This is a genomic window from Bradyrhizobium sp. WSM3983, from assembly GCF_000473045.1.
In the GTDB taxonomy this organism is placed as follows: domain Bacteria; phylum Pseudomonadota; class Alphaproteobacteria; order Rhizobiales; family Xanthobacteraceae; genus Bradyrhizobium.
In genome coordinates this window covers 337,368-394,529 of the sequence record NZ_AXAY01000002.1, presented here as the reverse complement: position 1 = coordinate 394,529, position 57,162 = coordinate 337,368, and the positions used below count along the sequence as shown (strand labels likewise).

The following is a 57,162-nucleotide window of genomic DNA, read 5'->3' as shown; positions in this document are numbered from 1 at the left end:
CAATTTATGGTGGAGGTACTTCCGTGATTAGTTTGCCTCGGCGGGCGTCTGGCCCGCCACCGTGGCCAAGCCACAACATCGCTAGAACCGCAGATCACGGGGTCCCATTGGGCCCCGTCTGCTTTTGAGGAGGAGAAACATGGGAAAGCAGCCAGAGAAGAAGACGGTCAACGCTCCAGACAAGCTCTTTGTCTTCGGACTTGATGATGACGGGAAGCCAAGGGGCGCCCGGTTTCCTGAGTTCAACAAGAAAGTCGTTAGCGCCGCAGGCCAGATGAAGCTGACGTCCGTGCATGCGGCGTCGCCAGCGGTCACCGAGATCGGAATGAAGCTCCCTGTGGGACGGCTGTACGCGAGCGGCAAGGCATTTGTGCCACCGATCCGGCGCGATCTCCTGGGGAAGCTCAAAGCAGCGCTCGACGTGCCTGGCGACGAAAGCCACGTTCACCAACCCGTGCCAGCGCCATCCACCGAAAAGGAAAAGACGAGCGGCGTTGTTGCTGCTGGCCTGCCGCGCACCTGGGAGAGCATCGCTGTCGGCCAGTTGGTGCTCGTTGAGGACGATGACCCCGGATATGGCTGGTGGCCCTGCCTTGTGACCAAGCGCGAGGACCAAGTCTTGACGCTTCGCCTTCGCGACTATCCGGACAAGGGCACCTACGTCCGGCACATCGCCCAAGTGGGGCTCGTAAACCCCGGTCCAGAGTAACCGGCGCACCAGCTCTCAAGCTCGGACCACGGCCCGGGCTTTTCCCATCCTGACACCGCCTGATGCTGATCGATAGCGAGCCGGGCGCAAACATCAACACAACATATCGGAGAAATAACCATGTCCATGCAAACGGACGCGGAGAAAACGCGTGTGCTCAATGACGAGCTTCGGAAGCACCTTCTCGGCGGCGGAGCCATAATGACTGCTGGAATCGCCGAGCTGGGGTCCGAAGCCGTTGAACGCTTGGTCAAAACGATCGCGGTGTTCGATGACTTTTGCCACGCCAACGACCCCCACGAGGAGCACGATTTCGGCGTCTTTGCCTTCGAAGGGGTGCAGGTAGTGTTCAAAATTGACTACTACGACAAATCTCTCAACTTTCATTCGCCAAACCCGGCAGACCCCGCCGTCACCGAGCGAATCATCACGATCATGAGGGCAGACGAATACTAGCGCCCTCATAATCGACCAAACATACCCCCCGCTACTCGCCGAAGAGTTTGACGAGTGGCACCGACAAAGCCTCAGCAATGCGAGCCATCGCCAAAAGGCTGGGGTTACGCCGTCCTCGCTCGATCCCACCGATGTAGGTCAAGTCCAGGTCAGCTTCGAACGCCAATTTCTCTTGGGTCATTCGACGCTGCTGGCGAATTCGCCGGACATTCTTGCCAACAATGACGCGCCAGTCCTGCATTGCAGGATGGAGCACCATCGGGCATATAGTCTCTAGGGACTATATGCCCTATTGGCGGGATTTTGGATCGACGCAAGGGCGACTTTCAAAAACTTTTTAGAATAGGAAAGCCCATGACTGAAGAACAATTTGCACCACCACCGCTGCCGGATCTCGGGGCGGCGAACCAGCCTGGACCAAACGAGTGGTACTACGTCGCGAACGGCACTCGGCGAGGCCCGACGACCGCTTCGACCATCAAGCATCTCCTGAACAAGAAAGAGATCGAGACCGATGCGCAGGTCTGGCGGAAGGGCATGCCCGATTGGCAGCCCCTCCGAGACAGCGACCTTGCTGAGCTGGTGGCTGCCGAGCCACCTGCGATTTCGTCCAAGCACGTTGGCAACGGTTACGTCTGGACACTCGCCCTCTTGCCTCTCGTTATCGGGGTGATCGAGGCCGTGGTGAGCGCCAGCAACCAGGACGCTGCAGTTCGCTCTCTAGCCCTTGGATTTCCGTATCACCCAAGCCGGGGGCTGCCGTTCCAGGTGCCCGTTGTGATTAACGGCCTGCTCGGCTGGCTCGATGACCGTAGGTTAAAGCAAGCGGGTTATGGCTCGCGGATAACCCGCGTCACAGCCGTGCTGCTCACGCCGGTCTACCTGTTCCTGAGGGCAAAACGCCTGAAGCAGCGTCCCTACTACGCGGTCGCGTGGATCGTCAGCATGATTGCGGGATTCCTCATCTACGCATCCGTTGAAGGATAACGCTGGGCCTCATCAGGTCCGGCATCCGCCTAATACGTAACCCACACCAGAGGTCACAAATGATGAAATGGATTGCCCTGCTCTCAATGTTCGCGTGTCCGTCGGCCTTTGCTCAGACTGCGCCGCCCGACCCCATAGCGGTCATCCGCGCCCAAATAATGCAGCATTGGTTTCCCGCTCCACAAGTCAACCTCGACTATGCTGTCAGTTTCGACCTGGACCGAGAAGGCAAGCTTATCGGTCCGCCGGTGGTCGCCGCAAAAAGCTACGATCACGGAAACTCCCGTGAGAGCTTGAAATATGCCGTCCTGGGCGCGCAGCCGTTCTTTTTACTTCGCCCGGAGGACTACGAAAGCTGGAAGCACGTTACGACCAGCTTCACTGGGACGGATAAACGGTCAACGAACATTTATGCATTTACAAAAAGAGACATTTTGGGAGTCGAGACCGGCATGACCGAGGCTGCGGCGAAGGCCGCGATGGCGAAAACAGGATGCAGTGTATCGTCGCCAAAGCCAACGACGTTGGAGTGCACGAACAAGAACGGCAATCAGCTTGTCGCCCGATTGACCGAGAACATGTCGCCCAACGTGGTGACGGCCGCGTCCTACGTCTTTCAATCTGGCGCACCAGCCCAAGAAATCATCGACTCAATTTCCGCCCAATTTCACACCCGGCCATTCAATGAAGTTTGGCACCTCAGCGACTCTTCAACGATGCAGCTAGGTTCATATTCTGGCGAACCGCGATCCGTAAATTCTCCCATTCCGACATGGGTGCTCATTATCAGCGAGCCTCAATTTTTGGATAAAGATCGTGACGCCCTCGTGGAGAAGCAACGAGCTGCCGTTCCACCTCCGAAATTCTAGCATCATTTACGCAGCGCCGGGGAGATGAAACATGCATTACCTCGTCGCTGCGACCACTTCTTCGGGGAGTCTTCATGGGTCAGAAAGGAGAACCATCGGGGGCAGACCAAGTCTATGTCCTCGGTCTAGACGTCGATGGAAATCCCCGCGGCGCCCGCTTCACCATGCTGAAGGACAGCATCGTCTCTGCTGCAATGGACATGAATTGCAGCGTGCTGATTGGACAGCCTGAACTCGTGTCGAAGCTCGGGGTTAAGTTGCCGGTGGGGTACGTCTTCGGCAAAGGCAAGCTAGTGACACTTTTTATCCCGAACATCGGATGGGGGCTTTACCAACAGATATTGGGAGCTTCGCGTGTTGCTGCCATTCTGGAAAAAGCCAGGATCGAAGCAGCGATTTCACGTGCCATCCACTGATCTCGGCAAAAGGCGTGATATCTTCTTTTTTGTTTAAGAAACCGAGTTGATATCTCGATCTCATTTCGAGCTGCCAAGGGAGCAAAAGTCCTCAACAACGCCGCGCCAACCGCTGCCAACGATGCTAATCGCGAGATCATTATTAGCAATAAGCCTTATGAGCGATGGCGATGGGTCTGATCGCTGACTGCTCGCCGAAACCAACGTCAGGGGTCCTTTGCAGTCTGCGCCGAGTGCGTAAGCTGCGAGCGATACGGCTTGAAGCAGGAACCCAGTGGTGAGACTTCGCCCGCTCCAGGTGGACCCTAGGAGCGGGCTTCTTATGTTGTCGTTAGTGGTCTCGAAGCGCAATCGTGAGCGCAGACACAAATATCGGGCAAGCAATCCGCATCTAGACCGGCCCACCGATGATTGAAGAAAAAGCTCCTTATGGACTTTTAATTCCGATCCGGGAATTCACGAACGAGCTTACCATCGACCAACCCGCCACCTTTCCCTTCTACATCGACTGCGCGTGCTTCACGAGCCGTCATACCTTTCTCCACCACAAGGGGGTTGTTGTCGTAAGATCCCCACTGCTTATGAAATGGCGCAACACCGAACCGGCGGCAATCGGCGATAACATCGCGAATCCATTGCGGCCTAAATGTACGGGCACCCGCACCGCTTTCTCCCCCAGATATCAGCCAATCCGGCAAACGGCCGTTGGTCGGCAACCGCACGGGCCCAAGAGCAGGCTCGTAAGATATGAAGCGAACAACTGCAGGTACTTTCTTTAGGCGTTTCCATCGAAAATCAAACCGTGTCTGATCTTCGGCCGTTGTTCCGAGCCACACGTTGGAATACCCATCGCTCCAATCAGAAGGCAACATCTTTTCTATATTTTCCGGTCTTTTCGTCAGCACCAGCCAATCCAATGCTTCGCATTTGCGGATTAGAGCGAACAAGTCCCCGCGCCACGAGGAATCAACCTGGTTGTCAAAGACGTCGGCGAGCGAAGCGCAAAACACCCGAGGTCGATAGCCATTTTCCTTTCTAAACGCGGGAGCTTGCGCGTTCCACTGGATAGGCTTTTTCCAATTTTGTTCTGACGTTCGTTTTCGCTCGCCGTGTGCGCCCCATTGCACCTTTTTATAGCGGTGATCCATCATTGCTTCGGCGTAGCAATTATCACAACCGGGCGACACTTTTTGGCAGCCAATCCACGGATTGAATGTATGATCGCACCACTCGATCTTTGAATTTTCACCCATCACAAATCTCCAATGTTCAGAGCATCGCTCTGCCCAAGACAACGGTCCTGGTGGAATCCTTTACAAGTTCGTTTTCCACCTTGTGGGACGGCTAAACGCACCATCGTCAAAGACGGACGACGTCTTCTGAGAAGGCATTCCAAGGGAGAACGGTTGGCAATCACTTCGCGGCGGGCCGTGCTGGTCGCAACTCAACAGGGGATATTCAATGGGACGACGGGAAACGCGGTGCTCGTCGGATTCCCGCCAAACCAACAGGAGTCATGAACGGGCATTAGAACTGGCGGCTTCCCCGCCTCGTCTAGTACGTCTATGCGCCTGATCACCTATCGAATTGACACAAGCCATCTATTTTCCGCGGTACTCAAGCAGTCCCATCGCATACATCCCGAAGAGACGAACAACGTAATCAGTCACCCTGTTAATTGGCTCATCGCTTACATCCAGAAGTTCGGACAGTTCATCGAAAAGCGTCGAGAACCCTATTCGACCTTCGATCCGCTCGACTTTGTCGGGGATCCCATGATCCCTCACCCCGATATTGCCTTCTACGCGGCGCGACGGCCGCCAGAATTTAACCTTGCGCCCGCCGTACTTTTCGCCTCTGGCGATATCGCGGGCTGCTAGGCTCCTCGTGATGAAATGCATTCTTTGAGCTCTCGTTAATTTTGCGAACTCGGGATCGTGCCTTAACAGACTGGCATCGAGAATGCGGGCGATCTCCGCAACGAGAGCATCGAGTCTAACGTTCATTGGACTTCTCCTTGTTGGCCGCAACATCGCGGCTGGACAAGGACCATTTACAAGTTGGCCCGAATGCACCCTGCTGTTCGCTCTATGGCGAGCAAACGGTCTCGTCGTTGGACCACTAACGAATAAAGCCCCACCATTCCGGCGGGGCTTTCATCGTCGGCAGTCAACAGGAAGGACGCTATCCAGGTTGGTACTGAAGTCCGCTCCCTGTTCAAAGGCCAGCCTATTTGCGTGGCGTCCAGATCAGAAAATGTCTCTCGACCTCATGCGAATACGAAGTCATTGGCTCGGGCCGATATTGATAGGGGCTCAGCCCGAGGTAGCCGAAATCTTCGAGCCGTCCTAGCTCGTACCGGAGCACCCCCGGTGCTTAATGGAGTTTGCGAGGCCCAAGCCATCGAGAGCAATGCCCAAGCTCATCCGGTTTAGATCGTCGAGAGGCGATCTTTTCCGCTTACCGCAATGGTACGTCGCATTGGCGTGGCATCGCCACCTGGACGCATTTCGAGTTCTGGAAGCAGTGCGCTCTCGCATTCGCCGGCTCGACCATGATCGTAATTAGTGTTTATCGTTAGCCATATTAGTTATGCTGACAGTTTACATTATACACTGCACCTCGCCGACGCCCCTGACCACCCTTCTGAGAGAATTTCGAGGGGTGAGTTCATCGATTTCAGTGGCGGACTTGTCCGCCATCAGCATCTTGTCCGCGACTGGTTCTTGCTCGCAGTCGCGATCTGACAGGAGACAACGCGCGCGTCCGCCACCGGGATCTTCTTGTGTCGCGGACCGGTACATCGCATTGATGTGCAAGAAGCTGAGAACTTGTCGGCATGAGCGTCGCGACTTTCAGCGTGTCGTAAGCGCGGGCAAGGCTCGGTCATCCCCATGCCGGATAGTCCGACCCAAGAAGCCTTGCCGATCCAAAAGGATTGCGAGCTCGGCCTGGTGAGGCAACGCCAACTCGTCGGATTCGGTGTCCGCGTTGCCACGTTTGTCTTTGCACGGCCTTCGGTTTTCGAAGCGAGCCTTGAACGTGTACGTGGCGGTGGTCACCAAGTCTTTGTCATCGGTCCTTTGGGCGGTCACGACCACGGGCCTTGGTGTGTCCTCATCCCGCGGGTAGTGCTTGCGGAAGGCGTTCTCAATGAGACCCTGCCCACCGCCCCCGGTCAGAAAGTAGAGATGTGGACGCCACCTCGGTGACCGATCATCCTCAAAATGCAATAAATTATAGTCGATACCGCCGAGAATGACTGCTTGGCTAATTTGGCTCCGCGCAATTTGGGTGCGCAGACGGTCTTTGAGCAGCTTCCACGCAAAGCGGTGCAGGTGTCCGACGTCGAACACGTCTGAGGGTACGATGCTCACCGTGAACCAATAATCAGGGTCACGAGCCATGTATTCCGCAATGGTCGAGCCCCACCACCGCCGGAAAAGGCGGAGGCACACGGGGCAGCCGGCGGATCTACACTTCTTGAGACTGCAGTCGTCTAGGCGCGATGCGAGTAGGCGGCCGGCTTCTCCCAATTCTGGAAGGGCGGATACCAGCAGGCGCCGCCGTTTGTGAGCCTGATTGCTCGTTTCGAAGCTGGGTAGCTTTTCTACGGGGTCGTAGTCTTCATTAATTGGGGCACAGTAGAAGTTGAATTTCACGATAGCCTCAGCAGGAAAATCGGCCGGTGCAGCTTGGCAACGCCGAATTAACAGGACTGGTTTTGAGGTGAGATGATGTAGGCCGCATCGCTTAAAGCGAAAAACGTGCGGGTCTACTCTTCCCAATCGCGAGGCAATTCGACCCCGTCGGTAATGTCCTCCACCTCGATGCTAAGCTGCATACCCGCCCGTGCGCGTAGGACGCCGGATATCTGGATTGGCGTGTTGTCGGCAAAATCGACCAGCTTTGCTAAGATCTCTGGGGCAGCACCGAGTTGAATCTGCTGCTCGACCCTCGCGCGGCGCCCTCGCTGTTTGCTGCCGTTTGCATGCGGTCGATTTTCTCCGCCCCCTCCCTCAGGTTCATTGCCGCCTGCTCCATCATCATTAGGTTTCGGAGCTGAAGGCTTTCTGCGCGGTTGGCCCTGCGCCGCGAGCCGTGCAAGCTTCTCGACCCCGCCACGCTCACGCATGGCTTCTGGAATTTTGTCCACTGGAACGCTGACTTCCTCAACCAAGTACCTCAGCGCTCGAGCGCCTTTCCAAGCCTTCTTCCGAGCCCCTTCCGATTTGGCCTCGGTGATGTAGATCATCGCCGCGTAGATGACGTCCGACTCCTGCTCAACGTGCTTCAAGAACTCGTTGTTGCTCTCGGGATCTGCCTCGATGGCTAAAGCGATGCTCATTGCGTCCGCCATCAACTGGTACAGGGATAGCCGGTACCCTTGGTCGAGGCATCGGAATTCCAGTCTAATGCGATCAAGGCGGCTTAGAAGTTCATTGTACAGGCACGGTGCTACGATCAATTCTTGCGCCATAGGCTCACGTCTCCCTACGTGTGTAAGCAAAACGCCGGCCGGCACTTCGTCACTCGAGCTGGTATGCTACTCGATGATCTTCATGCGAGAATCGGAATCACCCTGAGATGCGCCCCGCATATACTGCGGCGTCGCGACTAACGACTTACACATCAGGCCCAGCATGGGGACCGGAGTTGGACCTGGCCCCTGCTTCGTCTACGTCCGACCGTGAGCAATTTCGATGCGAGGCGAAGCCCGGCATCAGCAATTTTGGCTTTAAGACCTAAATTTTCTTGTGTCAATCACATTTTTATGCGAGATGTATCTGATGGCAAGATCGGAGACCTCACGATTACTTTCCGCGCGAGAGTGCGCAATCCTACTCCTGCGGCTAATAGAGCTTCGAAACCAGGATGGCACTCCGACCAGCCGTGTGCGGATTTCTGAACTCACGCTTCGTCGGTTATGGGGGCGTCATCGGCTTGACGGTGAATTCGTGGCGGATGTTCAGGAATGGTTGTTTCGAGGCGGCTGGGCGATTTTCTTTGCGGGGTCAACTTACGCTGCCATCAAGACTTCCGCTGTGATGAACTGGGCTCGCCTTTCGTCGAAACGACTATTTGAGGATATCGGCCTTGACGATCTCGACTTCGTTGATGATCGCAACTTTGATTTCGCGATACACGCTCGGTTACTCAGGAGCGACGCGGACATTTACGACAGCGACTAGCCGAGAGACACGACAGCCGGCGAGTAAAACAGACTTGAGATTTTGCTCGCTCATTCTATATTTGAGAAAGCTGTTGCGGTCGTTCTGACGTGACCCACTGCTTCTTTCTACACCAAACCCAAAACTCAAAAAGACGGCCTATTCCGTTCGTTAGCGACTGACCGCCGTCCAGTCCTTAACTGAAGTTCTCCGGACTTCGGAAGGCGATGAGTCATGGGTTATCCGCATTGGTACTCGCACTGCGAGTCAGCCGCTTCTTTACGTCTCTTCTTCATCATTTCGACGACGGCGTCGGACCAGCAGTTCGGCCGAACTTTCCTTGCGAGACCATCTCGGCCGTGAGCTCGACAATGTCCTCGAGACCGGCCCTCACGTCTTCAATCACGCCGCTCAGCCCGCGCTTGCTGAATCGACAGCAAGCGGCTGCATACTGCAACCTTTCGCCAACAACGTTCTCGAACTGGGTGCGGTCGGGAAAGTTACCGCCACCACTTCCGGGCACTACGCGCTGGGACTTGAAAGCTATCGACTTCGCCTTGGACGCAGTAAGCGGCCTACAACCGAAACAAGAAGCATCTGCTTTAGACGAATGGAGAGCAAATCGTGCGCGTCGTTCTGAAAGGAATTCATAGAGTCAAGCGCAAGCTCGCCAATGGCGAGATGAAGGTGCATTTCTACGCGTGGCGCGGTGGACCTGCCATCCAGGCAAAGCCGGGTACGCCCGAATTCGTTCGAGAGTACCACGACGCGCACGCAAGCCTTCGGCAGCCACGCGCCGGCACGTTCATGACGATCATCGCACAATACAAGGCCGCACCAGAGTTCATCGGCCTAGCGGCGTCGACCCGTCGCGCGTACCTGGCCTATATCAAGCTGATCGAAGACGAGTTCGGCGACCTTCCGGTGGCGGCGCTGGCCGATCGTCGCGTGCGTGGCGAATTCAAGAAGTGGCGCGACTCGTTCGCTGAGACACCCCGCAAGGCCGACTACGCTTGGACCACGCTGGCGCGCGTCATGTCTTTCGCGAAGGACCGCGGCATCATCGCGACTAACCCATGCGAACGCGGCGGCCGTCTCTACGTAGCAGACCGCAAAGATAAGATCTGGACTGAAGAAGACATCGCCGCGGTTCTCGCGGTCGCATCCAGCGAGATCCAGCTCGCGCTCGTCTTGGCTCTGTGGAGCGGGCAACGGCAGGGAGACCTTCTTCGTCTACCCTGGTCAGCCTACGAGAGCCCCTATCTTCGCCTTCGCCAATCGAAAGGCGGTCGCCGGGTCGCGATGCCCGCTGGCGCACCCTTGAGGGCCCTGCTCGACGCGACGAGCCGCCGGGGGCCGCTCATCTTGACGAACACGCTGGGCCGCCCCTGGACGTCCGATGGCTTTCGCACGTCGTGGGCAAAGGCTTGCGAGCGCGCCGGTATCGACGGACTGACGTTTCACGATCTGCGCGGCACGGCGGTGGTTCGCCTTGCGATCGCAGGCGCCAGCGTGCCGCAGATCGCGGCCGTCACCGGTCACTCGTTGAAGGACGTCGAGGCCATTCTCGATGCGCACTACCTCGGTCGTGACATTCAGCTCGCAGAAGCCGCGGTGCTGAAGCTCGAAGCGAGAACAAAACTGTAAACGGTGATGTAAACGGCGCTCGTTTTGCCGTTCGCTCAAACCGCTAAGTGCTTGATTTATTTGGTGGGCGCACCAGGGCTCGAACCTGGGACCCGCTGATTAAGAGTCAGCTGCTCTACCAACTGAGCTATGCGCCCGAAAGGCGGTCAATGCCTTGCGAGGCCGGTCGTTTAGCAAAGCGATCCGGGTCTGGCAAGCGATGTGGCGCATGTTTTCCAAGGTTCTTCCACAGCCCCGGAAATGCGAAAAGCCACTGGATTCCAGCGGCTTCTCCAAGGTTAATACCCGGGGAATCCCGGTGCGCTCAAAGACGCCCTTCCCCGTCCGGGCCGTCATCGCGGTCGCCGCCGCGGAAGTGGTCCATGCCACGCTCCATCATGCGGTCCATGCCGCGCTCCATGAAGTGGCGGCGCGGGCCGTCCTCTCCGCCTCCGAACGGGCCGCGGTGACGGGTCAGCACGGCAAGGCGGCGCTTCTGACCGTCGTCGAGCGTCTTGTAGAGCGGATCGGCGGCGTCGGCGATCTTCTTCAGTGCGGTCGAGGTCGCGTCCATGTCGTCAGCGCGCTGGCGCAGGCGGGCGACCGGATCGTCCGGCTTGTCGCCGTCCTTATCGCCGGGACCGGCGTTCATCCGCGCATTGGCGCGGTCGAGGCGCAGCTTGGCGAAGTCGCGCACGGCGGCCTCGACCGACGGCCACAGCTTCTCCTGGTCGGCGTTGAGCTTCAGCCCGGCATGGACCGCGGCGATCCGCGCGTCGACGAAGGCGGCGCGGTCTTCGGGGTTCATGCGGATGTGGCGGAAGTGCTCCATCCACGGGCGATGAAATTGGGCATAGACCGCGCCGGAGCCGGCGATGCTGAGCACGGCGATGGCGGCGATGGTGAACTTCCTCATACGAACCTCCTCGGAAAGGATGTCCTCAAGATGAGGGTCGCAAGGCCCAGTTGCAACTTACAACTTGGACAGAGAGCGCGTTCTCTCCGAGATGTAATTCACCATTCAGCCGCATCCTGACACCATTCGTAACAAAAAGGGCTTCCGTGCAGCGCACACGGAAGCCCTTCCTTCATCATTCCTTTACACTAGTTCGTCGTGCTCTTGGCTTCCTTCTGGAACTCGTCGATCAGCGGCTGGCCGACGCGGCTCGCCGCATCCTTGTAGACCGGCTCCATCGCCTTGCGCATCGCCTCGTCCTGCTCCGGCGTGAGCTTGATGATCTCGCTCTTGCCGCTCTTCTTGATCTCGGCGAGTGCGTCGTCGTTCTCCTTTTGCGACTGCGCATTGTTGAAGTCGGTCGCTTCCTTCATCGCCTTCGACAGCTGGTCGCGGATGTCGGCCGGCAGATCGTCCCAGAACTTCTTGTTCACGATCACGACGTAGCCGATGTAACCGTGATTGGTCTCGGTGATGTACTTCTGCACCTCGTGCATCTTCTGGGTATAGATGTTCGACCAGGTGTTCTCCTGGCCGTCGACCACGCCGGTCTGCAGCGCCTGGTAGACTTCCGAGAACGCCATCACCTGCGGCAGCGAGCCGAGCGTCTTGAACTGCGCCTGCAGCACGCGCGAGGACTGGATGCGGAACTTGACGCCCTGATAGTCCGCCGGCGTGATGAGCTTCTTGTTGGCGCTCATCTGCTTGAAGCCGTTGTCCCAATAGGCAAGGCCGGTGATCCCCTTCGGCTCGAGCAGCTTGAGCAGCCGCGCGCCGAGCGGACCTTCCGTCACCTTCCGCAGCGTCTTCAGGTCGGGAAGAATGTACGGCAGATCGAACACCTCGAATTCACGGATGCCGAGCGGGCCGAATTTGGAGTTGGAAGGCGCCAGCATCTGCACGCTGCCGAGCTGAAGCGCCTCGAGCTCTTCCTTGTCCTTGTAGAGCGACGAGTTCGGATAGACCTCGATCTTGACCTTGCCGCCAGTGTACTTCTCGGCGAGCTCCTTGAACTTCTCGGATGCCTTGCCCTTCGGCGTGTCGGTCGCGACGACGTGGCTGAACTTGATGATGATCAGCGATTGGGCCGATGCCGGTACGGCCAAGCCAAGTGCCAGCACCGCGATGGACGCGGCGGTCGCGAAGATGCGCATGATCTCTCCCTTGTTATTCTCTTGGGCTGCCCGATGTGGGCGCCTATCCTCAAGCCGGGAGCAACAATAGCGGCTCGCGCATTGAGCCGCTATTGGCCGTTAGCAGGGCAGCTATTCATCATGAACGCGGGCACCGCTGCGCTCCCTCTCCCGCTTGCGGGAGAGGGTTGGGGAGAGGGTGTCTCCGCAACGGGACTCCCCCAGACGAGAGAATCCTCTCCCGGCGCTCTGCGCCGACCTCTCCTGCAAGCGGGAGAGGTGAAACAACTCGCAACTTCGTTCGTCAGCTCGCCGCAGCCGTCGTCACGGTGTCGCGCTGGCGCTTCATGACGATCTTGTTGAGCGCGCCGAGATAGGCCTTGGCCGAGGCCACCAGCGTATCCGGATCCGCCGCACGCGCCGTCATCGCACGTCCCTCATGCGACAGCCGCACGGAGACTTCAGCCTGCGCATCGGTGCCTTCGGTGACGGCGTGGACCTGGTACAGCTCGAGCTTGGCCTCGTGCGGCACCAGCCGCTTGATGCAGTTGAACACCGCATCGACAGGACCGTTGCCCTCGGCTTCCTCGATCTTGATCTGGCCGTCGACGTCGAGCTTCATGGTCGCGCGCTGCGGACCATGGGTGCCGGCGATCACGGTCAGCGAGGTCAGCTTGATGCGGTCGTGCGACGCCGCCATCTCCTCGTCGACCAGCGCCTCGATGTCCTCGTCGTAGATGTCCTTCTTGCGGTCGGCGAGCGCCTTCATCCGCGTGAACGCATCTTCCAGCTGGTTCGGGCCGAGCTTGTAGCCCATCTCCTCCAGCTTGTGCACGAAGGCATGACGGCCGGAGTGTTTGCCCAGCACCAGCGAGGACTGCTTCAGGCCGACCATCTCGGGCCGCATGATCTCGTAGGTGGAGGCGTCCTTCAGCACGCCGTCCTGGTGAATGCCGCTCTCATGCGCGAACGCATTCCGGCCGACGATGGCCTTGTTGTACTGCACCGGGAACGAGGTCGCGGCAGATACCACCTTCGAGGCGCGGGTGAGCTGCGTGGTATCGATCTTGTTCCAGTACGGGAATTTGTCGTTGCGCACGTTGATCGCCATCACGATCTCTTCCAGCGCAGCGTTGCCGGCGCGCTCGCCGATGCCGTTGATGGTGCATTCGACCTGACGCGCGCCACCGATGATGCCGGCCAGCGAGTTCGCCACCGCCATGCCGAGGTCGTTATGGCAGTGCACGGAGAACACCGCCTTGTCCGAGTTCGGCACGCGCTCGATCAGCGTCTTCATGAAGTGGCTGTATTCGTCGGGCGTGGTGTAGCCGACGGTGTCCGGGATGTTCACCGTCGTCGCACCGGCCTTGATGACGGCCTCGACGATGCGGCACAGATAGTCCATCTCACTGCGGGTGCCGTCTTCCGCCGACCATTCGACGTCGTCGATCTGGTTGCGGGCGCGGGCGACCATCGCGACCGAGGTCTCGAGCACCTGCTCCGGGGTCTTGTTCAACTTCACCCGCATATGCAGCGGCGAGGTCGCGATCACGGTGTGGACGCGGCCGCGCTTGGCAAACTTCACGGCTTCGGCGCAGCGGTCGATGTCGGCCGGATGCGCGCGCGACAGGCCGGCGATGACGGCGTTCTTGGAGCGGCGGGCGATCTCGCTCACCGCCTGGAAGTCGCCTTCGGAGGTGATGGGGAAGCCGGCCTCGATGACGTCGACGCCCATATCATCCAGCATCTCGGCGACCTCGAGCTTCTCCTCGAAGGTCATGGTGGCGCCGGGGCACTGCTCGCCGTCGCGCAGCGTGGTGTCGAAAATGATGACGCGGTCCTTATCGGACTTGTTCGCGGGGGCCATTACAAATTTCCTTTTGAGCTTTTGCGCCGTCAGTCTGCTGGGCGCTTGAGGTGTCCGGTGATCTCGACCAACCCCTGAGCGCCCAGGCGCGTTGCGCCCAGCCGGCCCTCAGGGGCAAGTAAGAAGAAGCCCGCCAATAAGGAGGGTGGGCAGCAGCGCGGCCGGGATCGTGGCGGCGGCCAAAGCCACCTCCCTCGAAATCCCATCGATTTGGCCGCGAATCAGCATTGCCAGACCCTTTTGAGCCCTCAAATCCTCGGTCAAAACCGTTGACGGTTGGTTGCCGGGAGGCTCAGTGCGTCATTTTTAGACGAGAAATGGCGGCTACTGCAACGCCAAAAGATGGTCAACATAGGTGACCCATCATACCCGGACAGGCCAGAGCGTAGCCACCTTCTCGGGGTCGTCCTGGCGAAAGCCAGGACCCATACCGCGAGGTCCGTCGATTTTGAGACGGTGCCAGTCCCGACCGACCAGTCTTCGCCAAACCTCTCCCTGGGGTAATGGGTCCTGGCTTTCGACAGGACGACATTGGAGAGGCAGTCTGCGTCAACATCGTCATTGCAAGGGGCATCATCGGCGTCCTCCAACTCACATCTCAATGCGCAGACACACCTTCGCCTTCTCGCGGCGTAGTCCGCCCGAGTTTTGCTCTCCGTGTCACGCCCTCTCTGAACAAAGGGCGCGGGGAAGGCCGGGTGCCGGCTGGCACCCGCAACACCCTCGTGCGAAATGCATTGCGCACGCAATGCACGAGGGGAGACACAGGGCAGCCGAACATCCGGCCTTCCCTGCACAGTGGTTTGACGGCTTATGCGTGCTCCCCGGAGACGAATTCTGTCTTGCCTCCGTCGCCTCGCGAAAAGTCAGGGACGTGCTCCGGTTGAAGCAACGCCGCATTCGCAAGGCTTGACCGTAGCGACGACGGCCAGGACCACACGGTTTTGCCGTACGCAGGCGATCCCTGCTTCCGCCTCAGAGGCGTGGCAGGACAAAGCGCCGTTCGTACAACGCGGCTTGCAAGTCGCTCACGGGGTTCGGCTCAATCCACTGCCCCACCCTGCAACTCGCATCCGCGACGGCGCTGCACACGTCCACCGCAGCCCGATCCGCGGCTCGTGACGACGTACGACCGCCCCTTTTCGCCGGATCAGGACGGGCGATACATACGATAAATCCGAATTTCGGTAAAGTGGAATATTTTTGCGTACGTCGATTGACCCAGCGGCTGGGTGTTTTGCCCGTCGGGCAGCGCAAGGGATTGTAGTTCTTGTAGCGGCGAACTTGGGCCCGGATTACGCTTCCGCTCCATCGGGGGCTACGAAGGTCGGGTCAGCCTACGCCGTCCGGCGGGCGCGAGCCCTGTTCTCCCAGCGGTCCAGCATCTGGCCGAGCTCGCCGGTGCCCACAGCCGGCCGGGTCATCCGGTTGGTGGCCGTTACCTCGTTGGTGTTGGCGGGCGGGCTCGCGCGGAGCCAGCCGGGTTCCACATAGTCTCGCCAGCGGCGGGCTTCGGCCCGCTTCTTTCGCGACATGCGGTCGCGCGTGAAATAGCCCGCCGCAAAGGCGATCCCAAGCAACATGACCAGTACGACGAGACCTTGAACCACGCTGAACTCCGGCGTTTGACCCCGCGCAAGTTCTGCCAGCATGACGCCTGAGGTCAAGACTTGACAGGCATCGAAGTCAGCTTCGGTTAAGCACACCGGGCGGGACGAATTGTCGCCCCATGCATAGCCGAGCGGCCATGCGCGCATGATCCGGCATCGTCCGCCAACAGTCCGCTGGCACAAGACGAATTTGGCGACATCAAGGAAATCGTGTCCGGCGGCTGCAACTGTAGCGCTCGCAACCGGGCGCGGACCGGACTAACCTCTGCTTGCTCGGCCGGATCAACCGGCCAGCCGAACATGACCCGGGAGGACGCGAATGACACGCCAACAGCAGCGTGAGCAGGAAGCTGCGCTTTCACGACGGACGCTGGTCCAGGGACTTGCGCTCGGTGCCGCGGCCACGATGGCCGGAACCGGCACCGCGCTGGCTCAGGCCGGACCTGCCGCCCCGCCGACGACAATCACCACCCCGCCGCGCGATTTCAGTCCGCGCGGCGCACCGACCACTTATTTCTGGGACCCCGACATCATCGCCGTCGATCCGTCCTTCAACGACCTCGCGCAGCCCAACACCTCGATCAAGCGGCTCCATACCGGCCTGTTATGGGCGGAAGGTCCGGCGTGGAACGCGCAGGGGCGTTATCTGCTCTGGAGCGACATTCCCAACAACCGGCAGATGCGCTGGAGCGAGGATGACGGCCATGTCAGCGTATTCCGCACGCCGTCGAACTACAGCAACGGCAATTCGTTCGACTTCCAGGGCCGCCAGCTCTCTTGCGAGCACCTGACCCGGCGGGTGACGCGCTATGAGAACGACGGCACCGCCACGATCCTCTGCGACAATTACAACGGCAAGAAGCTGAACTCGCCGAACGACGTCGTCGCGCATCCCGACGGCAGCTACTGGTTCACCGATCCGCCCTATGGCGGCCAGCTCTACGAGGGCGAACCCGATGCTGCGGGCGGACCGAGCAATGCGCCCGGCAAGCTCAATCCACGGATCGGGCAGCCGGCCGGTTTCGCGCCGGGCAAGCGTGAGCTGCCGACCAATTGCTATCGCATCGACCCCTCAGGCCGCGTCGATCTCGTCGTCACCGAGGACCAGGTGCCCGATCCCAACGGCTTGTGCTTCTCGCCCGATTTCAAGAAGCTCTACGTCGTCTCGACCGGCAAGGGACCGGGCGACACCGGCGCCGGCGGCAAAGGCGAGATCTTCGTGTTCGATGTCGGCAGCGACAACAAGCTGTCCAATCCAAAGCTCTTCTCCGATTGCGTGATCGACGGCGTGAAATGCGGGCCTGACGGCGTGCGCTGCGACGTCAACGGCAATGTCTGGTCCTCCAGCAATGCCGGTCGCGCGGTCGGCTATAACGGCGTGACGGTGTGGTCGCCGGAAGGCAAGCTGCTCGGCCGCATTCGCCTGCCGGAAGTCTGCGGCAACGTCTGCTTCGGCGGGCCGAAGCGCAACCGCCTGTTCATGGCCGCGAGCCAGTCGCTCTACGCGGTGTACACAGCGACCCAAGGTGCCGGACCGGGCTGAGCAGACGTGAGCTGAATTGCGACGAGGCGCCAGCGTGCACCGCTGGCGCCTAAAATATGAAGCCGATCGTTCACAGGGATAACCAAGTGACCGTCACCGTTCGTCCAATGACCTTGCAGGAAACTGCCAAGATCATCGAATATTTCCACGCAGCGACGCCGGAGCATTTGGAAACGCTCGGGGTCGATCCGTCGCGACTGCCGCAGGCATCGCAATGGCAGCGACTCTATGAGCAGATGTTCGACCAGCCCATCGAGCAGAGGAGCAGCCTTTTGGTGAGTTGGCTTTGCGATGACAGGTTCGTGGGGTTCTCGACCGCCGACAAGATCCGCATTGGCCAGCAAGCAAACATGCACCTTCACATCACCGATGCCTCTCAACGTCGGCAGGGTATCGGCGTCGCGTGTGTCCGACAGACCGTCGAGCTCTATTTCCAGATTCTCAATCTGAAGCAACTCTTCTGTGAGCCCAATGCGTTCAATGCGGCTCCGAACCGCGCACTCCAAAAGGCAGGCTTCAAGTACGTCAAGACGCACATGACCGTTCCAGGCCCTCTTAACTTTCACCAGGCGGTGACCCGCTGGGTGATCGATAGAGGTTGAGAGCAAGTGAGGGACCTGCGTCGACGAATTCATGAGTCCATGCCCCTCCTCTCGGCAGGCAGCACGTGACTTCCGGACAGGGCGCATGATAATTGAGCCATGGCAGACAAAATTCGCGTCGTTGTTCTCTATGGCGGCAAGTCCGGCGAGCACGAGGTCTCGCTGAAATCGGCCGCCTCCGTGCTCAGGCATCTCGACCGCGCGCGCTTCGAGGTGATCCCGGTCTCGATCGACAAGACGGGCCGGTGGCAATGGAACGATCTTGCCATGATCGACCCGGCGCAGGCGGCCTTGCCGATCCTGCCCGATGCGCCCGAGATGCGGCTTGCCCGAGGAGCCGATGGACATGGCGTTCTCATGCCGATTTCCGACAGCACGACAGGCCCGATCGGGATCGACGTCGTGTTTCCGGTCATGCATGGCCCCCTCTGCGAGGACGGCACCGTGCAAGGCCTGATGGAGCTGGCCGAGGTTGCCTATGTCGGGTCGGGCGTTCTCGCCTCCGCCGTCAGCATGGACAAGGATGTCGCCAAGCGGCTCGCGGAATTCGCCGGCGTTCCCGTCGCGCCCTATCGCGTGCTCACCCGCAAGGCCTTCGCGGCGGATCGCGCCTCGTCTCTCGCCAAGGCTAAGGAGGGTCTGAGCCTCCCGGTGTTCGTCAAGCCGTGCAACATGGGCTCCAGTGTCGGCATTCACAAGGTGAAGACATGGGAGGCGCTTGGGCCGGCGCTCGATGACGCGTTTCGTTATGATCTCAAGGTGCTGGTCGAACAGGGCATCGACGCCCGCGAGATCGAGGTCGCCGTGCTCGAGGGCGAGACGCTGTTTGCCAGCGTCGCCAGCGAACTCAATCCCAACGCCCATCACGAATTCTATTCGTACGAGGCCAAATATCTCGATCCCGACGGCGCCCGCGTCGATCTTCCGGCCAGGCTCGACCTGGCCGAGATGGAGCGCGTGCGCGCGCTCGCGGTGCAAGCGTTCGCGGCGCTGGAATGCAGCGACCTCGCGCGCGTCGATTTCTTCCTCGATCGGCAAACCGGCGAATTCTGCTTCAACGAGATCAACACTCTGCCCGGCTTCACGTCGATCAGCATGTACCCGAAGATGATGGAAGCCTCGGGCGTGCCATATGGCGAGCTGCTGACGCGCCTCGTCCATCTGGCGCTGGACCGCTACCAGCTACGTCATGCCCTGGAACGCGGTTATTCGAGCTAGGTTGTCTCCGCAAGCGAGAGGCCGATCAGGAGACAAGCCATGCGCGTTGTGATCTGCGGCGGCGGCGTGATCGGGGCCTGCACGGCTTACTTCCTCCGCCGCCATGGCGTCGACGTCATCGTTGTGGAACGGACCGACGTGGCGGCCGCGGCCTCCGGCAAGGCCGGCGGTTTTCTGGCACGCGACTGGTGCGCGGGCTCGCCACTCGACGCGCTGGCGCGACGCAGTTTTTCGCTTCATGCGCAACTGCCCGGGGAGATCGCGGGCGATTGGGGTTTTCGGCCGATGACCGCGTATAGCGGCTTCGTTGCGGCCGATGGTGATCCGCAGCGCGACGCGCCGTCCAGGCTCGGCTGGCTCGCCAACGGCGTCGTCATCGCACAGCGCATCGGCACGATCGAGACGACTGCGATCGTCCATCCGCAAAAGTTCACATCGGCCGTGATGAACGCCGCGCTCGCGCAAGGCACCGACTTTCGGCGGGGCCGCGTCACCGGCATCGTCCGCGATGAGACGCGTGCGAGGGGCGTCGAGGTTGACGGCGGCGTCATCGAAGCGGATGCCGTCGTCATCGCGATGGGACCATGGTCGCTGCTCGCGGCGCAATGGATGAGGCTGCCCGCTGTCTATGGCCAGCGCAGCCCGAGCATCGTCTACGACATCGGCTCCAACGTGCCGGCCGATGCGTTGTTCCTGGACTGCGAGACGGATGGCAGCGCCGTGTCGATCGAGGTCTTTCCGCGCGCCGACGGCAGCACGCATATCACGGCGCTGTCCGACATCGCGCCGCTGCCGCTCGATCCGGCGGCCGTGACGCCGGACCTCGATGCGATCGCGCGCCTGCAAACTATGTCGGAGCGGCTGTCGCCGCTGTTTCGCCCCGAAAAACTCATCGTGCAGCAGGCCTGCTTTCGTCCCGTGACGGAGGACGGCCTGCCGCTGATCGGCCGGGTGCCGCAGAGCGAGGGTCTCTATGTCGCGACCGCACATAATGTGTGGGGCATCCTGAATGCGCCCGCGACCGGTGAGGCCATTGCACAGCTCATCACCGAGGGCGCAGCGCGCCAGGTGGATCTCGCGCCGTTCGATCCGGCCCGGCTCGCGCCGCTCGATCCGTCGCTGCTGCAAGCTCGCTGAACCGGCTCAACGCCACCCACAACGGCAATGCAATTATGCGCCTGCGACAGAGGCGCATGCTCGTCGGCGAAATCTGCATAGCTGCGCGCAACCGGCTCTGTCCTGCCCGCATTTTGCCCAGCGCTAGAACTTTAGTCCGCGTCGTACAATCCTGAATACAGTTTCACTTGCCGAGGATTCTCGCGTCGTTATAGTCCCGCCCCAATAGCTCAAAGAAGCTTGGTTCAAGGGAGAGAACAACATGAATAAAGCACTCTCTGGTGCATTGCGAAGTGCGTTTGGTGCGGCCGCGACGGGCGCATTGTTGGCGGCCTTAAGCCCGGCCTTTGCGGCCGATCCGATCAGGATCGGCGTCATCGCGGAAGCGCAGGCGATTGCCGGCGCATCGATCCCGCAGGCGGCGCAGCTCGCCGCCGACGAGATCAACACCGCCGGCGGCGTCGACGGCCGCAAGATCGAGATCATCGGCTACGACAACCACTCCTCCTCGGCGGACTCGGTGCGCGCGTTCCAGCGCGCGGTGAACGAGGACAAGGTCAACGCGGTTATCGCCAGCTATATCAGCGAGGTGGTGCTGGCGCTCGAGCCCTGGGCCGCGCGGCTGAAGACGCCGTTCGTGACGCCCGGTGCGGCCTCCAACGAAATCAGCAAGAGCGTCCATGCCGACTACGAGAAGAACAAGTACACCTTCCACGGCTATTTGACCTCGGCGGCGCTCGCGCTCTCGGTCTGCGACGGCGCCAAGGATCTTCTGGTCGACAGGATGCACATGAAGACGGCCGTCATCATGAGCGAGGATGCCGCCTGGACCAAGCCGCTCGACGTCGGCTACGAGGAATGCCTGCCCAAGATCGGGCTCAAGGTGCTCGACCACATCCGCTTCTCGCCTGACACGACCGACTTCACCCCGATCTTCAACAAGATCGAGGGCGCGAAGCCCGACGTGATCATCACCGGCATCTCCCATGTCGGCGTGCAGCCGACGGTGCAGTGGAAGAACCAGCAGGTGCCGATCCCGATGTTCGGCATCTCCTCGCAGGCGACCAACGAAACCTTCGGCAAGGACACCAACCAGGCCGCCGAAGGCGTGCTCTATCAGGGCGTCTCCGGGCCCGGCGTCGCGGTGACGCCGAAGTCGGTGCCGTTCGCCGAAGCCTTCAAGAAGAAGTTCGGCAACTACCCGTCCTATGCCGGCTACACCGCCTATGACGAGGTCTATTACATCGCCGACGCCGTGAAGCGCGCCGGCTCGACCGACGCCGACAAGCTGGTCGATGCGCTGGAGAAGACCGACTGGGAAGGCACGATCGGCCGCGTCCAGTTCTACGGCAAGGACGATCCGTTCACGCACTCGATCAAATACGGCAAGGGCCTGATCACCGGGCTGATGCTGCAATGGCAGGACGGCAAGCAAAGCGCGGTCTGGCCCAAGGACGTCGCCAAGGTCGACATCAAGTTCCCGAGCTTCATCAAGCTCAGCAACTGATCGGCAGGACATGCTCCCGGGACCTCCTCCCGGGAGCTTCCGCTTGCGGCGCCCCGCAGCACCTTCCCTCAGTTAGGACTCTTGGCCAATCATCAATGCGAGCTTTCCAGATTCTGATCGATGGCTTTGCCATCAGCGCTCTCTACGCTCTCGGTGCCACCGGCTTCACGCTGATCTTCGGCGTCTCCGGCGTGCTCAACCTGTCCCACGGTGCCATCATGGTGGCGGCCGCGGTGGCGGCCTGGGCCGCCGCCAGCGTGCTTGGTGTCGGCACCTATGCCGGCGCGCTGATCGGGGTCGGGGTCGCCCTCCTCGCGGCGTTTGCCACCTACTTCGCGGTGGTGAAGCCGATCCAGGACTCGCGGCGCATCCCGAATGAGGAGAGGGAGATCTTCGTCCTCACGGGCACGCTGCTCTGGGGCATCATGATCCAGGAGCTGATCGCCTATTTCTTCACCAACAATGCCAAGACCGTGCTGCCGATCGTGGAAGGCGTCGTCGATGTGCTCGGCGTCCGCACGCCGAAGAACGAGATTTTCACGGCGATCGTGTGCTGCCTCGTCATCGCACTGCTGTGGCTGCTGGTGAACCGCACCCGCACAGGCAAGGCGGTGCTGGCGGCTTCGATGAATCCGCGCGGCGTCACCCTGCTCGGGCTCGAACTCACCAACATCTACATCGTGGTGTGGGGGATCTATGGCATTCTGGCCGGCATCGCCGGCGTGCTGCTCGGCATGTTCCTTGGCGTCAGCTCCTACAGCGTGGGACCGCTGACCGCGAGCGCGTTCTCGATCGTGGTGCTCGGCGGCCTCGGCAGCGTCTCCGGCTCGCTGATCGCCGCCTTCGTGGTCGGCTATCTCGAAACGCTGACGGCCTATCTGGTTTCGCCGGCTTACCGCACCATTCCGGCGCTGCTGCTGCTCGTGTTCGTGATGTATATCCGGCCCCAGGGCCTTCTGGGGAGGCGCTGAGATGGCCGGCTTTTTCACCTCACGCCTGTTCTTCGTCTCGCTGGCGCTCGTGATCGTCGCGGCCACGCTGCCGCTCTATGTGTCCGGCTATGTGCTCGGGCTCCTCACCGTCGCCTTCTATTTCGGCGTGTTCGCGATGGCCTGGGATCTCTTGTTCGGCTTTGCGGGCGAAGTCAATTTCGGCCCGACCTTTCTGATCGGCGTCGGCGCCTATACCGCCGGCATTCTCAACGCCCAGTTCGGCTGGTCGGTCTATCTCTGCATCGTGCTGGGTGCGCTCGCCTCGGTCATCGCCGGACTGGTGCTGGCGCTGCCGGCGCTGCGCGTGCGCGGGCCGTATTTCGGCCTGACCACGCTGGTCGCGGTCTTGATGCTGCAAAACTTCATCGTGGTGTTCGCCGACCTCACCGGCGGCGAGATCGGCCTGACTATCCCCGACGTCATCACCATCAATGCCGGCGCGAACTACTGGATCGCGCTCGGCTTCATGACGATCTCTGCCGCGATCCTCTACGGCCTGTCGCAATCGCCTGTTGGCCTCGTGCTGCAAGCCAGCGGCCAGGACCCGGTGCAGGCCGGCGCGCTCGGCTTCAACATCGTCAAGCACAAGCTCGCGGCCTTCATCGTTAGCGCGTTCTTCTCAGGCCTGTCAGGCGCGCTGCTGGTGTTCTATTTCGGCACCGCCTCGGTCGGCACCGTCGTCGACGTCGCAGTCGGCGTCAACGTGATCGTCTCGGCCGTGCTCGGCGGCCGGCGCACGGTGCTCGGCGCAGCGTTAGGGGCGATCTTCCTGATCGTCGCCGGCGAGTTCCTGCGCCCGACCGGCGAGCTTGCAACCTTCATCGTCTCGGCGGTCGCGCTGCTCGTCGTCCTGTTCTTCCCCGGCGGCTTCCTCGGAGCGGCCCTCTCGCGCGAGGCTCGCTCGTAATGGACCAGAGGCTTTCAAACCGGCCCGTACTCGAAGTCCGCGGCCTGACCAAACGTTTCGGCGGATTGACGGCAGTGAAGAACCTCGGCTTCGAGGTCAGCAGCGGCGAGATCTTTGGCCTGATCGGGCCGAACGGCTCGGGCAAATCGACCGCGATGAAGAGCGTGATGGGCATCGAGCGCCCGACCGCCGGCGAGGTCGTGTTCGAGGGCGAGAATGTCGCCGGCCTGCCCGCGCACAAGATCGCGCGCAAAGGCTTTGGCATGGTGTTCCAGCACTCGCGGCCGCTGAACCGGCAGACGGTACTGGAGAACATCATGGTGGCGCTGCTGCCGGACAGCCTGTTCATGCTGTTTCCGGACAAGGCGCTGGTCGAGCGCGCCAAATGGATCGCCAACCGCGTTGGCTTGGGCTCCGTGATGAACCGCCGCCCGCCGACGCTGCCCTTCGCCGATTTGCGAAGGCTCGAACTCGCAAAGGCGATCGCGCGCGATCCCAAAGTCGTGCTCGTCGACGAGCCCTTCGCCGGATTGACGCGCGCCGAGGTCGACGTCTTCTCCGACCTGATCCGCAGCTTTCGCGATGAGGGCCGCGCGGTGATGCTGGTCGACCACAACGTCAAGAGCGTCGCGGCGCTGGTCGACCGCGTGCTCGCGATGTATCTCGGCGAGGAGATCGTCACCGGTAGGGCCGACGACGTCATGAAGAACGAGACGGTGCGGCGGGTCTATCTCGGCGGCGCCATCGAGGGCCATGCGCGGCCCGAGACCAGCTTCAAGGACAAGGTGCCGCTGCTCCAGGTCGAGAATGTCAGCGTGCATTACGGCAAGGCGCAGGCGCTGGAGAATGTCTCGATCCACATCCACGAGGGCGAGTTCGTCTCGATCGTCGGCCTCAACGGCGCCGGCAAGACCACGCTGTTCAACACCATCTCCGGCTTCCTGCCCTATACCGGCGAGATCATCCGCGACGGTGAAAAGCTGCGAGGCACGAGCCCAGCGAAGATCGCCCGCAGCGGCCTCGTGCAATGCCCGGAATCGCGCGAGCTGTTCGGCGAGATGAGTGTGCGCGAGAACCTCGACCTCGGCGGGCAGCATTTGTCCGACGACAAGCGCGCAGCGCAGCTCGCCTGGCTGTTCGAGCTGTTCCCGATCCTGAAGGAGCGTCAGGGACAGCTGGCGCAGACGCTCTCCGGCGGCGAGCAGCAGATGCTGGCGATCGGCCGCGCGCTGATGATGCAACCGCAGATCCTGATCCTGGACGAGCCGACGCTGGGGCTCGCGCCGGTCATCCTCGAGCTGTTGTCCAAGGCGCTGGAGAAGCTGCGGCAGACCACGTCGATCACGGTGCTGCTCGGCGAGCAGAACGTGACCTTCGCGCTGCCCCACGCCGACCGCGTCTATGTGCTGGAGCACGCCAGGATCGTCTGGGAGGGCGATCCCGGCCGCTTCGCCAGCGAAGCCGGCGCCGATTTTCTCTAGTTCGCGTATCTCAACAAGAAAACAATGAAAGGGAAACGACCATGCGATCATCGACGGTTCTGGGCTCAAGCCTCCTCACCTCCGCGCTTGCGCTGTGCCTCGCCGCGCCCGCCTACGCGCAGTCGAACGATCCGATCAAGATCGGTGTCATCGCCGAGGTGCAGTCGATTGCGGGTGCTGCGACCCCCGGCGGCGCGCAGATCGCCGCCGACGAGATCAACGCCAAGGGCGGCATCCTCGGCCGCAAGGTCGAGATCGTCACCTATGACAACAAGAGCTCCTCGGCCGACTCGGTGCGCGCTTTCCAGCGCGCCGTGAGCGAGGACAAGGTCTCCGCCGTGATCGCGAGCTATATCAGCGAGGTCGTGCTGGCGCTCGAGCCCTGGGCAGCTCGCTTGAAGATGCCGCTGATCACGCCGGGTGCCGCCTCGAACGAAATCACCAAGGCGATCCACAACGACTATGAAAAGAACAAGTACACGTTCCACGGCTATCTGACCTCCGCGGCGCAAGCCCAGATCGTCTGCGACGCGGCCAAGGATCTCCTCGTCGACAAGATGCACATGAAGACGGTCGCGATCATGAGCGAGGACGCCGCCTGGACCAAGCCGCTCGATGTCGGCTACGAGGCCTGCCTGCCCAAGGCCGGGCTGAAGGTCGTCGAGCATGTCCGCTTCTCGCCCGACACCACCGACTTCACGCCGATCTTCAACAACATGGAGGCCAAGAAGCCGGACGTGATCGTCACCGGCATCTCCCATGTCGGCGTGCAGCCGACGGTGCAGTGGAAGAACCAGCAGGTGCCGATCCCGATGTTCGGCATCAGCGCGCAGGCGCTGAGCCCGACCTTCTGGAAGGACACCAACGGCGCCGCCGACGGAGTGCCGTCCCTGGCAGTCGCGACGCCCGATGTTGCCGTCACCCCCAAGACAAAACCGTTCGCGGCGGCCTTCGCCGCCAAGTTCGGCACGCCGCCGGCCTATACCGGCTACACCGCCTATGACGAAGTCTACATCATCACCGACGCCATCAAGCGCGCCGGCTCGACCGACCCCGACAAGATGGTCGCCGAGATGGAGAAGACCGATTTCGAGGGCACGATCGGCCAGATCAAGTTCTACGGCAAGGACGACGAGTTCACCCACGGCATCAAGTCCGGCCCGGGCGCGGTGACCGGCCTTGTCTTCCAATGGCAGGACCAGAAGCAAGTGGTGGTCTGGCCCGAGAAAATCGCGGAAGGCAAGCTGAAGTTTCCGAACTTCGTGAAGCTGTCGCAGTAAACACCACAGCAACGACGTGATGCCCGGGCAGAAGCGCGAAGCGCGTCTTCGCGCTAGATGTCCCGGGCATTTCGTTTCCACCTCGATGCGCCCTAGATCAAGGATCTTGCAAATTTGGCGGGGTCGATCACAGTAAGGACGGCACGCAGGCAACTCCAAGACTCTGCGGCTCATCAAGGAGGACGCATGCTCCCCTATGTCGCCCACGACCCTCGCTTCGAGCGGCTCGTCTTCGGCCATGTCAATCTCGAAAAGCTCACCAGCGGTTGCCGCTGGGCCGAAGGTCCCGCCTATTTCCCGGCCGGGCGCTACCTCATCTGGTCCGACATTCCCAACAATCGGATGATGCGTTTCGACGAGACCGACGGATCGGTGTCGGTGTTCCGCGCGCCGAGCTTCAATTCCAACGGCAACACGACCGATCGTCAGGGGCGGCTGGTCAGCTGCGAGCATTTCATGCGACGCGTCACCCGCACCGAGCACGACGGCTCGATCACCGTGCTGGCGGATGCGTTCGAGGGCCGCCGATTGAATTCGCCCAACGACGTCGTGGTCAAATCAGACCATTCGATCTGGTTCTCCGATCCGACCTACGGCATCGACAGCGACTATGAAGGACAGCAGAGCCCGTCGGAGATCGGCGCCTCCAACGTCTACCGGATCGACGGCAGCTCCGGTGCCATCACGCGCGTCGTGTCCGACCGGGTGCAGCCCAACGGGCTGGCCTTCTCGCCGGACGAAACCCGGCTCTATGTCGCCGACACCGGCGCGACGCATGTCCGCGGGCTGCCGCCGACAATCTGGTCCTACGAGGTCAAGGGGCAGACAGTCGGGGAAGCCTCGCTGTTTGCCACCTGTCCGGACGGGCTCTATGACGGCTTCCGCTGCGATATCCATGGCAACATCTGGACGTCGGCGGGCCGCAGCGTGTTCTGTTACGCGCCGGATGGCACGCATCTCGGCACGGTCCCGATCGGCGAGATCGTCGCCAATGTCTGCTTCGGCGGCCCGCGCCGCAACCGCCTCTACATCTGCGGACAGACCTCGCTGTATTCGATCTACCTCAACACGCGGGCAGCGGTGTAAGAAAGCGATCGCGACGAAGTGGAGCGTGCCACGTCAACTCGTGACACGTTCGCCGCGGCCGTAGACCAGCAGCATGAAGATGATGACGAGGCCGTAGATCACCTGGCGGCCGGCCTCGGGCATGTCCATGATCGACAGCACGCTGTTGAGCAGCACGATCAGCACGACGCCAATCAGCGTCCCGAGATAGCGACCGCGGCCGCCGAGGATGTTGGTGCCGCCGATCACGACCGCCGCGATCGACGGCAGCAGATAGGCATCCCCCATGCCCTGATAGGCCTTGGTGGAATAGCCGGCGAGCAGAACGCCGGCGAGCGCGGCTGCGACACCACACAGGACGAAGCAGATCACGGTGATGCGGCGGGTGTCGACGCCGGCCAGATACGCGGCCGCCTCCTTGTTGCCGATGGCATAGACGTATCGGCCGAGCGCCGTGCGCTGCAAAATGATCGTGACCAGCACCGACACGGCGGCCCAGACGAACAGGGCGTTCGGGATACCGAGCGTGCGGTCGCCGGCGAGCATCCGCATCAGGTCGGTGGCGGCGGTCTGCGGGGCGTAGCCGCCGGTGTGCGCGACCATCAGGCCGCGCATCACCGCGTTGACGCCGAGCGTGAAGATCATCGAGGGCACGCGCAGATAGGCAACCCCGATGCCGTTGACGAGACCGACCAGAAGCCCGACCCCGAGCCCGACCGGAATTGCGAGCGGCCCGCCGATCGAAGTCGCCATCATGGCCGCCGCGGCAAGCGTCCACGGCACCGACAGGTCGATCTGGGCGATCAGGATCACCATCATCATCCCGGCGGCCACGATGCCGAGGAAGGCGCCGATCTGAAGCTGCTGCAACAGATAGGTCGGTGACAACAGCGGCGCGCTGCCGAAGCGCGCAAACGTATAGACCGTGCCCGCCACCAGGATGACGAGGATGAACAGGGCCGCGATCAGGATCGGGCGGTCATCGCGCGAGATGCTGAGGGAGGCCGAACTCATCGGAACAGCTCCAGCGTGTTCTTGACGCGCAGGACGCCGAGCGCGCCGATGCTGACCGCCGCCAGCAGGATCAGGCCCTCGAACAGCGGTTGCAGCAGCGGCGCGATGTCGAAGATGCGGAAGAAGAACGAGATGACGCGCAGGACCATGGCCCCGAAGATCGAGCCGATCGCGCTGCCGGTCCCGCCGAGCAGCGACGTCCCGCCGATGACGACGGAGGCAATGGAGTTGAGCGTGTAGGCGCCGGCCTGCGGGATGTCGGCATTGCCTGAGGATGTCTGGATGGCGAGGAACAGGCCGCCACACCCGGCGAAGAAGCCGGCGAGCGTGAAGGCCGCGATCTTGGCACGCTCGATCGGAAGGCCGGACATGTAGGCCGCGCCTTCGGCCGAGCCGACCGCATAGACGGCCCGGCCAAGCACGGAGCGGCGGAACGGCACCCAGACCAAGAGCGCGATCAGGACCAGCAGCACGAACGGCACCGGGATCCAGGCCACCGGCGCAAACCAGCTCGCTGCGCCATCATCGAAGATGTGGAGGGTCGCGGCGAAATCCCCGAGCGAATTGGTCAGCGCCCAGTTGAGATCCTCGTCGATCTTGCCGCCCGGCGTCGGCCGCAGGAACAGCGCAATGCCGATATAGATCGCTCCGGTCGCGAGCGTCGCGATGATCGGCTGGATGCGTCCATAGACGACGACGCAGCCATTGACGAAGCCGGCCAGTGCGCCGGTCGCAAGACACACGACAATGCCGAGCAGGATGCCGCCGACGCCGCCGGGAAAGGTGCCGAGGCCGACATGCAGGCCGAATATTTCCAGATGCAACGGGGTGCCGCCCGCCACCCCCGTGAGCAGATAGCTCGCGAAACACCCCACCATGGTCATGACGGCGCCTACGGAGAGATCCAGCCCCGACGCCAGCACCGGCACGGTCTGCGCCATCGCCAGCATGGCCAGTGCAAAGATCTCGTCGCCGTTCTGCACCAGGACCGCTGACGAGAAGCCCTTGGGGTGAGCGAGGTTGTAGAGCAGATAGAGGATGGAGAACAACAGGACGGCGGTGACGAGGCCGATGTTCTGGCGGATCCTGATCGCGATATCGTCAAGCATGGGCCGCCCCGACAGCGCCCGGCGTCGCGGCGTCGATGTTCAGCGCGCTCGCGATGATGTTGGTCTCGGTAAGCTCGTCACCCTGGAGCTCGCGCACGATGCGCCCGTCATACATGATCGCCACCCGGTCGCAGCAGCCAATGAGTTCGTCATAGTCGGTCGAGTAGAACAGGATGGCGGCGCCCTGGTCGGCGAGCTCGCGCATCAGCCGGTAAAGCTCCTGCTTGGTGCCGACGTCAATGCCGCGCGTGGGATCATTGAGCAAAATAATGCGCGGATTGGTCATCAGCCATTTGGCGAGAACGACCTTCTGCTGGTTGCCGCCGGAGAGCGTGGCGACCGCATCGCCAGGCGCGCCAATCTTGATCTGCAGCCGCGCGATGGCGCGCTTGATCGCATCGGCCTCGCGCGCGCGGTCGACCAGAGGTCCCCTCGATATCGCGTCGAGCGAGGCGATCACCAGATTGTCGGCGATCGACATCGGCAGCATCAGGCCTTCGGTCTTGCGATCCTCCGGCACGAGCGCGATGCCGACCGACTTCGCCGCCGCCGGAGATCCCGGACGCACCTCGCGGCCTTCAACGGTGACTTGCCCGGAGACGCCGCGCAGCACCCCGAACAGCGCCAGCAGCAGGGATTTCTGGCCCTGGCCGTCCAGCCCGCCGAGGCCGACGATCTCGCCGGCGCCGATGCGGAGCGAGATGCGATCGAGCCGCTTGTCCCAGCTCAGATGATCGATCGCCAGCACCGGCTTCGGCGATCCACGCGCGGGCTTGCGCGGATACTGGGCTGCGATGTCGCGCCCGATCATGAGCTGAACGATATCGGCGGTCGAGCGCCTGCCCTTGTCGAAGGTCTCGATATGGCGCCCGTTGCGGAACACGGAAGCGCGGTCAGCGAGCGCCTCGACCTCGTGCATCCGGTGCGAGATGTAGAGAATGGCAACGCCCTCGGCCTTGAGCCGCGCCAGCATGGCGTAGACCTTCTCGACGTCGGCACTGGTGAGGGCCGATGTGGCTTCGTCGAGGATCAAAAGCTGCGGCTTCTTGCCGAGCGCCTTGGCGATCTCCACCACCTGGCGGCGCGACAGCGGCAGATCGCGCATGCGCATCAGGGGATTGACGTCCTCGCATCCGATCTCGGCGAGGAGCTGCTCGGCACGCCGGCGCTGCGCCCGGGCGTCGATGAGGCCGAAGCGGCGCGGTGGTGACGCGATCGAGATATTGTCCGCGACCGAGAGGTCGGGCATCAGCGACAATTCCTGGAAGATGCAGACGACGCCGGCTGCATTGGCCGCCGACGGCGTCGCGAAGCTCACATCGGATCCGCCGAGCCGCATGGTGCCGGTATCGGGCTGGACGACGCCGGCGATGATCTTGATCAGCGTCGACTTGCCGGCGCCGTTCTCGCCCAGCACTGCGTGGATCTTGCCGCGCTCGCAGGCGAAGTCGACGCCTTCGAGCGCCCGCACCCCTGCGTAGCGTTTGGAGATTCCGGAGAGAGTGAGGAAGGCGGGTTGGCTCGGGGGGGCGTCCGGCATGGCGGAGCTCACGCAGCAACGGCCCGGCCAAGGCCGGGCCGCAACCGGGACATCTCCAGTGCGCTCACTGGGTGTTCTTTTCGCTCTGCGACATGATCTCTGGCGCCGTAAAGTTGACGCCGCAGGGCGTGAACTGGTTCGGCGCGAAGAAGTTTGCGTTGAGGTCCGGCCAGTAATTGGTTCCGGGCTTCAGATCCTTGTAGGTCGCAACCGGGATCGGGATCGAGATGAGCTGCGGCATGACGTTGCCTTGCAACGCGGAGATCGCCGCCTTGGTGGCGATGGCGACCAGCGCCGGAGACTGGCCGTAGGACATGCCCTTGAGCCCGTCCTTGGCGTGATCGGCGATCTGCTTGCGGTACTCGTTCTCGCCCTCGCCCGACATCGGGACGAAGGGATGCTTGGCCGACATCATCGCCTGCACGGTGCCGTCGGAGCCGCCTTGCGTGAACACGCCGTCGAAATGGCCGTGCACCGCGAGCGCGTCCGCCGTCACCTTCTGCGAGGTGCCGGTGTCCCAATTGCCGACCACTTCGGTGATCTTGAAGCTGTTGCCCGGAGCTTCCATGACTTCGCGGAAGCCGAGATGGCGGTCGCGGTCGACCGAATTGCCCGGCAGGCCGCGGACTTCGAGGATGTCGCCCGCCTTCTTGCCGCTCTCATCGATGAGCCACTTCGCCGACATGCGACCCATTTCCTTCTGGTCCTCGTTGACCATCATCACCTTGTCGGTGTCGAGGATGTTGTCGAAGGGGACCACGACCACGTTGTTCTTGTCGGCGAGGCGGATGATGCGGTCGAAGCCGTCGGGAGCCACCGCGATGGTGACGATGGCGTCAAAACCCTGATTGATGAAGTCCTCCATCGCGCCGAGTTGCGCTGCAACATCTGTGCCGGTCGAGACGACCTTGAACTCCTTGATGTTCTCCTTGATGCCCGGCTGCGCCGCAAAGGCCTTTGCGGTCTTCACCATCTGGATGCGCCAGGTGTTGCCGACGAAGCCGTTGACGAGCGCAATCTTGTAGGGACCCGGCTTCTTGTCCCACTGGAAGAACTTGGTTTGGGCAGACCAAGGCTTGAAGCATCCAGGATCGGCGCCCGGCCCGGACACGACTTTGGGTCCTGCCAACGCACTGACCGAGGACAGCAACAGGCCAGCGCAAGCCAGCCCCGCAAAACGAAGCGTCCACACCATGTCTCTCCTCCCTAAGCTTTTGTGTTCCACCCTTAACGCGGCGCAATGGCCAAGCCGGGAATTGAGCTTCCCGTGCAATTTACCCCGCCAGGATGGCACGCAACCTCCAATTCGCACAAGCCGAATGCCGGTCGTAAGCCTGGCCTGCGGCGAGCGCGTGGGAGCGAAACCATCACAATTGCGGGAGACGATATGGCGTCGGGTACAGCTGAAAGCGCACGCGTGACAAGTGGATGTTCGCGTCCGGCTTGATGCGGAGCACCGAACGATCGGTGCTGAGGGAGCGCAGAGCGGCCCTCTCCATGAGCGCCGCGCGAAAAGAATGATACTCAGGGAAAAATGCCGATCTGATCACAGCCGGCCACGAACTGCCTGGTGCGGTGCATGTTGACTTTCGCAAGCGCCCTCCAAATACTCGCAAAAAAGCATAAAGCCAGTCGCAAACGACGGTTCGGAGGGAGGGATAGGATGCCGACTTCACGCAGGCAGCTGCTGAAGGATACGGCGGCCGCCGCCGCTACACTCAGCCTCGATTGGACAAGGGCTCAGGCGCAAGCCGAGAATTTACGGATCGGCCTGATCTACGATCTCACCGGACCGTTCGCCGCGGGCGGCTCGGTCGCCTCGTCGGTCGGCGCGCAGATCGCCATCGATCTCGTCAACGAGAAGGGGGGCATCGGCGGCAAGGCCAAGATCGTGCCCGTCCCCGCCGACTCCCAGAGCAAGGCCGATGTCGCCATCAACGAAGCCGAGCGCCTGATCAGCCAGGAAAAGATCGACATCATCAACGGCGTCTACTCCAGCGCGCATGCGGTGCCGATGGCGGCGAAGGTCGAGCAGCAGAAGAAGATCCTCTGGATCACGACCGCGGTCTCGACCGCCGTGTTCAAGGACAAGAACCTGCAATATGTGTTTCGCGCGCAGATCCACTCCGACCAGTACGGCCAGGCGTTTGCCGGCTTCATCGCCGAGCATGCCAAGGCCAAGCTCGGCATGGAGGCGAAGGAGGTCAAGGTCGCGCTGATTCACGAGGACGGCCCCTATGGCGTCGGCGTGGCAGCCGCCGACGAGGCCTATGCCAAGGAGGCCGGCATCCAGGTGGTGCTGCGCGAGGGCTATTCGGCCTCCGCCCCCGATCTCTCGGTGCTCGTCACAAAACTCAAGCGCGCCAAGGTCGATGTGATCTCGCACGCCGGCTACAATCCCGACATCACGCTTTTCCTGCGCCAGGCGCGGGAAAGCGGATTGCGCTTCAAGATGCTGTTCGGCGCCGGCGCCGGCTACAGCCAGCTCGACAAGCTGCGCGCAACCTTCGGCGCCGACATCGACAATTTCTGCAACATCGATCCGGTGCCGGCGCAACTGCTCGATCCGTCGAAGCTTGCACCCGGCATGGGCGATCTGATCAAGACCATGGTCACGCGCTACCAGGCCAAGACCGGCGCCACCGACGTCCCGCCGCACTGCTCGATGGGCTTCAACCAGACCTGGGTGCTGCTCAACAACGTGCTGCCGGTGGCGAAAGAGAAATATGGCAGCTTCGAGCCGGAGGCCATCCGCAAGGCCGCGCTCGACGTCGACATCCCTCCCGGCGGCACCATCCAGGGCTACGGCGTAAAATTCTTCCCGCCGGGCACGCCGCTCTCCGGCCAGAACGAACGCTCGTCGCCGGTGGTGATGCAGAACGCCGGCGAGCACATCTCCGTGGTGTGGCCGACCAACATCCGCACGCAAGATCCGGTATTTCCACTGCCGAAGGGATCGACGTACGGGGCTTAGTGAAGTTGCGGTGCTTGTCGTCACCCTCCCCTTGAGGGGGAGGGTCGCTACGCATGCAGCGAAGCGGAATGCGTGGCGGGGTGGGGNGTTCTCTCCTCGCGGGCGCTGCCCGATTGGAGAGATCACCCCACCCCGCTCGCGCTTCGCGCGATCGCCCCTCCCCCTCCAGGGGAGGGTAAGAAGAGCCGCGCACCCCCGGATGGCGTTGCAGACCCAGGCCCTCGCAGCCAGTGGTTATGCTCCTCGCGCTGTAGTTGGATTTTTGCCGCAAGGCGGCCCGCACAGGTTGTGAAACGAAGTCTTATTGAAATAAAAATCTTCTATAGTGTGATCTAGATAATCAACCCTGCTTCGTCTTCGTGCGTACAAACCGATCAACCGATCGCTTTCAGTGTTGGCTTGTCTTAGTCGACACCGGCTCGCATGACCGAGCCATGCAGCGGCGATTAGCAAATTTTCAGATTGTAGAATTTCAACGATGGGGGTCAAAAATGCCCGCCATATTCGAACTGCTCTACAAGGAATTTTGCCGCGCCCGCCTTGCTGAAATGCGCAAGCAGCTTCTGCTCACAGGCAAGCATCCCAAACATTTTCTGCCGGACGATGATCCCGCCGATCCGGATGGGATGGACCCGCAACACGAAGCCGAATTGAAGCGCGCGAGGGAATAATCACGCCACGAGAACAGTATCTTAGAAGGGCAGGACATTTTCAGGAGGCAACATTGAATACGCCCGAATTCTATGCTGCGTCGATTGCCTGCCTCTCTTGCCTGACCATTGTCGTGATGATGGCTGCCGGAGCCTGGTAGGCGGCGAGATTGATAGCAGCGAACCTGTGTCGGCGTTCTACAACACCACCCGCCGTCCCTCCTCCACCGCCCAATAGCCGGCGTAGTTCACCTTGATCGTCTCGCAGGCCAGCGCGAGATCCGACAGCGGCTGGCGTCCCGTGGCGGCGCATTCCACGGTGGCCTTGGTGCCGTCGGAGAAGGTCGCCGTCAGCGTGCCCCAATCCTCGACATCGACCGGATTGGCCTTGATGTAGGTCCGCTCCTCCGGCTTGAGACCGGCCGTGACGTTGCCGACATCGCCGGTGACGCTAGCAACCTTGATGGTCTCGCCACGCGCCTTCGCCTCGACCTGCTTGAGTCCGACCTTGATCCTGGCCATAGCGCCCCTCCCCTTGCTTTGGGCGGCACTATAGCGCGATGGCAGCGCTATTCCACCGAGACCCGCACCACGCCGGCGCTCATCATGCCGAGCGCACGGGCGGCGGGCACCGACAGATCGACGATGCGGCCGCGGATGAAGGGACCGCGGTCATTGACGCGGCACTGGATCGTGCGTCCGCTGTAGGACACCCTGAGCACGCTGCCGAACGGGCGCGTCCGGTGCGCGCAGGTCAGCTCGCCGTTCCTCGCGGCTTTCCCATATCCATAATATGAAGCAAGTCCGCTTTCGGCGTGAGCGACGGAAAATGCAGAAAGCGAAAAAGTGGTCAGACACAACAATAGCGTCGGCTGCGCTCGCACGGCACCGCTCCCGGTTGGCCCTGCCCCGCGCTGCAACGTCGGCCGGTTCCTCTTGGTTCCCAAAGCACTGCCGGGCAATGCCCGGCAGTGCCATCACACATTGTTACTGTTTGTGAAAGACCAGCGTCCGCACCTCGATGCTCTCGCGCGGCGCTGCATCCAGCGGCGTGGTCGGATCGACGAAGGCGGTGTGCGGCCCGAAACGCGTGCGGCCGTCGGTTGCTGAGTCATAGCATTTGAGCAGCAGCGCCTCGTCCGCTGTCATCTCCGGGAAATAGAACCAGCGGTGGTTCGGATTGTACTTCACCGAATAGGTCTCGCCGCGGCGGTTGGGATAGATCAGGTCGGACGCGACGAGATCGTCGGGTGCAACGGTCGTTCCGTCGGCCATCGCAAGCGGCGAGTCCCGCAAGGGACCGCGGATCGGCCGCCAGAGGTTGATGACCTGCACGCGACCCTTGAGCAACTCCTCGGCTTCGTCAGGCAAATGCTCGCGCACGCGGTTGGCGCCGGAGACGGCGGTCTGGTCGACATGCACGCGCGTGGCAGGCTGGCGCGGACCACCGTCGCGAATATCCGGGGCACCCTCGACGCGCCTGCGCACGGTATGATCGAAGATGACGACGCGATCGGCCTTCAGCGTTGCGCGCAGGAAGGCCTCGACGGCGGGATAATACACCGCTCGTATTTCCTCGTCGTTGTAAAAGTCCTTCACCTGATTGGGATGGCGCACCAGCGCAAAGCCTTCACGGTCGAGCGAGAAGTTTTCGGCAATGAGGCGCGCGTCGAAGATCGGGACCTGATGCGGCTCCGGCAGTGAGGTGCTTTTCGGCTCACCCGGCGGCGGATCGAAGGCGTAGGTGCGTGGCTTGCCGGACACCGGCGCGAGGTAATTGAGTTCAGCGGTAACGAAGGGAAGCGATTCGATTTTCGTTTCTTGCAGGCCCATGGCCGGTCTCCCGATGTGGTCGTCTGAATGATTTTTGACGGGATGCGGCGTGGTGCAAGGGAGGGGTGCAAATAGCAATGGGGGTGTTGTTGTCGGCTCTAAGCACAGAAGGAATGTTTCGAGAAAAGCGATCGGGTTGGAAGTCTCGTTCCTACCTCACAGGCGCTTGATGACTTTGTGAGGTCTCGTGCCCCGGACGCATCACGCAATGGTGCGCTGCTGAGCCGAGGCCCATGTTGCTGAGAGCCACTGCCGTGACGAAGGCGGCGGGATGCACAGGCTTCGCCTCACAGCCGGCCCGCTGCATCTCGCCGCGATCGTGCTCGCGCATCTCGCCTGCATGAGCCTGATCGTGTGGCTGTCGCTCTAGAGAGACCGGTGTCGGCCCGCGAGTTCACCAATAGTGCCTGTAGTAGGGACGGTAATACGCCCGAGGCCCGTAGTAACCATAGCTGTACGGGCTCGGCCGATAGTAAGGACGGTAGCCGTAACCGTAGCCAGGTCCATAACCATAGTACGCCGGCGCATAGCCGTAGCCCGGCCCCGGATATTCATAGCCGCCGTCGTAATACGGGCCGCCGCCATAATAACCGTAGCCGTAAGGTGAGGTACTGGCGATGGCGCCGCCGATGATCGCGCCGGCCGCAAGGCCGCCGAGACCCCATCCCCAGCCACGACCCCGCCAGTACACCTGGGTGACATCGTCGCCCGCAGCCGCCTTCATGGTCGCGACATTGGTCGGCATCGGCGCCGCCGAGGCCTGCTCGATTTGGCCGGCCACCACCGCGGCCGTCAGCGAACAGGCAATTGCCGTTTTCCAGACACTCATCGTCTCACTCCCTGTCTGACGTTTTCGTTCGGAAAAGGATCGCAAGCCATGATCGGGCATCCCCAGTGTTGAGTCTCGAATTCGCGTGCACCGCACAAGATGCCCGACCATGCCTCAATTGTGATAACGCGACGCGGATACGCCGCGCCGATATGACAACGGGACGACGGCGCCGAAGGTCCTCCGCGCCGCGGCAAAGCGTTAAGCTTCCCATGCATTCGCAACCAACAAGCACCTTCCCGATTTACTATTGGTACCGTTACTATCGGTTCCAACGATGCGCGGCCGGAAGGCACTTCGCGAGAGCCTGAGCTTGCGCCAGACACGTGGGAGGATGACATGAGTGCCGCCGGAAATGAGCCGCTTGCCCGTCAGGCCCTTGCGTTCGTCCTGGCAGGCGGGCGCGGCAGCCGGCTGCTGGAATTGACCGACCGGCGCGCCAAGCCCGCGGTCTATTTCGGCGGCAAATCCCGCATCATCGATTTCGCGCTGTCGAACGCGGTGAACTCCGGCATCCGCCGCATCGCGGTCGCCACCCAGTACAAGGCGCACAGCCTGATCCGGCATTTGCAGATGGGCTGGAACTTCTTCCGGCCCGAGCGCAACGAGAGCTTTGACATCCTGCCTGCGAGCCAGCGTGTCTCGGAAAGCATGTGGTATGTCGGCACGGCGGATGCGATCTACCAGAACATCGACATCATCGAGTCCCACGCCTGCCGCTTCATCGTCGTGCTCGCCGGCGACCATATCTATAAAATGGACTACGAGGTGATGCTGCGGCAGCACGTCGACAGCGGTGCCGACGTCACGGTCGGCTGCCTCGAAATGCCGAGGACGGAGTCCTCTGGCTTCGGCATCATGCATATCGACGAGGACGGCTGGATCCAGTCGTTCCTGGAGAAGCCCGCCGATCCGCCGCCGATGCCGGGCAAGCCGGACGTCTCGCTCGCCAGCATGGGCATCTACGTATTCGACGCCAAATTCCTGTTCGACCAGCTCAAGCGCGACGCCGAGGACCCGCACTCCAACCACGATTTCGGCAAGGACATCATCCCCTACATCGTCAAGAACGGCCGCGCCATCGCGCACCAGTTCTCGACCTCCTGCGTCCGCTCCGGCAGCGACGAGCGCGCCTATTGGCGCGATGTCGGTACCGTCGACGCCTATTGGGCCGCCAATATCGACTTGACCGACGTGGTGCCGGAGCTCGATCTGTTCGATCGCTCCTGGCCGATCTGGTCCTATGCGGAGATCACGCCGCCCGCGAAATTCGTCCATGACGAGGAAAGCCGGCGCGGCCAGGCGGTAAGTTCGCTGGTTTCCGGTGGCTGCATCATCTCCGGCGCATCGCTGCGCCGCTCGCTGCTGTTCACCGGCGTGCGCATCAACTCCTATGCCAATGTCGAGAACGCCGTCATCATGCCCTACGTTCAGGTCGGACGCGGCGCGCGGCTGAAGAACGTCGTGATCGACCGCGGCATCGAGATCCCCGAAGGACTTGTCGTCGGCGAGGATCCCGAGCTCGACGCAAAGCGCTTCCGCACCACCGAGCAGGGCATCTCGCTGATCACCCAGACGATGATCGACAGGCTCAATACATGACGCCTGTTCGCGTCCTCGCGGTCGCTTCTGAAGTCTACCCCATCGTCAAGACCGGCGGCCTCGCGGATGTCGCCGGTGCGCTGCCGATTGCGCTGAAGGCGCACGGCGTCGAGATGCGCACCTTGATGCCGGGCTACCCGGACGTGATGCGGCTGCTCTCGGGAGCCGATGAAATCCGGCGCTGGCCGGACTATTTCGGCGGGCCTGGACGCCTGCTCGCCGGCTCACATGACGGGCTCGACCTGTTCGTGCTCGACGTGCCGCATCTCTATGCACGGCCGGGTAATCCCTACGTCACCGCCGAGGGTGTCGACTGGCCGGATAACGGATTGCGTTTCGCGGCGCTGTCGCGCGTCGCCGCCGATATCGGCCACGGTCTCGTCGCGGCCTTCGTTCCAGATGTCGTGCATGCCCATGACTGGCAGGCCGGGCTCGCGCCGGCCTATCTGCACTATGACGGCACGACGCGGCCCGGCACGGTGATGACCATTCACAACATGGCCTATCAGGGCAAGTTCGACCGCGCGTTGACGGGCGCGATCGGCCTGCCCCCGGACGCGTCGTTCGACGTCCACGGCCTCGAATATTTCGGCGGCATCAGCTTTTTGAAGGCCGGCCTGCAACTTGCCGATCGCATCACCACGGTGTCACCGACCTATGCGCGGGAGATCCAGAGCGACGAAGGCGGCATGGGGTTAGGCGGCCTGCTGCGCGAACGCGCGAATGTGCTGAGCGGCATCCTCAACGGCATCGACATCGAAGTGTGGAATCCGCAAACCGATCCACACATCGCCTATCGCTTTGGCGCGCAGGACCTCACGTTCCGGTCCGCGAACAAGGCGGTGCTTCAACAGCAGTTCAATCTCGATTCCTCCGACGAGGCGCCGCTGCTCGGCGTCATCAGCCGGCTGTCCTGGCAGAAGGGGCTCGACCTCCTGCTCGAGGCGATCCCGACGATCCTGGACCAGGGCATGCAGCTTGCGCTGCTCGGCAGCGGCGACCGCGATCTCCAGGATCGCTATCAGGCCGCGGCGCGCGCCAATCCCGGCCGGATCGGAGTCATGATCGGCTATGACGAGATCCTGGCGCATCTGATCCAGGCCGGCTCAGACGCGCTCCTCGTGCCGTCGCGGTTCGAGCCGTGCGGGCTGACCCAGCTTTGCGCGCTGCGCTACGGCGCCGTCCCCATCGTCTCCCGCGTCGGCGGCCTCGAGGACACCATCGTCGATAGCGGCGAGGCCGGACAAAATGCCACCGGATTCAAGTTCGGCCCCGTGACGGCGGACGCCTTCGCCAGCACCCTGCGCAAGGCGAATGCCGCCTTCCACGACAAGCCGACCTGGCGACGACTGCAATTGAGCGGGCTTGCGACCGACGTCTCCTGGCGCAACCGCGCCGGCGAGTACGCCGCGCTTTACCGCAGCCTGATGGCGTCCCGCCGCGGCTGAGGCCTGACTGCAGCCGAATAAAATACGGTTGAGCTTGCGCGATCCGTAGGGCGGATTAGCGAAGCGCAATCCGCCAGCTTTGTTGCGGCGCGATGGCGGATTACGCTTCGCTAATCCGCCCTACGAATTCATCCAAACACATACGACGCCATCGCGACGCTTGCGACTTCGTCGACGAAGACGCGCTTGCCGACGTCGCTGCCCGCCGCACCGGCCGCCACCATCAGCGGCAGCAGATGATCCTCACGCGGATGGGCAAGGCGCGCGCTCGGCGCATTCTCCCAGTCAACCAGCATCGCGTTGCGGCGCGCCGCATCCGCGCCGATCGCCTCGTTCAGATAAGCTTCGAAATCATACGAGACCGGCTTCGACTCCGCGCGGCCAAAACCGCGCATGTTGTGATAGGTGAGCCCGCTGCCGACGATCAGAATGCCCTCGTCGCGCAACGAGGCGATCGCCTGCCCGACCTTGATGTGCTCGGCCGCGTCGTAGCTCGACTTCAGAGACAGCAGCACGATTGGCATGTCGGCGTTCGGATACATCAGGCCGAGCGGCACGAAGGTGCCGTGATCAAAACCCTGATTGGCATCCTCCTGGCAATCGAGACCTGCATGCTTGAGCAGCGCTCTCACCTCCGCAGCAAGCTCGGGCTGGCCCGGCGCCGGATATGTGATGTGATAGGTATGCTCGGGGAAACCGTAATAGTCGTACACCATCGGCGGATGCGCCGAGGTCGACACGGTGAAGGCGTCAGCCTCCCAATGGCCGGTGATGACGAGCACCGCCTTCGGCCCCGCCGGCAGAAGCTGCGGCAGCCGGCCGAATTCCGCAGCAGTCTTGGCATATTGCACCCGCCGATCCTCCATGAAGGGCCAGGGGCCACCGCCGTGGGACAGGAACAGGGTCGGAAGTCGCGTCATTTGTGCCGGCTCGTTTCGTTGACAACATGCGCGTGTGAACTGCCCGCGCGATCCGCGGCGAGCATAGGCAAACCGGTATGGTTAGCAAGTCGTTAACGATTTGCCGCCCACAATCCAGCCGTGGCCGAAGGAATCGGCCAGAAGACAAGCGAGACGTGAGATGAAGAAGTTTGCGCTGGGGGACGTCGTCAACAGTGACAAGGGCCGCCGCGGCGTGGTCCGTGCCGCCTACAGGACGAAGGATGGCCAGCAGTTCTACGCCGTCGAGAAGGACGGCGCGATGGACCATCTTGAGGAAGACCGGCTGAGCCCGGCACCGCGCGTCGAGCTCGCGGCCTAAGCCCAACTCATTTTTTGCTGCCGCCGGCGAGCCGGTTCAGACGCTCCGACCAGGGGTCGTCGCGGCTCGTGATGCGATCGTTCGCGATCAGCAGCAAATGGTCGCGGTCCGAGGCTGCATCCCACTGCGGCAGCTCGGTACCGTTGGGATCACCGCTCTTCGCAAAGTTGATCCAGTATGCCCGCATGCGGTTTGCGACCTCGCGGTCCCGTCGCGAGAAGATGCCCGCACCGGGCACGCCCTCCACGCCGAAGATGAACTGCAACTCGCGCCCGTGGCCTTCGTCCGGAATGCCGCGCCGGGCTTCCGGCACATAGCCAAAGCGATAGCGGAAGGTCGGCGCGCCGGTCGCGGCATGAAGCCGAGCGAGCATTCGCACCGGCTCGGAGAAGACCTTGTCGGTATAGAAGCTTGCCGCAACGTCTGACGGCTTGGCAACATCAGGATAGAGCTTGCGCAGCTCATCGATGCTCTCGCCCGAAGCGGACAGCATCTCCTTGACCTCCAGCTCGCTGTCGAAGCGGGTCTCATCGTCATTCGAGCCGATGATCAGGGGAATGCGGCTCTCATGTCCCGTCGCAAATCCGGAGGCGATGTCTTCCGTCACCAGGTTACCATCCACCGCCGGCGCAAAGCCGCGTGGCGATTTGTCCAGCAGACGCTTTTCAGCAGCGAGCAGACGCGCCGGTTCGACGGCGCGCAGATCCGTCTCTTGCCCGAGCGCAGCGACAAACTGTCGGCCGACGGCCTCGGCCTCCTGCGACGACGGCAGGCGCGAGCGACCGGGCACTGATTGCAGAATGGCTTTCTGGAAGAGATCGCGTGATTGCGCGCACAGCATCAGAAGCGCGATCGACGTCGCGCCGGCGCCGTTGCCGAACAGCGTGACGTTGTTCGCATCGCCCCCGAAGGCCGCGATGTTGTCGTGCACCCAGCGCAGCGCCGTGATCTGATCCATCAGGCCAAAATTACCGGAGCCGCTTTCCGACAGCGCGGAATGCGTGAGCCAGCCGAGCGCGCCGAGACGATAGTTCACGGTCACGACGATGAGGCCGGCCTGCGCCAGCCTCGAGCCGTCGAACAACGGATTGCTAGCGGTGCCCGTAACGAAGCCGCCGCCATGGATGAACACCATCACCGGCAGCGGCCCGTCGACGCCAAAGGGACGAAACACGTTGAGGGTGAGGCAATCCTCACGCGCGGCCGGCATCGATGGCTGGAGACAGGGCACACCATAGTCGTAGGCCATGCTCATCTCCGAACTCTCGGGCAAGGCCTGCGGCGGACGCCAGCGCAGCGCGCCGACCGGGGGCGCCGCATAGACGAGCCCCTTGAAGGACGCCACCTCGCCTTCGACAGCGCCGAGCATCTGGCCTTCGCGCGTCAACGCAAATGGAAACTGGCCGACCGCCTGCGCGACGGCGGCACCGGCGCAGCAAAGAAATGATGAGGCCGCAACGAGTGTAAACAGCCACCGCATCTTGGGGGTCTCGAGGTGCGGAAAAGTTCCTTTGCAGGTTACGTCTGCGGCTCACGGCGAGGCAAGCTCTGCGGTGCCAAGCTAATTGCCCTTGGCAATAATCTCCGCCAGTGCACGCCGCGCGATGATGCCGAGCTCGCCGAGCGTGGAATGGCCGGATTGCGCGGCCTCGATCAGGCGCTCGGCGATGAACCTGCGGCTGTCATGATCGCCGCCGTGCGGCAATTGGCGGCACGTCTCTTCCAGGACGACGTCCATGTTCGCTTTGGTTCGCTCACTCAGCTCTGTCATGACGCCCTGGATACGCGCGGCTTGTAACCGCAAGCATACACAGGCGGATCGTCCATGATTAGCCCGGGTAATCACGGCCATTGTGCATCGCGGTGCGTGCATTGAAGCAACGTTCGCGTCACCACGATGAGCTGCAAACGACTACCGAAGATTGCACTTGCTGTGATGACAAGCCGAGCCTGCAGGGCTAGCCTGCCGGCAAAACAAAATACACGGGAGGAATGCATGCCGGAAGCAATGGTCGCGCGTGAGTCCAAAGCGGCGAATGGAACAGCTCAACGAGTCGATGTTGCCGTGGTCGGCGCCGGATTTGCCGGCCTCTATCTTCTCCATCGCCTGCGCAAGGCCGGCCTCTCGGCCGTTGGTCTCGAAGAGGCCGGCGACGTCGGTGGCACCTGGTACTGGAACCGCTATCCCGGTGCGCGCTGCGATATCCAGACCATCGACTACAGCTACACGTTTGACCCGGAACTCGATAAGGCCTGGACCTGGTCGGAGAAATACGCCGCACAGCCCGAGATCCTGCGCTATCTCGGCTTCGTCGCCGATCGCTACGATCTGCGCCGCGATATCCGCTTCAAGACCAAGGTGACCGAGGCCAAGTGGGACGAGACAGCCGAACGCTGGCAGCTCAGCACCGACAATGGCGCGCCGGTCTCCTGCCGCCACTACATCATGGCTACGGGCTGCCTCTCCGCGCCAAAGCCGCCGGAGATCGACGGCGTCAAGGACTTCAAGGGCGAGGTCTATTTCACCGGACGCTGGCCGCATGACGGCGTCAATCTCGGCGGAAAACGCGTTGCCGTGATCGGCACCGGCTCGTCGGCCATCCAGTCGATCCCGCTGATCGCCGAGCAGGCCGCGCATCTGACCGTGTTCCAGCGCACGCCGAATTTCGCATTGCCTGCGCATAACGGCCCCTCGCCGGCCGATCGCAGGGACCTGTTCCAGAGCGACCGCGCGGCCTATCGCGAGCAGGCGCGCCGGTCGATGAGCGGCGTGCCCTATCCGCAGCAGACGGTGGTGAGCTGGCAATTGAGCGATACCGAGCGTCGCGAGCGGTTCGAACGCGCCTGGGCCGCGGGCGATCTCGTCCACATCCTGACTCAGCTCTGGGCCGATCAGGGCGTTGATCTCGACGGCAACAACATCGTCTCAGACCTGATCCGGGAAAAAATCCGCGCCGCAGTGAAGGATCCCGAAACGGCTGCGGCACTCACACCGCACGACCATCCCTTCGGCGCGAAACGCCCCTGCCTCGATACGAATTACTATGCGACCTACAACCGGCCGAACGTCACGCTGGTCAATCTGCGCCAGGAGCCGATCAAGGCGATCACCGCGAGCGGTATCACCACCGGCAAACGTCACGTCGATGTCGAAATCATCGTGTTCGCGACCGGGTTCGATGCCATGACCGGCGCGATCCGCGCCGTGCATCCGATCGCCGGGCGCAACGGCAAGTCGCTCACCGATGTCTGGGCGCAGGGGCCGCAGAGCTATCTTGGTCTCACGGTCGAAGGTTTTCCGAACTTCTTCATGATCACCGGGCCCGGCAGTCCGTCGGTGCTGTCGAACATGGCGGTGTCGATCGAACAGCATGTCGACTGGGTCGTCGATCGCCTGGCCGCACTGCGCGATGCCGGCTTCACGACGATCGAGCCGACCGAGACGGCGCAGGCCGGCTGGGGCCGGCACATGGCTGACTGCTCGATGGTGACGCTGCACCGGCTCGCCAACACCTGGTACACAGGCGCGAACGTGCCCGGCAAGGTGCATGGCCTGATGCCCTACACCGGCGGCGTCGGTCCTTATCGCAGCATCTGCGACGAGGTCACGAACCGCGGCATGCTCGGCTTCAAGCTCACCGGCCCCAACGTCGCCGCGCAATGCAATGACGGCGAGGTGGTGCGGCTGCAGCCGGACGTGCGGCTGGTGCTGAACCTGCTGGCGTCGCTGAACCTGCCGCCGATCGAATCGATGGGCGCAATCGGGGCGCGCGACTTCGTCAACGAGTTCAACAAGGGCCGGCCCGCGGGACGGCCGATCGGCGATATCGTCGACGGCACCCTGCCCGGCGCCGATGGCCCGCTGCCTTATCGTGTCTACAAGCCGGCCACGCCGGGGCCGCATCAGGTCGTGGTCTATTTCCACGGCGGCGGCTGGGTGCTCGGCGACGAGCAGTCGGACGAACCGTTCTGCCGCGACATGGTGCGCCGGACCGGCCTGATTTTCGTCAGCGTCGGCTATCGCCACGCACCGGAGCACCGCTTCCCGACCGCGGCCGAGGACGGCTATGCAGCGACGCGCTGGATCGCCGAGCATCTGGCCGAGCTCGGTGGCAAGCCCGGACCGGTGCTGGTCGCAGGCTGGAGCGCCGGTGGCAACATTGCCGCCGTCACCTGCCAGCTCGCGCGCGACCGCGGCGGGCCGGAGATCGCGGGCCAGTTGCTGGTATGCCCGGTGACCGACTGCACATTCGACCGGCCCTCCTACAACGACAATGCGACAGGCTACTTCCTGACGCGGTCGCTGATGTACTGGTTCTGGGACCTCTACTGCTCACCGGCCGACCGCACCGATCCGCGCGTCTCGCCGTTGCGCGGCAAGGTCGCGGGCCTGCCGCCGGCCTACGTGGTGACCTGCGAGTTCGATCCGTTGCGTGACGAAGGCATCGCCTATGCCGAGGCAATGGCGGCCGCCGGCGTCCGGGTCGAGCAACTTGGGGCGCGCGGCCATTTCCACTCGTCCTTTGTGATGGTCGACGTGGTGATCACTGGCGTCCAGGGACGGGTGCAGATGGCGCAAGCCCTGCGACGCTTTGCAGGGCTTCCGCCGGAGGTCAGCCGCGGCGACGACATCAACCACGGCCAAGCGAGCCCAGGACACCAAATCGCAGCAGCCGCGAGTTAAGACGCCGTCGGCCGGGAACCTTTTCCCGGCCGACGCGTTATTGCCACGTGGCACTGAGATATAGCGATGGGTAATGGACCCTGGCACGCGAGGTTGCGTGCTGGGGTTCTCTTTGCGTGAGGCGGGGACGATGGGTGGCGTATCAGTCGAATCAAAGGTCGATTTCGGCGCGCTCGCCGTGCTGCATAAATGGCCCTCGCTCGGAAACCAGCGCCGGCCGGACCGCGCATCCTATCAGGTGAGCGAAGGGACGCTGGACGAGTGCATCTCCGCCTTCATGGCGAAGCCCGCGCCGACCCGGCATCTCTATGAGATCCACACGGCGCCGCAGCCGCCGCTGGTGACGGACATCCTCTCGCCAGAGCACGTTCTCGAGCTGTCGCGGCTGAGAGAATTTCTCTGAGCGCATCTGAGCATAGGCGAATACCGCCGCCACGCACGTACGACAAACGTCTTACCTGCGCCTTTTGATTTGCGCAGGAACCTTCTTCCGGTTTTTCCCGTTAACGGGGATCGGAAAGCCAAGGCGTGAGACGCTCACATGCTTGAAGCTGGCGTACCATCCCCGGTCGTGCCCTATGGCGCAGACCAGACAATGTTCGTGGTGATTGATCGCCGCGACGAGGCAACTGAAATCCGTGTCGAACGAAGCGACCTCGACACCGCGATCAACGAGCTCGTCGCCGGCTGCTTCAACGACCCCATCAAGGTGATCTCGTTCAACACGCTCGAGCACTGGATGAAGGACATCTCGACTGATGTTGCCGGTGAAATCCAGGCACGCTGCGATATCGATGGCGTGACGCTACCCGATTATCTCAGCGATTTCGTCGAGAGCCATAGCTGAGCGCATTGTCATCGCGACACGCTTGAAATCCCAGGCAACAAAAATGCGCTCTGAATCCAACGGCGTCAGGCGCGCCGGCGGCCGGCGATGACTTCGATCTCGCGGCGGCGGTCGCCGGCGAAGGTCAGGAGCTTTTCGATCGTCAGCGTATCTGTGATCCGTTTGGCAAGTCGCTCGGCGCGCGCCGCCTGATCTTCAAGATACTGGATCGTGGTCAAGCGCCGTCTCCCCCAAAGCCCCGAATTGCCGGGCACCCATGGTGCGGGAGAGCAGCTAACAGCCGGTTAAGCGGGGCGCGCCGACGTCGATGAACAACGTCTTATTGCACGACGTCGAGCCGCACATTGGCCACGCCCTTGTCGACCATGCCGAGCGCCTCGGCCGCGGAGGGCGAGATGTCCACCACACGTCCGCGAACGAAGGGCCCGCGATCGTTAACCCTCACGGTGACGAAGCGGCCGGAGGAAACATCGGTCACACGCAGCCTGGTGCCGAACGGCAGGCTCGGATGGGCCGCGGTCAATTCGTTCTTGTCAAACTTCTCGCCGCTCGCGGTCTCCGTATCCGAATAGAAGCTGGCTACGCCATGCGAGGCGGTCGGCTTGGCGCTCGCTGTGTCGCTGGACCGATGCGGCCTGTAGATCGGACGCGGATGCAGCGCCGCCACCCTGTGCGGACGCACGATCGTGGCTTGCCTTGTGGCGGGCGCGAGATCGGCCCTCTGCCGGCCAACCGGTGATTGTGCGCAGGCGGCGAGCGATGCGGCGCCGACGATGGTGAGCAGCAACCGAGACGAGGTTGCCAGCGAGATCCGGGCAGTTTCGGCACTTGCAAAGCGGGACATGATGCGCCCTCCGAACAACCCCAAGTTTCGGTGGGCAATGAGGGCAGAACCTTGGCTGAACAAAAGCGGCCCTGGGGCCGCCGTGGTTTCGCGCCGGCTGTGATGAATTCGCCACAGTTACCTGTCCTGAATCGACACAAACCTGCGGAAAATCAGCCTGATACGACGCGCCGGCTGATCGGCCGCGCCTCCGGCCGCGGCTCGCCGGCTTCGACGTTGCCCCTGATGAGCCGCATCAGTTCGCGCCGATAGAGCAGCCTCCAGCCGGTTTTCAGGCTGGTGAGAAAGTCGAGCTCCCGTTGCGTCAGCGTGCACATCATGAACCCGGTCAGCTTTGCGAAGGCCGCGCCAAAATCCCGGCGGCTCACAGCCGGCTACCTAACGTTGTGTTACACATCGTAGCACTCGCAGCAATCATGCGCAAGCCGCGATTGACCCAATCGCGGCGCTGTCCTGGCGCGCTGCGCTGCTAGAAATTCGGCCCGAGCGCGATCTTGGTGATCGTCCCGTTCCTGACACCGATGCGCCATTCCGCCGAGCCGTTGGCGAACTGGGCGACATAGATGTCGCTGTCGAGCGCCGTGACGCCACGGAAAGAAACCGCGCGCAACGCACCGAGCCGCGCCAGGATGGCCTGGTCGAACGGAAGCTGCTGACGCGTGATGTTGGCGACCTCGGTCGTCATATGGTCATAGTCGGGCTGCCCCTTGCCGATGCCCTCGAGATACTGCCGCAGCATCGCCTCGCCATTGGCGATCGGAACGGCGCGACGCGCGGCGCGCCCCGGCCGGGCACCGAGATTCGAGGCCTCGACATTGTGGAAGCGGGTCTGCCGGCCCGGCACCAGGATTTCCATGCACTTGCCGGACTTGTCGGCGATGACCCAGGGATTGTTCACGGTGGTCAGCGCGACCCAGGTCATGTCGGACCTGACAACGCTCTGCGCCTTGCGCTCGCCGTCCGCACCGAGATTGAAGACTTTGATATCGTCGTCGGTCTCGTTATAGAGCATGATTCTGATCGGCGAGGTGCCGGCGCGACCGCGCACGCTTGCTTCCTCCGAGCAGGGGACGATGCCACCGAGCTCGTCATTGCCGTCGGGCCGGAAGATCACGTCGCCTGCCCTGCCATCAGGCTCCAGCAGCAGGCGAAATTCCGCCGTGCCGTTCTCGAACTTGGCGCCATAGATGTCGTAGCCGCCGGGCCCGACGCCGCGGAAAAAGATCGACTCGACCGCGCCGAGCGCCGTGAACGTCGCGCGCAATTCGTCGACCCGTCGGTGGATGTTGGCGGCGAGCGGCGCGCTCATGCGATCATAGTTTGGCGTGCCGCGGCGCAGATCCTCGATCCCGGTAAGAATGGTCTCCTTGCTGCCCGCAGCCGGGACCTGCTCCCTGAACCGATCCGGCACCTCCGCGAGGCGGCGCGCGAAGTCGGCCTCGATCGCCTGGGCCTGCGCCGCATCGATCCGCTGCGCGAGGCGGGCGCCGGAGGTGGCCTTCTGGACCAGCACGCGCGAGACGCCGGCCACATCATCGCGCAGGAAGATCAGGAGATGATCGCCGTGGACGGAGAAGGCATCGGCCCCCTCGGCAAGAACAGGCGTTCGGCCCTGCCCGGTCTCCTGCACTTGCAGACGATCGCCATCGCGCCGCACGGTGAGCACGCGGTTCGGCCCGACCTTGTACCAGCCGACATAGTGATCGAGCGACACCGGATCAGTCGCCGGTGCCGGCATCTCGGCAACGCGAACGGCGCGCACGTCGCGGCCATTCATATGCAGCATCAATTCGGAGGAGCGGCGCTCCGCATCGATCGGGAACGTGACCTCACCGAACGACGCCGCATAGGCCGCCGTACCGTCGTTCGCGACGGTCAGGCGCAGCCTGCGTTGCCCGGTGAGCTGCCCGTAGATTTCGTCGCCCTCGCGGAAGATGGCAAACACCGAGGCGGGGCCCATGGCGTAGAAATTGACGAACGGACGGTAATGCTGCGCCGGCACATCGCCGAGATCGGTGCCGCCGGGCGCGGGGTCGGGCGTGCGATAGGCGATCATGCCGGCCGACGCGATCACGGCAGGCACGATCGCGGCCGCGATCCACAGCCGCTTGCGCCAACCGACCGCGACGGGCATGGCGGCGGCTGCGATGATGCGCTCGACCCGCGCGCGCACGGTCGAAGCCCGCGCCATCGCAAGCTCCATCGGCTGCGGCTTCACGGAGGCCGCGACGTCGAGCAGGATTTCGGCGTAGGACAGCCGGTCGTCGATCATCTCGATCGCCCGGGCATCGCTGATGATCTCGGCAAGCTCGGCAAGCCGCGCCAGCTGCCACCAGGAGAACGGGCTGAACCAGAATATCGCGCGGTTGAGCGAGGCGAGCAAGAGGACGTAGAAATCGTGGTTGGCGACATGCGCGCCCTCATGGGCGAGCACCGCGAGGCGCTTCTTCGCATCCCAGCCGAAAAACTGCGGCGGCACCAGAATGGTCGAGCCGAAGGTGACGGGGCCGCCGACGTCGCGACTGACGCGCACATCGGCATCGATCATCTCACGGCTCTTCACCGGCTTCGCCGCGCGCGCCAGACGCCAGGTCAGGCAGAGGCCGATGGCGAGCCGCAGCAGCAACAGGCCGGCGACACACGCATAGACGGTGGTGGCGACCATCCACCAGTCGATCGAGACACCTCGCTTCACCATCGGCGCGATGGCCGCATTGGGGGCGACCGGCAGGGACGGCTGCGGGTGCTCCAGCATCACGAAATCGGCCGGCCAAGACTCGTCCGGCATCGGCACGGACAAGGGCAGCCGGTCGATGGTGAGCGTCGGCCAATGCATCACGAACGGCATCGCCAGCGATGCCAAGAGCACGACCACCCACGCCGTCATGTGGACGTGCGGATTACGCACACGAAACAGGATGAGACCGATCCAGACGACGCCTCCCAGCGCGAAGGAGCGTAACGCCGCCTCAGCCAGAGCTGCGATCATTCTTTTTTCGCTCCCCTCGCCTTCTTCGCCTTGGCCACCTGATCCGCCAGCGCACGCAATTGCTGCTGGTCGAGCATCGCATTATCCACCATGCCGACGAGGACCTCCTCCATCGAGCCATTGCAGAACCAGTCGACGATGCGCTGCACCGCCTTGGCCGCGACGCGGGCGCGCTCTTCGACGGCCTGATAGACGTAGGTGCGTCCGTCCACGGTGTGGCGAGCATAGCCCTTTTCTTCCAGCCGGCGCAGCACCGTCCGCACCGTCGATTCCTTCAGGCGCCGCGACAGCCGCTCGCGCACGATTTCGGCCGTGACCGGCCCATGGGCCCATACCAATTGCATGACCTCGTGCTCGAGGTCGCCCAGGTCGGGCAAACGATCGTCCATGGTGGCTTACCTAACGGCTTGAGATTCTTGTAACGCTACGGACCGTCGCACATTAGGCGACGGCAAACAACGACGATTCCGGCCTGACCGGCAGAGCTGGCACGCACGCGGAAAGACGTGACTGGCAGCTTGCCTGGCGGCCCATCCTTCGAGACGCCCGCCTGCGGCGGGCCCTCAGGATGAGGTCGCGTTTGCTGCGAGATCCCAGACCCTCATGGTGAGGAGCCCGCCCAAGCGGGCGTCTCGAACCATGCAGGCCGAGCTCTCCCGGCAGCCTTCAACTAATTTAAGCGACAGGCTTGGGCTGGTTCAGTACTTCGGCTCGTACATCTGCGACCGGACCAGGCCCTTGACGTCGTTGGGCGCGGGTCCGTCCGAGAGCCCGCGCTGATAGGCGACATCCGCAACGGCCGCCGCGATGAGGACCGAGACCTCGCGGATGCGAGGCAGCGCAGGATAGAGGCTGCCCTGATCGAGGTCGTCCTTGCCGACACAATTGGCGAGCGTATGGGCTGCCGCCATGAACATCTCGTCGGTCACGAGCCGCGAGCGGCTGGCGATGACGCCAAGACCGACGCCTGGGAAGATGTAGGAGTTGTTGCCCTGCCGCGGCACGAAGGTGCGGCCATTGAGCTTGACGGGATCATAGGGACTGCCGCAGGCGAACAGCGCACGGCCCTCGGTGTAGCGATAGGCATCCTCCGCCGAACATTCGGCCTTCGAGGTCGGGTTCGACAGCGCGAACACGATCGGCTGGACGTTGAGCTCGGCCATCGCCTTGAGCACGTCGGGCGTGAAGGCGCCACCGACCGCGGCAACGCCGATGATGGCCGTCGGCTTCAGCGTCTTGATCGCGGTGAGGAAGTCGGCGATCGGCGCCTGATCCGTGTGGGCATAACGGAGCTTGTGCCCAGAGAGGCCAGCGCGGCCGCCGACGACGAGGCCGCGGGAATCCACCAGCCAGTTGCGGCGGAGCGCCTCGGCTTCCGTTGCGCCCTCCGCCATCATGGCGGAGACCACGAGATCGGCGATGCCGGTTGCCGCCTCGCCCGCGCCGAGGAACAGGATGCGCTGATCCCTGAGCTTGCCGCCGTTGACGCGCAACGCCGAGAACAGGCCGGCGAGCGCAACCGCTGCGGTGCCCTGGATGTCGTCGTTGAAGACGCAGGCTTCATCCCGGTATTTGTGCAGCAGCTTGAACGCGGAATGGTTGGCGAAATCCTCGAACTGGATCAGCACGCCGGGAAAGGCCTTTCGCGCGGCGGTCATGAACTCGTCGACGAAGCTGTCATAGGCTTCGCCCGTGAGCCGCCGCTCGCGCAGGCCGAGATAATAGGGATCGTTGAGCAGCTCTTCATTGTTGGTGCCGACGTCGAGCACGATCGGCAGGCAATGCTCGGGATGCACACCGGCGCAGGCCGAATAGAGCGCGAGCTTTCCGACCGGAATGCCCATGCCGTTGGCGCCGAGATCGCCGAGTCCCAAAATGCGCTCGCCGTCGGTGACGACGATCAGCTTGGCCGGATAAGGCCAGTTCTTCAGGATCTCGGCGATCTGGCCGTGATCGCGCGAGGAGATGAACATGCCGCGCGGCCGCTGGAAGATCAGGCCGTATTTCTGGCAGGCGAGCCCGACCGTTGGCGTGTAGATGATCGGCTGGATCTCGTCGATGTTGTCGACCACGACGCGGAAGAACAGCGCCTCGTTGCGGTCGTGCAGCGCATTCAGCGCGACGTATTTTTCCAGGTCGGTCGGCAGCGTGCGCAGATTGGTCAGTATGCGCTGAGCTTGCGTCTCCATCGTCAGCACGCAAGGCGGCAGCAGGCCGCGCAGGCCGAGCGCGGCGCGCTCCACCTCGGTGAAGGCCGTGCCCTTGTTAAGCAGGGGATCGCGCAGCAGCGTCATGCCTTGCGCGGAATCGGATGAGGTCGGTTGGGCGCTGACCCGAGCAGGTCTATTCACGAAATCCCCCAGGGAGTTTCTTATTGAAGGGCAAACATTGTCGGCCAGCGCTCCCTTGAGATCAAGGACGTTGCCCCTCAGGCCGCGATTGTGATCTCGCACCGCAGCGAGATCTTCGTGCGGATCGGTAGTTGCGCACTGCGCAAAGGTTAACGTCGTGCGACTCTCTCGCTCCTCATGGTGAGGAGGCGCGTTAGCGCCGTCTCGAACCATGAAGGCCCTCGCTCGCGGCCATCCTTCGAGACGGCCGCTGCGCGGCCTCCTCACGATGAGGGAAGCGCTTGTGGCCCGCGCAGCTACTCGGGCTTGATATCCGCAGCCTTTACGATCGGCCACCATTTCTCGGTCTCGGCCTTCTGGAAGGCGCCGAGGGCGGTCGGCGATTGCTGGTCCACCGGCGGAATCTCCTGGCCAAGTTCGGCAAAGCGCTGCTTGACGGCGGGATCGGCAAGCGCCGCGACAATGGCCGCGTTGAGCTTTGTGACGATCTCCTTGGGCATGTTCTTCGGTGCCCAGATGCCGTGCCAATAGGAGATGTAGAGACCGGGCAGGCCCGCCTCGTCGACGGTCGGAATGTCAGGCGCGGACGCGAGCCGCGTGGGCGATGTCACCGCGAACGCCTTGATCGCGCCGTTCTTGTATTGCGGCAGCGAGTTCGAGGCCTGGTCGAACATGATGTCGATCTGTCCGGCGACGAGGTCGATCATGGCGGGCCCGGCACCGCGATAGGGCACAAACTGGAAGTCGGTGCCGGTCTTCTCCTTGAAGAAGACGCCGGCGACATGCGCGCCGGTGCCGGCGCCGGCGGTCCCCGCGGTGGCCTTGCCGGGATTGGCCTTCAGCCACGCGATCATCTCTTTCAGATTGTTGGCCTCGAGCGACTTCCGGCCGACGATCAGCTGCGTGCCCATCGCGACCAGCGCCACCGGCTCGAAATCGGTGACCACGTCATAGGGCAGCTTCAAGATCCCGCCGTTGAGTACATGCGTGCCCCAATGGCCGATGGTGATCGTCGTGCCGTCAGGCGTTGCCCGCGCGACACGGGCGCCCGCGATGCTGCCGGAGGCGCCGGCGACGTTCTCGACCACGATGGTCGCATGCAGTTCGGCCGCGATCCGTTCCGACAGGATCCGCGCCAGCGTATCGGTCGGCCCGCCGGCCGCGAACGGGACCACCAAAGTGATGGGGCGGGAGGGGAATGGCTGCGCGTGGCCGGGTGCGCTCCATGCAGCACATCCGATCAACGCGCAAATGACGATCACATGACCGCGCAATCCGGCCCACAGCCCCCGCATCACTCTCTCCCAAGCTTCTTGTCGCCCGCATGTCATCAGCGGACTGGAGGGCGAGTGAACGCTGCCGCGTGAGCGGAGGCAAGCCGGAAATTTGCGGCGCTGTTATCCGGCCGCCCGCCGCGGCGTCAGATTGGTCGCGACATCGGCCGGCGGCGCGATCTGCATCAAGATGGTCTGGGTCGCGGATGCGACCTCGATGCCGTGCTGCTGGAAGCGCTGCTTCATGCGGCGGTTGAACTCGCGCTGGACCGGCCAGCGTCCGGCTTCCGTGCAGCGGATCTGGCCGACGATCGACACCATCGCGCCATCGACCTTGTCGATGCCCCAAAGCTCGAGATCGCCGCGGATCAGCGGGCGGAATTCGCTCTCACGGCGCATCTCCTCGACGATGTCCTTGAGAATCTGGCCGGCGCGATCAGTGTCTTCCTTATAGGCGACATTGACACTGACGGAGGCATTGCCGGCGCCGCGGCTGGCATTGGTGATGGTCGTCACCGCGCTGAACGGCACGATGTGCACGGCGCCGTCGCCGGCGCGCAGCCGAATGGTGCGGATCGAGACGTTCTCGACCACGCCTGACAGGCCCGACACGCTGACGGTGTCGCCGACCTGGACCGTATTCTCCAGGAGCAGGAACAGGCCGGTGATGAGATCCTGCACCAGCTTTTGCGAACCGAAGCCGATGGCAATGCCGACGATGCCGGCACCGGCGAGCAGCGGTGCGACATTGACGCCGATTTCGCTCAGCGTCGTGAGCCCGACGACGGTGGCGATCAGGCACAGCAGCGCCGTGCGCAGCATCGGCTGGAAGGTGCGCAGGCGTGCCGCGCGGGCATAATGTCCGTCGCGCGACAGCGTATTGATCTGCCGGTCCAGCAGCGCATTGCTGGCTTCCCAGATTGCCGCAGCGATGGCGACGGCGATGCCGATCGTCGCCACCGCCGAGAGCAGCCGGCTGCCGATCTGGCCGCCATAGAACCAGACGATGGCATCGACGCCCCAGACCTCGAGCACGGCGACGAAGCCGATGAAGGCAATCACGCCGGATACGATCTTGCGCAGCAGCGGCAGATAGCGGTTGGCGCGAATCTCCAGTCCCGGAAAACGCTGGAGGATTTCCGGCTGGATGCGGAAGCCGCGGTCGATCAGGCTCAGCGTCACCATGATCGCGACGCGCGTGATCAGCACCACCGCGATGGTGCCGACGAAATATTGCAGCAGCAACGAATAGCCGTTGCGGATGTTCAGCGCCCAGACTGCCCACAGCGCCAGATCGAGCGCGATGGCCAGATAATGCCAGCCACCGGCGATGCGGTTGCGCAGGCGCGCCGCGAGCCCCTGCCGGTCGGCCGGCGCGCGGATGGCATCGGCGACCTGACGTCGGCATTGCAGGATGATGACGACGACGAAGAGATGAACGACCAGCATCACCATGCGCACCAGCGCTGCGTAGCCGGCGCGATGCAGGCCGAGCAGCAGAGCCACATTGGCAAACGCAATACCGGTCACCGCGACGCCGACGATGCGGCGCGCCCAGATCTCGATATAGGCCGCGGTCTCGGCGCGCACCGGAAACAAGCCGAACGGCCCGGCCAGCGCACGGACGACGCAAATCAGCCCGCGCGAGAACGCATACGCGTTGACCACCGCGAGGATCACGAGGCGGACGGTTGCGGGTTCGCCGATCTCCGTTCCAAGCAGTGCGGTCGCGAGGCTGACGAAAACGACCACCGGGAGGAGTTCGAACAGCAATCGTCCCAGCACGAAAGGCAGCCGCAGCAACAGCTGCCAGACACGCGCGAGGCTGTGCCGGCGCTTGTGCAATTCCGGTTCGGGCGTGACGTCGGCGACCGATGACGGTGGATCGGCGATGGGCAGCGCCTGCGCTGGCAGGCGCGCGGTTTGCGGCACTCGGCCTTCGAGGAAAGCGACCGGACGCCGGATCAGGCGGACAATCACCCATTCGGCCGCAAGCGCGCAGCCGAACACCAGAGCCAGCTTCCAGGCGATCTCGATCAGGAGATTATAGGCGTCAGGATCATTCGCGGTCCGCACGATCCAGTAATAGAACGCCGGAAAATGCGTGAGCGTCCGCGCCATGTCGGCAACATCGCGCGATATCTCGCCAATCTCCTCGGACACCGTGAGCAGCAGCTGCGCGCCGAGGCCGTCAGCCGATAGCGGGATCGGTGACTTCTGCTCGGGCGCAGGCGACGCAGGCTGCTGCGGACCGGATGCATTCGCGATCGCGCGCAGCGTATCGATCATTTGCGCGCGCTTCCTGTCGTCCTGAAGCGTCTCCAGCGCCCGCCTGGCTTCGTCAGGCGACAGTACGGCGGCATTGCCGGGCGCCGGACCAGCCGACTCGGCGCGGACGGCGGAG

Annotated in this window: 52 protein-coding genes, 1 tRNA gene and 1 pseudogene (1 of these 54 cut by a window edge); 25 read left to right on the top strand and 29 right to left on the bottom strand. The window is 62.7% G+C overall.

Annotated elements, in window-relative coordinates; translation table 11 throughout:
- The first annotated feature begins 139 nt into the window (after positions 1-139).
- The gene (locus YUA_RS0104795) at positions 140-709 is read left to right on the top strand and encodes a hypothetical protein (RefSeq protein ID WP_027529651.1); all 570 of its coding nucleotides are present in this window, start codon (positions 140-142) and stop codon (positions 707-709) included.
- Between the two features lie 120 nt (positions 710-829).
- Positions 830-1,165: a DUF3768 domain-containing protein gene (locus YUA_RS0104790; RefSeq protein ID WP_027529650.1), complete on the top strand. Its 336-nt coding sequence runs from the start codon at positions 830-832 to the stop codon at positions 1,163-1,165.
- 31 nt (positions 1,166-1,196) lie between these two features.
- Here YUA_RS0104790 and YUA_RS0104785 read toward each other — a convergent pair whose 3' ends face one another.
- The gene (locus YUA_RS0104785) at positions 1,197-1,424 is read right to left on the bottom strand and encodes a helix-turn-helix domain-containing protein (protein ID WP_027529649.1); all 228 of its coding nucleotides are present in this window, start codon (positions 1,422-1,424) and stop codon (positions 1,197-1,199) included.
- 95 nt (positions 1,425-1,519) lie between these two features.
- Here YUA_RS0104785 and YUA_RS0104780 point away from each other — a divergent pair, with 95 nt between their 5' ends.
- The 3 genes from YUA_RS0104780 to YUA_RS0104770 all read left to right on the top strand — a co-directional run bounded on the left by YUA_RS0104780 (position 1,520) and on the right by YUA_RS0104770 (position 3,437).
- Positions 1,520-2,152, top strand: a complete 633-nt coding sequence (locus tag YUA_RS0104780; RefSeq protein WP_027529648.1) for a DUF4339 domain-containing protein — start codon at positions 1,520-1,522, stop codon at positions 2,150-2,152.
- A 59-nt stretch (positions 2,153-2,211) separates the two neighbouring features.
- A complete protein-coding gene (locus YUA_RS0104775) occupies positions 2,212-3,021 on the top strand; it encodes a hypothetical protein (RefSeq protein WP_027529647.1) in 810 nt (269 codons plus the stop codon).
- Between the two features lie 74 nt (positions 3,022-3,095).
- Positions 3,096-3,437 (top strand): hypothetical protein, encoded by a 342-nt coding sequence (locus YUA_RS0104770; protein WP_027529646.1) that lies wholly within the window; start codon positions 3,096-3,098, stop codon positions 3,435-3,437.
- Positions 3,438-3,874: 437 nt separating this feature from the next.
- Here YUA_RS0104770 and YUA_RS47790 read toward each other — a convergent pair whose 3' ends face one another.
- The 4 genes from YUA_RS47790 to YUA_RS0104750 form a co-directional block, all read right to left on the bottom strand.
- A complete protein-coding gene (locus tag YUA_RS47790) occupies positions 3,875-4,690 on the bottom strand; it encodes a DUF5131 family protein (RefSeq protein ID WP_084292096.1) in 816 nt (271 codons plus the stop codon).
- 348 nt (positions 4,691-5,038) lie between these two features.
- Positions 5,039-5,443, bottom strand: a complete 405-nt coding sequence (locus YUA_RS0104765; protein WP_027529645.1) for a hypothetical protein — start codon at positions 5,441-5,443, stop codon at positions 5,039-5,041.
- An 849-nt stretch (positions 5,444-6,292) separates the two neighbouring features.
- On the bottom strand, positions 6,293-7,099 hold the full coding sequence (locus YUA_RS43465; RefSeq protein WP_035970455.1) for a hypothetical protein: 807 nt from the start codon (positions 7,097-7,099) through the stop codon (positions 6,293-6,295).
- A gap of 113 nt (positions 7,100-7,212) precedes the next feature.
- A complete protein-coding gene (locus YUA_RS0104750) occupies positions 7,213-7,917 on the bottom strand; it encodes a hypothetical protein (RefSeq protein ID WP_027529642.1) in 705 nt (234 codons plus the stop codon).
- Positions 7,918-8,395: 478 nt separating this feature from the next.
- Here YUA_RS0104750 and YUA_RS49790 point away from each other — a divergent pair, with 478 nt between their 5' ends.
- Positions 8,396-8,629 (top strand): hypothetical protein, encoded by a 234-nt coding sequence (locus tag YUA_RS49790; protein WP_156947053.1) that lies wholly within the window; start codon positions 8,396-8,398, stop codon positions 8,627-8,629.
- A 603-nt stretch (positions 8,630-9,232) separates the two neighbouring features.
- A complete protein-coding gene (locus YUA_RS0104735) occupies positions 9,233-10,255 on the top strand; it encodes a site-specific integrase (protein ID WP_027529640.1) in 1,023 nt (340 codons plus the stop codon).
- Between the two features lie 61 nt (positions 10,256-10,316).
- Here YUA_RS0104735 and YUA_RS0104730 read toward each other — a convergent pair.
- The 5 genes from YUA_RS0104730 to YUA_RS0104705 all read right to left on the bottom strand — a co-directional run bounded on the left by YUA_RS0104730 (position 10,317) and on the right by YUA_RS0104705 (position 15,841).
- Positions 10,317-10,392, bottom strand: a tRNA-Lys gene (locus YUA_RS0104730).
- 167 nt (positions 10,393-10,559) lie between these two features.
- Positions 10,560-11,150: a Spy/CpxP family protein refolding chaperone gene (locus YUA_RS0104725; protein WP_027529639.1), complete on the bottom strand. Its 591-nt coding sequence runs from the start codon at positions 11,148-11,150 to the stop codon at positions 10,560-10,562.
- Positions 11,151-11,338: 188 nt separating this feature from the next.
- A complete protein-coding gene (locus tag YUA_RS0104720) occupies positions 11,339-12,343 on the bottom strand; it encodes a TRAP transporter substrate-binding protein (protein ID WP_027529638.1) in 1,005 nt (334 codons plus the stop codon).
- Between the two features lie 283 nt (positions 12,344-12,626).
- Positions 12,627-14,189 (bottom strand): 2-isopropylmalate synthase, encoded by a 1,563-nt coding sequence (locus tag YUA_RS0104715; RefSeq protein ID WP_027529637.1) that lies wholly within the window; start codon positions 14,187-14,189, stop codon positions 12,627-12,629.
- Between the two features lie 1,337 nt (positions 14,190-15,526).
- Entirely contained in the window at positions 15,527-15,841 is a 315-nt protein-coding gene (locus YUA_RS0104705) for a hypothetical protein (protein ID WP_051383100.1), read from the bottom strand.
- 277 nt (positions 15,842-16,118) lie between these two features.
- On the opposite strand from YUA_RS0104705, the gene YUA_RS0104700 reads away from it, so the two are divergent.
- The 10 genes from YUA_RS0104700 (at position 16,119) to YUA_RS0104655 (ending at position 27,531) form a co-directional block, all read left to right on the top strand.
- Entirely contained in the window at positions 16,119-17,342 is a 1,224-nt protein-coding gene (locus YUA_RS0104700; protein ID WP_027529635.1) for an SMP-30/gluconolactonase/LRE family protein, read from the top strand.
- Positions 17,343-17,428: 86 nt separating this feature from the next.
- Positions 17,429-17,944, top strand: coding sequence for a GNAT family N-acetyltransferase (locus tag YUA_RS0104695; RefSeq protein WP_027529634.1), 516 nt, complete (start codon positions 17,429-17,431; stop codon positions 17,942-17,944).
- A 99-nt stretch (positions 17,945-18,043) separates the two neighbouring features.
- Positions 18,044-19,162, top strand: coding sequence for a D-alanine--D-alanine ligase family protein (locus YUA_RS0104690; protein ID WP_027529633.1), 1,119 nt, complete (start codon positions 18,044-18,046; stop codon positions 19,160-19,162).
- A gap of 39 nt (positions 19,163-19,201) precedes the next feature.
- A complete protein-coding gene (locus YUA_RS0104685; RefSeq protein ID WP_027529632.1) occupies positions 19,202-20,299 on the top strand; it encodes an FAD-binding oxidoreductase in 1,098 nt (365 codons plus the stop codon).
- Positions 20,300-20,540: 241 nt separating this feature from the next.
- Positions 20,541-21,785, top strand: a complete 1,245-nt coding sequence (locus tag YUA_RS0104680) for an ABC transporter substrate-binding protein (protein ID WP_027529631.1) — start codon at positions 20,541-20,543, stop codon at positions 21,783-21,785.
- A 95-nt stretch (positions 21,786-21,880) separates the two neighbouring features.
- Entirely contained in the window at positions 21,881-22,756 is an 876-nt protein-coding gene (locus YUA_RS0104675; protein WP_027529630.1) for a branched-chain amino acid ABC transporter permease, read from the top strand.
- A gap of 1 nt (position 22,757) precedes the next feature.
- The gene (locus YUA_RS0104670) at positions 22,758-23,684 is read left to right on the top strand and encodes a branched-chain amino acid ABC transporter permease (RefSeq protein WP_027529629.1); all 927 of its coding nucleotides are present in this window, start codon (positions 22,758-22,760) and stop codon (positions 23,682-23,684) included.
- Positions 23,684-25,165: an ATP-binding cassette domain-containing protein gene (locus YUA_RS0104665; protein ID WP_027529628.1), complete on the top strand. Its 1,482-nt coding sequence runs from the start codon at positions 23,684-23,686 to the stop codon at positions 25,163-25,165. Before YUA_RS0104670 ends, YUA_RS0104665 begins: the two co-directional genes overlap by 1 nt.
- 41 nt (positions 25,166-25,206) lie before the next feature.
- Complete coding sequence (locus tag YUA_RS0104660) at positions 25,207-26,445, top strand: ABC transporter substrate-binding protein (RefSeq protein WP_027529627.1); 1,239 nt, start codon at positions 25,207-25,209, stop codon at positions 26,443-26,445.
- 186 nt (positions 26,446-26,631) lie between these two features.
- Positions 26,632-27,531, top strand: a complete 900-nt coding sequence (locus YUA_RS0104655; protein ID WP_027529626.1) for an SMP-30/gluconolactonase/LRE family protein — start codon at positions 26,632-26,634, stop codon at positions 27,529-27,531.
- 33 nt (positions 27,532-27,564) lie between these two features.
- Here YUA_RS0104655 and YUA_RS0104650 read toward each other — a convergent pair whose 3' ends face one another.
- The 4 genes from YUA_RS0104650 to YUA_RS0104635 form a co-directional block, all read right to left on the bottom strand.
- The gene (locus YUA_RS0104650) at positions 27,565-28,524 is read right to left on the bottom strand and encodes an ABC transporter permease (RefSeq protein WP_027529625.1); all 960 of its coding nucleotides are present in this window, start codon (positions 28,522-28,524) and stop codon (positions 27,565-27,567) included.
- A complete protein-coding gene (locus YUA_RS0104645; RefSeq protein ID WP_027529624.1) occupies positions 28,521-29,633 on the bottom strand; it encodes an ABC transporter permease in 1,113 nt (370 codons plus the stop codon). Before YUA_RS0104645 ends, YUA_RS0104650 begins: the two co-directional genes overlap by 4 nt.
- Complete coding sequence (locus YUA_RS0104640; protein WP_027529623.1) at positions 29,626-31,173, bottom strand: sugar ABC transporter ATP-binding protein; 1,548 nt, start codon at positions 31,171-31,173, stop codon at positions 29,626-29,628. The genes YUA_RS0104645 and YUA_RS0104640 overlap by 8 nt, the downstream gene beginning before the upstream one ends.
- Positions 31,174-31,237: 64 nt before the next feature.
- Positions 31,238-32,368: a sugar ABC transporter substrate-binding protein gene (locus tag YUA_RS0104635; protein WP_027529622.1), complete on the bottom strand. Its 1,131-nt coding sequence runs from the start codon at positions 32,366-32,368 to the stop codon at positions 31,238-31,240.
- A gap of 468 nt (positions 32,369-32,836) precedes the next feature.
- Between YUA_RS0104635 and YUA_RS0104625 the strand changes: the two genes are divergently transcribed.
- Both YUA_RS0104625 and YUA_RS43455 read left to right on the top strand, forming a co-directional pair.
- Complete coding sequence (locus YUA_RS0104625) at positions 32,837-34,147, top strand: ABC transporter substrate-binding protein (protein ID WP_027529621.1); 1,311 nt, start codon at positions 32,837-32,839, stop codon at positions 34,145-34,147.
- Between the two features lie 434 nt (positions 34,148-34,581).
- Positions 34,582-34,818, top strand: coding sequence for a hypothetical protein (locus YUA_RS43455; RefSeq protein WP_156947050.1), 237 nt, complete (start codon positions 34,582-34,584; stop codon positions 34,816-34,818).
- A gap of 177 nt (positions 34,819-34,995) precedes the next feature.
- Here the strand turns inward: YUA_RS43455 and YUA_RS0104615 are convergent.
- The 4 genes and pseudogenes from YUA_RS0104615 to YUA_RS0104595 all read right to left on the bottom strand — a co-directional run.
- Positions 34,996-35,298: pseudogene (locus YUA_RS0104615) on the bottom strand (gfo/Idh/MocA family oxidoreductase); the annotation flags it as partial.
- Between the two features lie 68 nt (positions 35,299-35,366).
- Positions 35,367-35,681, bottom strand: a complete 315-nt coding sequence (locus YUA_RS0104610) for a septal ring lytic transglycosylase RlpA family protein (protein WP_027529619.1) — start codon at positions 35,679-35,681, stop codon at positions 35,367-35,369.
- A 103-nt stretch (positions 35,682-35,784) separates the two neighbouring features.
- On the bottom strand, positions 35,785-36,630 hold the full coding sequence (locus YUA_RS0104605; RefSeq protein WP_027529618.1) for a CmcJ/NvfI family oxidoreductase: 846 nt from the start codon (positions 36,628-36,630) through the stop codon (positions 35,785-35,787).
- A gap of 394 nt (positions 36,631-37,024) precedes the next feature.
- A complete protein-coding gene (locus YUA_RS0104595; RefSeq protein ID WP_027529617.1) occupies positions 37,025-37,459 on the bottom strand; it encodes a hypothetical protein in 435 nt (144 codons plus the stop codon).
- 339 nt (positions 37,460-37,798) lie between these two features.
- Between YUA_RS0104595 and glgC the strand changes: the two genes are divergently transcribed.
- Together glgC and glgA are read left to right on the top strand one after the other, a co-directional pair.
- Complete coding sequence (gene glgC / locus YUA_RS0104590) at positions 37,799-39,061, top strand: glucose-1-phosphate adenylyltransferase (protein WP_027529616.1); 1,263 nt, start codon at positions 37,799-37,801, stop codon at positions 39,059-39,061.
- The gene (glgA, locus tag YUA_RS0104585) at positions 39,058-40,509 is read left to right on the top strand and encodes a glycogen synthase GlgA (protein ID WP_027529615.1); all 1,452 of its coding nucleotides are present in this window, start codon (positions 39,058-39,060) and stop codon (positions 40,507-40,509) included. Before glgC ends, glgA begins: the two co-directional genes overlap by 4 nt.
- A 128-nt stretch (positions 40,510-40,637) precedes the next feature.
- Here glgA and YUA_RS0104580 read toward each other — a convergent pair whose 3' ends face one another.
- Positions 40,638-41,429 carry a class III extradiol ring-cleavage dioxygenase gene (locus tag YUA_RS0104580; protein WP_027529614.1) on the bottom strand — a complete coding sequence of 264 codons (792 nt, stop codon included), beginning with the start codon at positions 41,427-41,429 and terminating at the stop codon, positions 40,638-40,640.
- A 160-nt stretch (positions 41,430-41,589) separates the two neighbouring features.
- Here YUA_RS0104580 and YUA_RS0104575 point away from each other — a divergent pair, with 160 nt between their 5' ends.
- Positions 41,590-41,769: a hypothetical protein gene (locus YUA_RS0104575; RefSeq protein ID WP_027529613.1), complete on the top strand. Its 180-nt coding sequence runs from the start codon at positions 41,590-41,592 to the stop codon at positions 41,767-41,769.
- 7 nt (positions 41,770-41,776) lie between these two features.
- Here YUA_RS0104575 and YUA_RS0104570 read toward each other — a convergent pair whose 3' ends face one another.
- Both YUA_RS0104570 and YUA_RS0104565 read right to left on the bottom strand, forming a co-directional pair.
- Positions 41,777-43,249 (bottom strand): carboxylesterase/lipase family protein, encoded by a 1,473-nt coding sequence (locus YUA_RS0104570; RefSeq protein ID WP_027529612.1) that lies wholly within the window; start codon positions 43,247-43,249, stop codon positions 41,777-41,779.
- Positions 43,250-43,330: 81 nt separating this feature from the next.
- Entirely contained in the window at positions 43,331-43,621 is a 291-nt protein-coding gene (locus tag YUA_RS0104565; protein WP_245285101.1) for a hypothetical protein, read from the bottom strand.
- 144 nt (positions 43,622-43,765) lie between these two features.
- Here YUA_RS0104565 and YUA_RS0104560 point away from each other — a divergent pair, with 144 nt between their 5' ends.
- The 3 genes from YUA_RS0104560 (at position 43,766) to YUA_RS0104550 (ending at position 47,300) form a co-directional block, all read left to right on the top strand.
- Positions 43,766-46,453, top strand: a complete 2,688-nt coding sequence (locus YUA_RS0104560; protein WP_027529610.1) for an alpha/beta hydrolase fold domain-containing protein — start codon at positions 43,766-43,768, stop codon at positions 46,451-46,453.
- A 130-nt stretch (positions 46,454-46,583) separates the two neighbouring features.
- Entirely contained in the window at positions 46,584-46,856 is a 273-nt protein-coding gene (locus YUA_RS0104555) for a hypothetical protein (protein ID WP_027529609.1), read from the top strand.
- A 138-nt stretch (positions 46,857-46,994) separates the two neighbouring features.
- Positions 46,995-47,300, top strand: coding sequence for a hypothetical protein (locus YUA_RS0104550; RefSeq protein WP_027529608.1), 306 nt, complete (start codon positions 46,995-46,997; stop codon positions 47,298-47,300).
- A 65-nt stretch (positions 47,301-47,365) separates the two neighbouring features.
- Here YUA_RS0104550 and YUA_RS50875 read toward each other — a convergent pair whose 3' ends face one another.
- The 8 genes from YUA_RS50875 to YUA_RS0104510 form a co-directional block, all read right to left on the bottom strand.
- Complete coding sequence (locus YUA_RS50875; protein WP_198029370.1) at positions 47,366-47,518, bottom strand: hypothetical protein; 153 nt, start codon at positions 47,516-47,518, stop codon at positions 47,366-47,368.
- Positions 47,519-47,619: 101 nt separating this feature from the next.
- A complete protein-coding gene (locus YUA_RS0104540) occupies positions 47,620-48,144 on the bottom strand; it encodes a septal ring lytic transglycosylase RlpA family protein (protein WP_027529607.1) in 525 nt (174 codons plus the stop codon).
- Positions 48,145-48,296: 152 nt separating this feature from the next.
- On the bottom strand, positions 48,297-48,512 hold the full coding sequence (locus tag YUA_RS43450) for a hypothetical protein (RefSeq protein ID WP_035970448.1): 216 nt from the start codon (positions 48,510-48,512) through the stop codon (positions 48,297-48,299).
- Between the two features lie 101 nt (positions 48,513-48,613).
- Positions 48,614-51,133 (bottom strand): M56 family metallopeptidase, encoded by a 2,520-nt coding sequence (locus YUA_RS0104530; protein WP_027529606.1) that lies wholly within the window; start codon positions 51,131-51,133, stop codon positions 48,614-48,616.
- Positions 51,130-51,522 (bottom strand): BlaI/MecI/CopY family transcriptional regulator, encoded by a 393-nt coding sequence (locus YUA_RS0104525; protein ID WP_027529605.1) that lies wholly within the window; start codon positions 51,520-51,522, stop codon positions 51,130-51,132. The genes YUA_RS0104530 and YUA_RS0104525 overlap by 4 nt, the downstream gene beginning before the upstream one ends.
- Positions 51,523-51,831: 309 nt before the next feature.
- On the bottom strand, positions 51,832-53,484 hold the full coding sequence (locus YUA_RS0104520) for an NAD-dependent malic enzyme (protein WP_084292092.1): 1,653 nt from the start codon (positions 53,482-53,484) through the stop codon (positions 51,832-51,834).
- 296 nt (positions 53,485-53,780) lie between these two features.
- Positions 53,781-54,779, bottom strand: a complete 999-nt coding sequence (locus tag YUA_RS0104515; protein WP_027529603.1) for a tripartite tricarboxylate transporter substrate binding protein — start codon at positions 54,777-54,779, stop codon at positions 53,781-53,783.
- Positions 54,780-54,881: 102 nt separating this feature from the next.
- On the bottom strand, positions 54,882-57,162 hold the 3' portion of the coding sequence (locus tag YUA_RS0104510; RefSeq protein WP_027529602.1) for a mechanosensitive ion channel domain-containing protein. Its footprint extends 59 nt past the window's final position; the window shows 2,281 of its 2,340 coding nt (coding positions 60-2,340); the start codon falls outside the window, past its right edge — the gene reads right to left on this strand; its stop codon occupies positions 54,882-54,884.

What these genes read in the sequence shown, in the direction of transcription:
- glgC (WP_027529616.1), top strand. Translation starts at nt 37,799, where the DNA reads ATGAGTGCCGCCGGAAATGAGCCGCTTGCCCGTCAGGCCCTTGCGTTC.
- YUA_RS0104515 (WP_027529603.1), bottom strand. Translation starts at nt 54,779, where the DNA reads ATGCGGGGGCTGTGGGCCGGATTGCGCGGTCATGTGATCGTCATTTGC.
- YUA_RS0104690 (WP_027529633.1), top strand. Translation starts at nt 18,044, where the DNA reads ATGGCAGACAAAATTCGCGTCGTTGTTCTCTATGGCGGCAAGTCCGGC.
- YUA_RS0104685 (WP_027529632.1), top strand. Translation starts at nt 19,202, where the DNA reads ATGCGCGTTGTGATCTGCGGCGGCGGCGTGATCGGGGCCTGCACGGCT.
- YUA_RS0104680 (WP_027529631.1), top strand. Translation starts at nt 20,541, where the DNA reads ATGAATAAAGCACTCTCTGGTGCATTGCGAAGTGCGTTTGGTGCGGCC.
- YUA_RS0104675 (WP_027529630.1), top strand. Translation starts at nt 21,881, where the DNA reads ATGCGAGCTTTCCAGATTCTGATCGATGGCTTTGCCATCAGCGCTCTC.
- YUA_RS0104595 (WP_027529617.1), bottom strand. Translation starts at nt 37,459, where the DNA reads ATGAGTGTCTGGAAAACGGCAATTGCCTGTTCGCTGACGGCCGCGGTG.
- YUA_RS0104700 (WP_027529635.1), top strand. Translation starts at nt 16,119, where the DNA reads ATGACACGCCAACAGCAGCGTGAGCAGGAAGCTGCGCTTTCACGACGG.
- YUA_RS0104640 (WP_027529623.1), bottom strand. Translation starts at nt 31,173, where the DNA reads ATGCCGGACGCCCCCCCGAGCCAACCCGCCTTCCTCACTCTCTCCGGA.
- YUA_RS0104780 (WP_027529648.1), top strand. Translation starts at nt 1,520, where the DNA reads ATGACTGAAGAACAATTTGCACCACCACCGCTGCCGGATCTCGGGGCG.
- YUA_RS0104765 (WP_027529645.1), bottom strand. Translation starts at nt 5,443, where the DNA reads ATGAACGTTAGACTCGATGCTCTCGTTGCGGAGATCGCCCGCATTCTC.
- YUA_RS0104645 (WP_027529624.1), bottom strand. Translation starts at nt 29,633, where the DNA reads ATGCTTGACGATATCGCGATCAGGATCCGCCAGAACATCGGCCTCGTC.
- YUA_RS0104750 (WP_027529642.1), bottom strand. Translation starts at nt 7,917, where the DNA reads ATGGCGCAAGAATTGATCGTAGCACCGTGCCTGTACAATGAACTTCTA.
- YUA_RS0104525 (WP_027529605.1), bottom strand. Translation starts at nt 51,522, where the DNA reads ATGGACGATCGTTTGCCCGACCTGGGCGACCTCGAGCACGAGGTCATG.
- YUA_RS0104550 (WP_027529608.1), top strand. Translation starts at nt 46,995, where the DNA reads ATGCTTGAAGCTGGCGTACCATCCCCGGTCGTGCCCTATGGCGCAGAC.
- YUA_RS0104635 (WP_027529622.1), bottom strand. Translation starts at nt 32,368, where the DNA reads ATGGTGTGGACGCTTCGTTTTGCGGGGCTGGCTTGCGCTGGCCTGTTG.
- YUA_RS0104625 (WP_027529621.1), top strand. Translation starts at nt 32,837, where the DNA reads ATGCCGACTTCACGCAGGCAGCTGCTGAAGGATACGGCGGCCGCCGCC.
- YUA_RS0104555 (WP_027529609.1), top strand. Translation starts at nt 46,584, where the DNA reads ATGGGTGGCGTATCAGTCGAATCAAAGGTCGATTTCGGCGCGCTCGCC.
- YUA_RS0104540 (WP_027529607.1), bottom strand. Translation starts at nt 48,144, where the DNA reads ATGTCCCGCTTTGCAAGTGCCGAAACTGCCCGGATCTCGCTGGCAACC.
- YUA_RS0104720 (WP_027529638.1), bottom strand. Translation starts at nt 12,343, where the DNA reads ATGCGCATCTTCGCGACCGCCGCGTCCATCGCGGTGCTGGCACTTGGC.
- YUA_RS0104725 (WP_027529639.1), bottom strand. Translation starts at nt 11,150, where the DNA reads ATGAGGAAGTTCACCATCGCCGCCATCGCCGTGCTCAGCATCGCCGGC.
- YUA_RS0104565 (WP_245285101.1), bottom strand. Translation starts at nt 43,621, where the DNA reads ATGGCCGTGATTACCCGGGCTAATCATGGACGATCCGCCTGTGTATGC.
- YUA_RS0104705 (WP_051383100.1), bottom strand. Translation starts at nt 15,841, where the DNA reads ATGCTGGCAGAACTTGCGCGGGGTCAAACGCCGGAGTTCAGCGTGGTT.
- YUA_RS0104605 (WP_027529618.1), bottom strand. Translation starts at nt 36,630, where the DNA reads ATGGGCCTGCAAGAAACGAAAATCGAATCGCTTCCCTTCGTTACCGCT.
- glgA (WP_027529615.1), top strand. Translation starts at nt 39,058, where the DNA reads ATGACGCCTGTTCGCGTCCTCGCGGTCGCTTCTGAAGTCTACCCCATC.
- YUA_RS43455 (WP_156947050.1), top strand. Translation starts at nt 34,582, where the DNA reads ATGCAGCGGCGATTAGCAAATTTTCAGATTGTAGAATTTCAACGATGG.
- YUA_RS0104530 (WP_027529606.1), bottom strand. Translation starts at nt 51,133, where the DNA reads ATGATCGCAGCTCTGGCTGAGGCGGCGTTACGCTCCTTCGCGCTGGGA.
- YUA_RS0104770 (WP_027529646.1), top strand. Translation starts at nt 3,096, where the DNA reads ATGGGTCAGAAAGGAGAACCATCGGGGGCAGACCAAGTCTATGTCCTC.
- YUA_RS0104580 (WP_027529614.1), bottom strand. Translation starts at nt 41,429, where the DNA reads ATGACGCGACTTCCGACCCTGTTCCTGTCCCACGGCGGTGGCCCCTGG.
- YUA_RS0104570 (WP_027529612.1), bottom strand. Translation starts at nt 43,249, where the DNA reads ATGCGGTGGCTGTTTACACTCGTTGCGGCCTCATCATTTCTTTGCTGC.
- YUA_RS0104795 (WP_027529651.1), top strand. Translation starts at nt 140, where the DNA reads ATGGGAAAGCAGCCAGAGAAGAAGACGGTCAACGCTCCAGACAAGCTC.
- YUA_RS0104790 (WP_027529650.1), top strand. Translation starts at nt 830, where the DNA reads ATGTCCATGCAAACGGACGCGGAGAAAACGCGTGTGCTCAATGACGAG.
- YUA_RS0104575 (WP_027529613.1), top strand. Translation starts at nt 41,590, where the DNA reads ATGAAGAAGTTTGCGCTGGGGGACGTCGTCAACAGTGACAAGGGCCGC.
- YUA_RS0104785 (WP_027529649.1), bottom strand. Translation starts at nt 1,424, where the DNA reads ATGGTGCTCCATCCTGCAATGCAGGACTGGCGCGTCATTGTTGGCAAG.
- YUA_RS0104775 (WP_027529647.1), top strand. Translation starts at nt 2,212, where the DNA reads ATGATGAAATGGATTGCCCTGCTCTCAATGTTCGCGTGTCCGTCGGCC.
- YUA_RS0104650 (WP_027529625.1), bottom strand. Translation starts at nt 28,524, where the DNA reads ATGAGTTCGGCCTCCCTCAGCATCTCGCGCGATGACCGCCCGATCCTG.
- YUA_RS0104670 (WP_027529629.1), top strand. Translation starts at nt 22,758, where the DNA reads ATGGCCGGCTTTTTCACCTCACGCCTGTTCTTCGTCTCGCTGGCGCTC.
- YUA_RS0104660 (WP_027529627.1), top strand. Translation starts at nt 25,207, where the DNA reads ATGCGATCATCGACGGTTCTGGGCTCAAGCCTCCTCACCTCCGCGCTT.
- YUA_RS47790 (WP_084292096.1), bottom strand. Translation starts at nt 4,690, where the DNA reads ATGGGTGAAAATTCAAAGATCGAGTGGTGCGATCATACATTCAATCCG.
- YUA_RS0104655 (WP_027529626.1), top strand. Translation starts at nt 26,632, where the DNA reads ATGCTCCCCTATGTCGCCCACGACCCTCGCTTCGAGCGGCTCGTCTTC.
- YUA_RS0104715 (WP_027529637.1), bottom strand. Translation starts at nt 14,189, where the DNA reads ATGGCCCCCGCGAACAAGTCCGATAAGGACCGCGTCATCATTTTCGAC.
- YUA_RS0104560 (WP_027529610.1), top strand. Translation starts at nt 43,766, where the DNA reads ATGCCGGAAGCAATGGTCGCGCGTGAGTCCAAAGCGGCGAATGGAACA.
- YUA_RS0104665 (WP_027529628.1), top strand. Translation starts at nt 23,684, where the DNA reads ATGGACCAGAGGCTTTCAAACCGGCCCGTACTCGAAGTCCGCGGCCTG.